This is a genomic window from Rubrivivax benzoatilyticus JA2 = ATCC BAA-35, from assembly GCF_000190375.1.
GTDB classification, from domain to species: Bacteria; Pseudomonadota; Gammaproteobacteria; order Burkholderiales; family Burkholderiaceae_C; genus Rubrivivax; species Rubrivivax benzoatilyticus.
Window position 1 is genome coordinate 1 of the sequence record NZ_AEWG01000070.1, and the last position, 44,041, is coordinate 44,041.

Sequence of the window (44,041 nt, forward strand, 5' to 3'; positions counted from 1 at the left end):
GACGATGCCGCGTGCATGGTCGCCGTGCGTGACGATGCTGCCGGCGTTGGTGACGGTGACCTTGCCGCCGCCGCCGCCGCTGGCCCCGGTGCCGCCGATGCCGACGAGACCGCTGGCGTTCGACGAGCTGCCGCCGCTGCCGCCGATGGACTGCGCGAAGATGCCGTCGGAGCCGGTGCCCGGGCGCGCCGGCGACGTGTCGCCGGGGTCGCGGTAGCCGGTCTCGATGCGCCCGCCGGCGGCCTGCGTGACGCTGACGTCGACGCCGCTGCCGCCGCTCTGGCCGGTGCCGCCGAGCGCGGCCAGGCCCCCAGGTGCCGCCGCCGCCACCGCCACCACCGCCGACGCTCTGGGCGAAGATGCCGCGCGCGAAGTCGCCGCGCGTGCGCACCAGCCCGCTGTTGGACACGCTGACCGTGCCGCCGGTGCCGCCGCCGGCCCCCGAACTGCCGAGCGTCACGAACAGGTTGCCCGACGAGCCCGACCAGCCGCCGCTGCCGCCGACGCTCTGCGCGAGGATGCCGTGCGCGAAGTCGCCGTCGGTGTCGACGATGCCGCCGGTGTAGCGGCCGAGTCCGTCACGCTCGCCGACGTTGAGCACCACGACCGGCCCGCCGTTGCCGGCCGCCCCGCCGCTGCCGGCCTGGCCACCCAGGCCCCACTGGCCACCGCCGCCGCCGCCGGTGCCGCTGACGCTCAAGGCCGACAGGCCGGTCGCGCCCTGCCCGTGGGTGACGATGCGGCCGCGATTGGTGAAGTTCACCGCCCCGCCGACGCTGGTGCCTCCGCCGACGCCGCCGCCGGGCGCGGCGTTGGCGTCGCCGCCGGCGCCGGCCTGGCCGCTCTGGCTGAAGGCGAACACGCCGGGCAGGTCCTTCGCGCCGCCGCTCAGCGTGACCGTCACGTCGCCGTCCAGCATGACGTTGACCGTCCCGGCAGCGCCGCCGTTGCCGCCCTTGCCGCCGTTCCAGAACGAGAACCAGGCGTCGCCGCCCTTGCCGCCGCTGCCGCCGACCGTGCCGACCTCCAGGCCGATGCGATTGTTCGCGTCGACGTCGATGCCGGCGAAGGTGCGTGTCAGGTCGCCGGCGGGGCCGCCGTGGCCGCCGTCGCCGGGCGGCACGAACAGCGCGCCGGTGCGGCCGGTGCCGCCGTTGCTGCCGCGCAGCACGACCTGGATGCCGCCGCTCGTGACCACGTCGACCGGGTCGACGTCGGTGGAGCCGGTGTCGCCGCCGCCGCTGAACTCGGCCTGCAGCTCGACCCAGGGCTGCACGATCTCCAGCGTCGCCGTCCGCGGCGTCGGCGCCTGCGGCTCGAAGGTCAGCGTCACGGCATTGGCCGCCGCGTCGCGGGCCAGGATCGTCAGCGCCTGCGGGCTCGCGCCGGGGCCGTACAGCAGCTCGCCGACCTCCTTGACGACGAAGACGTAACCGTCGGAGGTGCGGACGTAGGCGACGCTGCCGGCGGTCGGCGTGCCGGCCGGGTCGAGCACGAGTTCGGTGACCGTGACGTCCAGCCCGGTGAGCGGGTTGCGCACGACGTCATCGACGACCGAGGTCTTGCCCGGCTGCGGCGGCGGGGGCGGCGGATCGGCGGCGAAGGCCGCCGGCAGCGCCGCACCCAGGCAGCCGGCGAGGGCCAGACGCCGCAGCGCGCTCGCCGTGCGGGCCCGTGCCGGCGAGCCGGTGGCCGCCTTGCCCCGGCTGCGGCAGATCTCGGCGACGACGACCCAGGCGTTGCGGGCCGTGCTCCAGACGATCCGGTGGAACCCGTTGAGTCCGTGCGCTTTCATCTGATCGCCCCGGTGAGTTGTGACCAAACACAACCTAGGCTTTCAGATGCAGAGGACCGTGACGCCGCACAAGCGCACGGTCGGCGGCCGCAGCCGCCTCCCTAATCCGGCGGGCCGCGCAGGAGGCGCCCGCCGGATCGGCCAGCCCGGCTCAGCGGGCGAGCTTGGCGGCCTCGGCCTCCATGCGCGTGACCAGTTCGTCGAGCTGGTCGACGACGGCCTGCACGGTCTGGCGCTGCGTCAGGTCGACGCCGGCCTTGAGCAGCTGCTTCATAGGCTGGTCGTTGCCGCCCGAGGACAGCAGCTCCAGGTAGCGCTTGACGGCGGCTTCGCGCCCGGCCTTCGGGCCCTCGGTCATCGCCTTGAACAGCTGCGCCGACGAGGCGAAGCAGGTGGCGTACTGGTAGACGTAATAGGGCGAGTTGAAGAAGTGCGGGATGCGCGCCCAGGTGTACTGGTAGAACTCGTCGTGGGTGATCGCGTCGCCCCAGTACTCCTTCAGCAGGCCGGCGTAGAGCTTGTTCAGCACCTCGGTGGTCACCGGCTCGTCGCGCTCGACGAGCTGGTGCGCACGCAGCTCGAAGTCGGCGAACAGCACCTGCGTGTAGAAGGTGCCGACGATCGCGTCGACGGCCTCCTGCAGCAGCAGGAAACGCTCCTTCGGGTCGGTGGTCTGCTTGAGCAGGTGCTCGAGCAGGAAACGTTCGTTGGTCGTCGACGCGACCTCGGCGACGAAGATCGTGTAGTCAGCGGTGGCGTACGGCTGGTGCTCGGTCGACAGCAGCGTGTGCATCGCGTGCCCCGCCTCGTGGGCGAAGGTGAACATCGCGTCGCGCGTGTCGTTGTAGTTCAGCAGCATGTACGGGCCGACGCCGTAGACGCCGGCGCTGTAGGCGCCGCTGCGCTTGCCGTCGTTCTCGTAGACGTCGACACGCCCCGGGGCGATGGCCTTCTGGTAACGCTGCACGTAGCCCTGGCCCAGCGGCGCGATCGAGGCCGTGGCCTGGCGGCGCGCCTCCTCGTACGGCCAGGTCTTGTCGCTGCGGAAAACCGGCACGAACTGGTCGTACAGGTGGTAGCTGGGCAGCCCCAGCAGGCGCTGGCGCAGCTTGGCGTAACGCTGCAGCGGGCCGGTGCCCTGGCGCGCGACCTCGATCAGCGTCTCGACGACCTGGCGCGGGATCGCGTTCTCGTCGAGCGCCGCGTCCAGCGTCGTCGGGAAGTTGCGCGCACGGGCGACGAACCAGTCGCGCTGCAGGATGCCTTCGTAGATCGCGGCGTAGGTGTGCGCGGTCTGGCCGTAGGTGCCGACGTGCGCGGCGGCGGCGGCGGCGCGGTCGGCCTGCACCGTGCTCTCGGACAGCAGGGCCTGGTAGTTGGCCGGCGACAGCGTCAGCTCCTTGCCGTCGGACAGGCGGATCGTCGGGAACTTGATGTCCGAGGTGCTGAGCTCGCTGTAGATCGCGTTCGGCGCGCGGTTGGCGCGCGAGGCCAGCGCCATCAGGCGCTCGCCCTTCTCGTCGAGCACGTGCGCCTGACGGCGGAAGTTCTCGAGGATCGGGAAACGGTACGGCTTCAGCGCCGGCGTCTTGTCCAGCCACTCGCGCATCGTCGCCTCGGGCACCGTCAGCAGCTCGGGCGTGAACCAGGCGCTGGCGGCGTCGAACTTGGCGAACAGCGCGCCGACCCGCTGGAAGCGGCCGGCGACGTTCTGGTCACGCGTGTCGGTGTCGCGCTGCAGCTGCGGGTAGCGGTAGATGCGGTACTGCAGCTGGCCGATCTCGTCATAGGCCTTGTAGGCGGCGAGCACCGCATCGGGGCCGTTCTTCAGCGTGCCCTGCAGCTTGGCGAAGGCGTCGATGCGCTGGTCCATCTCGCGCATGCCGGCCTCCCAGGCCTCCCAGCTGGCGTAGATCGGGCTGAAGTCCCAGCGGTACTGCGCCGGGATGTCGGCACGCACGCGGCTGGCGGGCTTGGCCGCCATCGCGGAGGCGGCCATCGAGACGGCTGCGGCGCAGACGGCGCCGGCGACGAAGGTGTGCATCTTCAAGGTGTGGCGGGCGCGGCCTCGACGGCCGCACGGGGATTCTGCGGTGGATCGGAACCCGGGGCGGCGGCAAGGGTCGGCCCGGCGGAACTGCAAAGTGTTGGGGCCGGGCGCGACGGAGGTCAAGCGTGGTGCGACGAACGCCTCAGTTGGCGCGACCAAGCTGCTTGACCCGGGCCATCGCCAGCGCCGCCGCGGCGGTGCGCGTCTCGACGCCGAGCTTCTCGAACACGTGCTCCAGGTGCTTGGTGACGGTGCGGTGGCTGGTGCCGAGGATGTCGCCGATGTCGCGGTTGGTCTTGCCCTGCACCACCCAGTACAGCACCTCGGCCTCGCGCGCGGTGAGCTCCAGCGCCAGCGACATGGCCTCGACGATCGCCGCGTCGTCGCTCTCGCGCATCACGACCAGCCATTCGCCCGGCACCGGCTCGCCGCCGTCGTCGGGCATCGGGTGCAGCGCGAAGGCGATGCGGCGCGCGCCGCGGGCCACCGTCAGCCCGGCCGGCTCGGCACCGGCGCGGCGGCGCAGCGACTCGCGTGCGACCCAGGCCATCAGCTCGGGCGGGGTGTCGGTGTCCTCGCCGCCGAAGTGTTCGGCCAGCATGCGCCGCGCCAGCGCCGTCTGCCACAGCCGGCGGCCGTCGCGCTCGCGCACGACCATCGTCGCGTGGCCGAAGGCGTCGAGCGCGTTGCGCGCCTGGCGCTGGCTGCGCGCCTGGTGCAGGTGCGCGGCGATGCGCGCCAGCACCTCGCGCGGGCGGATCGGCTTGGTGACGTAGTCGGTGCCGCCGGCGCCGAAGGCGGCGACGACGTGTTCGGTCTCGGTGAGCCCGGTCATGAAGACGATCGGGATCGGCGCCGTCTCCGGGTCGGCCTTCAGCCGGCGCGCGGTCTCGAAGCCGTCCAGCCCCGGCATCACCGCGTCGAGCAGCACGATGTCGGGCTGGGCGCGCGCGGCCAGCGTCAGCGCCGCCTCGCCCGAGGTGGCGACGAGCACCGTGTAGCCGGCCTCGTCGAGCGAGTCGTTGAGCAGCGCCAGGTTCTCGGGCACGTCGTCGACGACGAGCACGACGTCGGCGGCGTCGCGCTCGTCGAGGGGCGAGGCGTCAGGCGGCACGGGGTTCATCGAGAGCCTTGTCCAGGATGTCGTTCATCGTCTCGTAGTTGAACTGGCGCGCCAGCAGCCGCATGCGGGCGGCGAAGCCGGCGTGCGCCGGGTCGGCGGCCTCGATGGCGGCGAGCTGGCGCGCGACGCCGCGCACGTGGCCCAGGGCGAGCGCGTCGCGCAGCGGGCGCAGCAGCTCGGGCGGCGGCAGCGGTGCGTCGGCCGGCGGCGGCGGCGGCGCGGGTTCGGGCACGCGTGCGCCGTAGCGCCAGTCCAGCCCCAGGCGCCCCCCCAGCCAGTCGAGCAGTTCGCCGACCCGCACCGGCTTGACGAGGAAATCCTCGCCCGGCAGGCCGACGTCGTTGTCCAGCTTCTTGTCGAAGGCGTTGGCCGAGACCACCGCCAGCGGCATCCCGTGGCCGGCGGCGCGCAGCCGGCGGATCGTCTCCCAGCCGTCGATGCCGGGCATCGCCAGGTCCATGAAGACGGCGTCGTAGGGCGCGTCGGCGGCCAGGCGCGCGAGCGCGGCCTCGCCGGTGGCGGCGCCCTCGACCTCGAAACCCAGCGGCTGCAGCAGGTCGGCGACGAGGCGGCGGTCGGCCTCCTCGTTGTCGACCGCCAGCACGCGTCGGCGCCGGCCTTCGTAGCCGACGCGGCGTGCGCGCAGCGCGTCGACCTCGGGCGCCGCGACGGCGACCTCGGGCACGAAGAGGCGGATGCGGAAGGTGGTGCCGCGGCCGGGCTCGCTGGCCACCGTCATCTCGCCGCCCATCAGCTCGCAGAGCATGCGTGCGATCGTCAGCCCCAGCCCGGTCGAGCCGACCGACTGGCCGCTGGCCGCCGAACCGCGTTCGAAAGGCTCGAAGACCCGCGCCAGCTCGTCGGCCGTCATGCCCGGGCCGGTGTCCTCGATCTCGAAACGCGCCATCTCGCGCTGGTGGGCCACGCGCAGCGTCACCTGGCCGGCCTGGGTGAACTTGATCGCGTTGCCCAGCAGGTTGATGAGGATCTGGCGCAGCCGCTTCTCGTCGGCACGCACGACCGCCGGCAGGCGGCCGTCGACGGCGAAGCGGAAGGCCAGGCCGCGGCCGGCGGCCTGCAGCTCGAACATCCGCGCGATCTCGGCCAGGCCGTCGGCGAAACGCATCGGCCGCACGTCCAGCGCCAGCTTGCCGGACTCGATGCGCGCGATGTCCAGCGTGCCTTCGATCAGGCTCAAGAGGTGGTCGCCGCCGCGGCGGATCACGGCCACCGCCTGACGGCGGTGCGGCGGCATCGCCTCGTCCTCCTCCAGCAGTTGGGCGTAGCCGAGGATGCTGTTGAGCGGCGTGCGCAGCTCGTGGCTGATGGTCGTGATGTAGCGGCTCTTGGCGCGGTTGGCGGCCTCGGCGTGGCCGCGCGCACGGTCGGCTTCCTCGCGTGCGGCCTGCAGCGCGGCGTCGGTGCGCGCGTGCGACTCGATCTCGCGCTGCAGCGCCAGCGTCTGGCGGTTGGACTCCTCCTGCGCCGCGGCGCGGCTGCGGTGCGCGAGCACGCCCCACCAGACGCCGACGCCGGCGGCGATCCACAGCAGCAGGAAGCTGCTGACGAAACCCTGGGCCAGCGTCGGCCCCAGCGCCGCGGCCTGATCGCCCAGCAGGCGCAGCGCCTGGCGGTGGGCGATGCCCAGCACCAGCGCCAGCGCCGGCGTGACGAGGCCCATCAGCAACAGGTAGTCGGCCAGCCCGGCGTCGAGCTGCGGCGCCATGCGCGCCGGCAGCAGCCGCGAGAGCAGCGCGCGCCACTGCGCGAACAGCTTCGCGCGCGGTTTGCAGAGGTCGTGGCAGCGTGCGTCCAGCGTGCAGCACAGGCTGCAGATCGCCGCCTGGTAGGCCGGGCAGAAGGCCATGTCCTCGGTCTCGTACTCGCGTTCGCAGACCGTGCAGCGGTGGCGCAGCCGGGCGTAGCGGCCGGCCGCGAGGTCGGAGTCCGGGGTCAGGTCCGCGCGGGAGTCCGGGGTCAGGTCCGCGCGGGAGTCCGGGGTCAGGTCCGCGCGGGACCTGACCCCAGGCTTCGCAGACTCCGTGCCCCCGGTCTGGCGCGGCGCGTCCTCCGCCACGATCGGGATCGCGCCGGCCGGCAGCGTGGGCAGCGTGCTGGTGCGCGCGAGGTAGTAGCGGCCCTTCGTCGCCCAGGCGATCAGCGGCGAGCAGACGAAGGCCGTGACCAGCGCGATCGCCGCCGAATAGGCTTGCGCCAGCTCGCCGAAGGCGCCCAGGTGCGCGGCCACCGACAGCGCCGAGGCGATGCCCATCGCGCCGACGCCGACCGGGTTGATGTCGTACAGGTGGGCCCGCTTGAACTCGATGCCCGGCGGCGACCAGCCGAGCGGCTTGTTGACGACGAGGTCGGCGACGACCGCCATCATCCAGGCGATGGCCACGTTGGCGTACAGCCCGAGCACGTGCGACAGCGCCTGGAAGACGTTCATCTCCATCAGCACCAGCGCGATGCCGGTGTTGAACACCATCCAGACGACGCGCCCCGGGTGGGCGTGCGTCAGCCGCGAGAAGAAGTTGCTCCAGGCCAGCGAGCCGGCGTAGGCGTTGGTGACGTTGATCTTCAGCTGCGAGACGAGCACGAAGGCCGCCGTCACCGCGACCGCGACGCCGTAGTCGGAGAACACCGTCTCGTAGGCCGCGAGGTACATCTGGTTCGGGTCGACGGCACGCTCCAGCGGCACCATGCGCGTGATCGCCAGATAGGCCAGCAGCGCGCCGCCGAGCATCTTCAGCACGCCCGGCAGCACCCAGCCCGGGCCGCCGGCCAGCACCGCCAGATGCCAGCGCCAGCCACCGCGGTTCGCCTTCTCCGGCATGAAACGCAGGTAGTCGGCCTGCTCGCCCATCTGCGTGATCAGCGCGATGCCGACCGTGGTCGCGGCGCCGAAGGCCAGGCCGTCGAAGCCGGTGATGCCATGTTCGCCGCCATAGGCCGAGAGCCCGGCCAGCAGATCGGGCTCGGCACGGAAGACGAAGACGTAGGGCACGACCAGCATCGCGATCCACAGCGGCTGGGTCCAGACCTGCAGCCGGCTGATCGCCGTGACGCCGTGCGTCACCAGCGGGATGACGACCAGCGCGCAGAGCAGGTAACCCAGCGCCGGCGGGATGTCGAGGGCCAGCTCCAGCGCGTAGGCCATCACCGCCGCCTCGAGGGCGAAGAAGATGAAGGTGAAGCTCGCGTAGATCAGCGAGGTGATCGTCGAGCCGATGTAGCCGAAGCCGGCGCCGCGTGTCAGCAGGTCCATGTCGACGCCGTGGCGTGCGGCGTAGACGCTGATCGGCCAGCCGGCGAGGAAGATCACGAGGCCGGTGGCCAGGATCGCCAGCGCCGCGTTGACGAAGCCGTACTGCACCAGCAGCGTCGCGCCGACGGCTTCGAGGATCAGGAAGGACGCGGCGCCGAAGGCCGTGTTGGCGACACGCCACTCGCTCCAGCGGCGGAACGAGCGCGGCGTGAAACGCAGCGCGTAGTCCTCGATCGTCTCGCGCGCGACCCAGGCGTTGTAGTCGCGGCGTGTCTTGACGACACGCTGCGGCGCTTCGGCAGGGGTGGCGGCGGTGTCGGCCAGCGGACTCATCGGGCACTGGCAATCAAGAACTGCACCAGCCATAACATGGCGCCGGACTTGCAGGCGAGGCGCGCATGGACCTGACTCCCCGAGAAAAAGACAAGCTGCTGATCTTCACCGCCGCGTTGCTGGCCGAGCGCCGCAAGGCGCGCGGGCTGAAGCTCAACGTGCCGGAATCGATCGCGCTGATCACCGCGGCCATCCTGGAAGGCGCGCGCGACGGCCGCACGGTGGCCGAGCTGATGAGCGAAGGCAAGCAGGTGCTGCGCCGCGACGAGGTGATGGACGGCGTGCCCGAGCTGATCCCGGAGATTCAGGTCGAGGCGACCTTCCCCGACGGCACCAAGTTGGTGACCGTGCACCAACCGATCGCATGAGGACGGCGATGATCCCCGGAGAACTGCTGATCGACGACGGCGAGCTCACGCTCAACCCCGGCCGCCCGGCGCTGACGCTGGTCGTCGAGAACACCGGCGACCGCCCGATCCAGGTCGGCTCGCACTACCACTTCGCCGAGACCAACCCGGCGCTCAGCTTCGACCGTGCCGCGGCACGCGGCCTGCGGCTGGACATCGCCAGCGGCACCGCGGTGCGTTTCGAGCCCGGCCAGCAGCGCACCGTGCAGCTGGTGCCCTACGGCGGCGAGCGCCGCGTCTTTGGCTTCCGGGCCGAGATCCAGGGAGCGCTGTGATGAGCACGAGCATCGGACGGCGCGCCTACGCCGAGATGTACGGCCCGACGCTGGGCGACCGCGTGCGCCTGGCCGACACCGAGCTGATCGTCGAGGTCGAGGCCGACTACACGCTGCGCGCCGGCGGTTACGGCGAGGAAGTGAAGTTCGGCGGCGGCAAGACGATCCGCGACGGCATGGGCCAGGGCCAGGCGGTCAACGGCCCCGGCCACCACGAGGCGGCCGACTGCGTCATCACCAACGCGCTGATCATCGACCACTGGGGCATCGTCAAGGCCGACATCGGCCTGAAGGGCTGCCGCATCGCCGCCATCGGCAAGGCCGGCAACCCCGACGTGCAACCGGGTGTCGACATCGTCATCGGCCCGGGCACCGAGATCATCGCCGGCGAGGGGATGATCGTCACCGCCGGCGGCATCGACAGCCACATCCACTTCATCTGCCCGCAGCAGATCGACGAGGCGCTGAACTCCGGCGTCACGACGATGCTCGGCGGCGGCACCGGCCCGGCCACCGGCACCTTCGCGACGACCTGCACGCCGGGGCCGGAGAACCTGCACCGCATGCTGCAGGCCGCCGACGCGTTCCCGATGAACCTCGGTTTCCTCGGCAAGGGCAACGCCAGCCGGCCCGAGGCGCTGAGCCAGCAGATCGCCGCCGGCGCCATCGGCCTGAAGCTGCACGAGGACTGGGGCACGACGCCCAGCGCGATCGACAACTGCCTGGACATCGCCGAGGCGACCGACACCCAGGTCTCGATCCACAGCGACACGCTCAACGAGTCGGGCTTCGTCGAGGACACGATCGCCGCGACCAAGGGCCGCACGCTCTGCGCCTTCCACACCGAAGGCGCCGGCGGCGGCCACGCGCCGGACATCCTGCGCGTCGCCGGCGAAGCCAACTTCCTGCCCAGCAGCACCAACCCGACGATGCCCTACACCGCCAACACGGTGGACGAGCACCTGGACATGCTGATGGTCTGCCACCACCTCGACGCCGGCATCGCCGAGGACCTGGCCTTCGCCGAGAGCCGCATCCGCCGCGAGACCATCGCCGCCGAGGACGTGCTGCACGACCTGGGCGCGATCAGCATGATGAGCAGCGACAGCCAGGCGATGGGCCGCGTCGGCGAAGTCATCATCCGCACCTGGCAGACGGCGCACAAGATGAAGGTCCAGCGCGGCGCGCTGACCGGGGACACCGCCCGCAACGACAACAGCCGCGTCAAGCGCTACGTCGCCAAGTACACGATCAACCCGGCGATCGCCAACGGCATCGCGCACGAGGTCGGTTCGGTCGAGATCGGCAAGTGGGCCGACCTGGTGCTGTGGAAGCCGGCCTTCTTCGGCGTCAAGCCGAGCCTGGTGCTCAAGGGCGGCTTCATCGCCATCGCGGCGATGGGCGACCCCAACGCCAGCATCCCGACGCCGCAGCCGGTGCACTACCGGCCGATGTTCGGCAGCTTCGGCGGCGCCCGCGCCGCGACCTCGCTGACCTTCATCAGCCAGGCGGCGCTGCAGGCCGAGATCGGCGAGCAGCTCGGCCTGGCCAAGCGCCTGGCCGCGGTGCAGGGCTGCCGCCAGGTGAAGAAGGGCGACATGGTGCACAACGGCTGGCTGCCGACGATGGAGATCGACCCGCAGACCTACGAGGTGCGGGCCGACGGCCAGCTGCTGACCTGCGAGCCGGCGACGGTGCTGCCGCTGGCCCAGCGCTATTTCCTGTTTTAGCCCCCAAGCTCGCTAGCGCTCGCTACCCCCAGGGGGCTGAGCCCGGACGCGACCCGTCCTGTGGACGGGTCGTGCCTGGCGAAGGGCCGGGCCACTGGCCCGGCGCGGCCTGCAAGGCCGTCCGCCGACGGACCGGCAAAGCCGGCCCGTGGCGGGAAGCTTGATGGGCAAAGCAGCGGCGGCTACGCGTGCTCGCTGACAGGCCCCGACCAGTGTCTCAGGCCGCGACCGGCTCCGAGGCTTCGGCGATGCGCCGCGCCAGGTGCTCCAGCGCTTCCTCGACCTGGTCGACGAGCACCAGGCACAGGTCGCCGGGCTGCAGCGACTCGAGCGCCTGGTCGATGGCGACGAACTCGCCGTGGATCTCCTCGACGCGGCGGGTGCGCGGCGCGCCGCGCAGGCCTTCGCGCAGCAGCGCGATGACCTCGCCGTCGGCACGGCCGCGCTGGGCGGCGTCCTGGTACAGCAGCACCTCGTCGAAGGCGGCGCCCAGGATCTGCGTCTGCTCGCGGATGTCCTCGTCGCGGCGGTCGCCGGCGGCGCTGATGACGACCGAGCGGCGCTGGGCCGGCATCGCCTCGACGGCGCCGACCAGCGCGCGCATCGCGTCGGCGTTGTGGCCGTAGTCGGCGATGACCGTCGCGCCGCGGTAGTCCATGACGTTGAAGCGCCCCGGCGCGTTGTGCGCGTCGTTGACGAAGCTGGCCAGACCGGCGCTGACGGCGTCGAAGCTGAGGCCGCAGCCCCAGGCCGCGGCGACCGCGGCGAGCGCGTTCTCGACCTGGAAGCCGATCGTGCCGTTGCGGGTGAGCGGCACCTCGCGCAGCGGCACGCGGGCGCGCGCCGAGCCGTTGACGGCGACGATCGCGTCACCGTCGACGAACACCGTGCGCCCGCCCTGGGCGCGGTGCGCGACCATCGCCGGCAGGTGGCCGTCGACGGCGAACAGGATCACGCCGCCCGGGCAGTGCTGCGCCATCTGCAGCGTGATCGGGTCGGCGGCGTTGAGCACCGCGTAGCCGCTCTCGGCGACGTTCTGCACGATCACGCGCTTGAGCACCGCCAGGTCCTCGACCGTCGTGATGTAGTTCAGGCCGAGATGGTCGCCGGCGCCGACGTTGGTGACGACGGCGACCTGGCAGCGGTCGAAGCCCAGGCCTTCGCGCAGCATGCCGCCGCGTGCGGTCTCCAGCACCGCGGCTTCGGTGTCCGGGTGGGCGAGCACGTTGCGCGCGCTCTTCGGGCCGCTGCAGTCGCCGCTGTCGATCTGGTGGCCGTCGACCCAGACGCCGTCGGTGTTGGTCATGCCGACCTTGTAGCCGGCGGCGTTGAACAGGTGCGCGATGAGGCGCGAGACGGTGGTCTTGCCGTTCGTGCCGGTGACGGCGACGACCGGGATGCGGCCGTCCTGGCCGGCCGGGAACAGGCGCTCGACGATCGCCTCGCCGACCGCACGCGGCTTGCCGAAGCTCGGCGCCAGGTGCATGCGCAGGCCCGGCGCGGCGTTGACCTCGACGACGCCGCCGCGCTGCTGCTCCAGCGGCACGCCGACGCTCTCGCAGACCACGTCGACGCCGCAGATCTCCAGCCCGACCATGCGCGCCGCGGCCACCGCACGCGCGGCGACCTCGGGGTGCACGTCGTCGGTGACGTCGGTGGCGCTGCCGCCGGTGCTGAGGTTGGCGTTGTGGCGCAGCACGACCTTCTGGCCGTTGGCGGGCACCGCCTCGGGCGACAGGCCCAGCAGTTCCAGCCGCGCCAGCGCGACGTCGTCCAGGCGGATGCGCGTCAGCGCGGTGGCGTGGCCGTCGCCGCGACGCGGGTCGGCGTTCACCGCGTCGACGAGTTCGCGCACGCTGTGCACGCCGTCGCCGATGACGTAGGGCGGATCGCGGCGCGACGCGGCGACCAGCTTCTCGCCGACGACCAGCAGGCGGAAGTCGTGGCCGGGCAGGAACTGCTCGACCATCACCTCGCCGATCTCGTCGGCGGTGCGGTAGGCGGCCTCGAACTGGGCGCGGTCGGTGACGTTGACCGTCACGCCCTTGCCCTGGTTGCCGTCACGCGGCTTGACGACGACCGGCAGGCCGATCTCCATCGCCGCCGCCCAGCCGTCCTCGAGGTCGGTGACCGGGCGGCCACGCGGCACCGGCACGCCGGCCGAGGCCAGCAGGCGCTTGCTGAGATCCTTGTCCTGGGCGATCGACTCGGCCACCGCGCCGGTGGAATCGACCTCGGCGGCCCAGATGCGGCGCATGCGTGCGCCCCAGCCGAACTGCACCAGGCTGCCGTCGGTCAGGCGCCGGTACGGCACGCCGCGCGCCAGCGCGGCGGCGACGATGGAGCCGGTGCTCGGGCCCAGGCGCACGTCTTCGTCGATGGCACGCAGCTCGGCCACCGCAGCCTCGGTGTCGAAGGCCTCGCCGGCGACGGCCGCGGCCAGCAGCTGCTGCGCGAGCTCCAGCGCGCGGCGGCCGACCTTCTCCTCGGTGTACTCGACGACGATCTGGTAGACGCCGGCCTCGGGCGCCGCGGCAGTGCGCGAGAACGACACGCGGCAGCCGGCGCGCGCCTGCAGCGCCAGCGCCAGACGCTCGAGCCAGCGCGCCATCGTCACCGGCTCGTGGGTGCCGACCGGACGCACCGGCGAGACCTCGGGCAGGGCCTCGCGCAGCCGGCGTTCGAGCGCCGAACCGGCCTCGATCGCCGACTCCTCGGCCGTGCAGCGCACGATGGCTTCGATCGCCGTGTGCCGGCTCCAGAGATTGGGACCGCGCAGCGCGCGGATGCGGGTGACGTCCATGGCGTCCTCAGCGGATGTCGGCAGGGGTCTGCGGGTCGAAGGTGTCCAGGCCGGCGGCCAGCAGCGCCGGCGCCAGGCCGAAGGCCCAGGCGGCGGCGACGGCCGGCAGCAGCACGGCGGCGGGCAGCGGCGAGCGGCCGCGCACGTTCAGTGGCGTCTCGGCGTGGCCTTCGCAGAGCCAGAGGCGGCCTTCGCGCAGCAGCACGGCATGGCCGCCGCGTTCGCGGTGATCGGCCAGCGCGGCGGCGTCAGTGGCGTAGAGCGTGACCTCGCCGTCGCAGTGCTCGGCCAGCGCCGCGATGCGGGCGTCGTCGGCGTTGAGCACGCCGATGCCGTCGGCCAGCACCACGTCCATCTGCGTGCGCAGCACCCGCGGCAGGTCGTCGGCGGCGTGGATGTCGTGGCGCTCCAGCGCCGCGGCACCGTCGAGATCGGTGACGACGCCGATGCGGCAGCGGTCGTAGACCAGGCCTTCGTCGAGGATCGTCGCGGCGCCGTTCTCGAACACGGCGGCGTCGACCTCGCGGTTGAGCAGCAGGCGCTCGGAGATGTCGCCGCGTGTCGCGTCGCGTTCGTCGATGCGGCGCGTGTCGAGGAACAGGCCGTCGCGGCAGGCCAGGCCGACGTGGTGGCCCGACAGCTGCAGCAGCCAGGCGACGAGGCGCGCGACCGGCGTCGCCGCGTCACCGCCGGCGATGCCGACGATCGGGATGCGGCCGTCGTCGCCGGGCGGGAACAGGTGATCGATGATCGCCTGGCCCACCGGGCGCGGCGAACCGACCGCCGGCTTGGTGTGCGCCAGCAGCCCGGGGCCGGCGTTGACCTCGACGACGGCGGCGTGCTGGCCGCGCAGCGGGCGCGTGATGTCCTGCGCGACGAGGTCGATGCCGGCGATGTCCAGGCCGACGGTGCGCGCCGCCAGCGAGGCGATGCGCGCGAAGTCGGGGTGGACCTCGTCGGTGCAGTCGATGGCGACGTTGCCGTTGCGCTGGATCAGCACGCGGCGGCCGGCGGCCGGCACGTCGTCGGGGTCGAGGTTCTGGCGGCGCAGGTCGACGAGGATCGCGCCGTCCTCGCGCACGCGGATGCGGCCCAGCGGGTGGTCCTCGGTCTCGCCGCGGCGCGGGTCGCTGTTGAGCTGGGCCTCGACGAGCTCGACGACCGTGCTGCGGCCGTCGCCGACGACCCAGGCGGCCTCGCCGCGCGCGGCGGCGACCATCCGGCCGGCGACGACGAGCAGGCGGTGCTCGTCGCCGGGGATGTAGCGCTCGACGATGACCTCGCTGCCTTCGGCGTCGGCGACGGCGAAGGCGGCCTCGATCTGGTCGCGCGTGCGCAGGTCCAGCGTGACGCCGCGGCCGTGGTTGCCGTCGCTGGGCTTGACGGCCACCGGCAGGCCGACGTCCTCGGCGATGTCCCAGGCGTCGGCGGCGCTGGCGGCGACGCGGCCCTCGGGCACCGGCACGCCGACGGCGGCCAGCAGGCGCTTGGTCAGGTCCTTGTCGCGCGCGATGCCTTCGGCGATGGCGCTGGTGCGGTCGGTCTCGGCGGTCCAGATGCGGTGCTGGCGCTTGCCGTGGCCGAGCTGCACCAGGTTGCCGTCGTTCAGGCGCAGGTGCGGGATGCGGCGCTCGGTGGCCGAGGCGACGATGTGCGCCGTGCTCGGGCCCAGGTAGGCGCGGTCGATGGCGTCGCGCACGGCCTGCACGGCGGCGGCGACCTCGAAGCCGCGGCCGTTGATCGCCGCCATCAGCAGCGCGTGGCCTTGCTGCAGCGCACAACGTGCGACGGCTTCGTCACGGGCGCGGAAGACCATGCGGTAGATGCCGGTCTTGGACGTGCTGCGCGTCTGGCCGAAGCCGGTGGGCATGCCGGCCAGGTTCAGCAGCTCGATGACGACGTGCTCGAGCACGTGGCCCATCCAGGTGCCGCCGCGCAGGCGCTGGATGAAGCCGCCGCGCTCGCCGACGCCGCAGTGGTGCTCCTCCAGCGCCGGCAGCAGCGCCAGCAATCGGTCGACGAAACCGGGCAGCTGGTCCGACGGATGCTGTTCCAGCTCGCCCAGGTCGAGCCAGACCTCCAGCGCCGAGCGGTAGGTCCAGAGGTTGGGGCCGCGCAGATAGGTGACGCGCAGCAGGCGGATGTCGTCGAAGATCTTCATCGTGTTCGTGCGTTTTTCGCTCCGGAGCGACATGCGGCGTGAATTCGTGGCGGCGGCCGGTCGGCGCGGAGCCGGGCTGGCGCGTTACGCGACAATCCCGCGCTCGCCGCTACCCTCTCATGCCTTCAACCGATCCGTCTCCTGTGCTCGCCGCGGTGCCCTCCGCACCGCTCGAACGAGGGGAGAACGCGCTGGCCGGCCTGGACGTTGACCTGGACGCGAAGGAGCGCTTCGCGTCCGGCGAAATAGTTCTCACCGATCGCCGGCTGCTGGCCCGCGACGCGGGCACCGACACCTGGCGCGCCTGGCCGCTGACGCCGTCGCTGACGCTGCAGCACGCCGACCACGGCGGCGTCGGCCAGCTCTCGCTGCACGACGCCGACGGCCGCCTGGCCGCCTGGCGCTACACGCTGGGCCGCGACCCGGCGGCGCTGAAGCTGCTCGGCCTGTTCGAGCGCCAGAAACGCCGCCTGGCCAGCGGCGAAGCCGACCCGGACGACGACGCCGAGCCCGAGGAGACCGATTTCGGCGTCGAGTCGGCGGCACCGCCGTCGACCTGGGTGCTGCTGCGGCTGTGGCGCTTCGCCAAGCCCTACCAGTGGCAGCTGCTGCTCGGTTTCGTGCTGACGCTGGCCTCCACCGCCGCGTCGCTGGTGCCGCCGTACCTGACGATCCCGCTGATGGACGAGGTGCTGATCCCGTACCAGAACGGCCAGCAGATCGACACCCACCTGGTCTGGATGCTGCTGGCCGGGCTGCTGGCCTCGGCGCTCGTCGCCTGGGCGCTCGGCTGGATGCGCACCTGGCTGCTGGCGCTGGTCAGCGAACGCATCGGCGCGGACCTGCGCACCGCGACCTTCGAGCACCTGCTGCGGCTGTCGCTGGACTACTTCGGCAGCAAACGCACCGGCGACCTGATGTCGCGCATCGGCAGCGAAAGCGACCGCATCTGCGTCTTCCTGTCGCTGCACGCGCTGGATTTCGCCACCGACGTGCTGATGATCGGCATGACGGCGGCGATCCTGTTCAGCATCAACCCGTCGCTGGCGCTGGCGACGCTGGTGCCGCTGCCGTTCATCGCCTGGATGATCCACCTGGTGCGCGACCGGCTGCGCACCGGCTTCGAGAAGATCGACCGTGTCTGGGGCGAGGTCACCAGCGTGCTCGCCGACACGATTCCCGGCATCCGCGTCGTCAAGGCCTTCGCGCAGGAGCAGCGCGAGGCCGAGCGCTTCCGCCGCGCCAACCGCGCCAACCTCGAAGTCAACGACAAGCTGAACAAGACCTGGAGCCTGTTCACGCCGACGGTGTCGCTGCTGACCGAGATCGGCCTGCTCGTCGTCTGGGCCTTCGGCATCTGGCTGGTCAGCCGCGACGCGATCACCGTCGGCGTGCTGAGCGCCTTCATCGCCTACATCGGCCGCTTCTACGGCCGGCTGGACTCGATGAGCCGCATCGTCTCGGTGACGCAGAAGGCCGCCGCCGGCGCCAAGCGCATCTTCGACATCCTCGACCACGTCAGCAACGTGCCCGAGCCGGCGCAGCCGGTGAAGCTCGAGCGCGTGCAGGGCGGGCTGTCGCTGCAGGGCGTGGGCTTCCGCTACGGCAGCCGCGCGGTGATCCGCGGCCTGGACCTGGACATCCGCCCCGGCGAGATGATCGGCCTCGTCGGCCACAGCGGCTCGGGCAAGAGCACGCTGGTCAACCTGATCTGCCGCTTCTATGACGTCACCGACGGCGCGATCAAGGTCGACGGCGTCGACCTGCGGCGTTTCGGCGTCGCCGACTACCGCCGCCACATCGGCCTGGTGCTGCAGGAGCCCTTCCTGTTCTTCGGCACCGTCGCCGAGAACATCGCCTACGGCAAACCCGACGCGACGCGCGAGGAGATCGTCGCCGCGGCACGCGCCGCGCACGCCCACGAGTTCATCCTGCGCCTGCCGCACGGTTACGACTCGGTGGTCGGCGAGCGCGGCCAGGGGCTGTCGGGCGGCGAGCGCCAGCGCATCTCGATCGCACGCGCGCTGCTGATCGACCCACGTATCCTGATCCTCGACGAAGCAACGTCCTCGGTCGACACCGAGACCGAGAAGGAGATCCAGAAGGCGCTGGACAACCTGGTGCAGGGCCGCACGACGATCGCCATCGCCCACCGCCTGTCGACGCTGCGCCGCGCCGACCGGCTGGTCGTCATGGACCGCGGCCGCATCGTCGAGGTCGGCACGCACGACGAGCTGCTGGCGCGCGAAGGCGCGTACTGGCGGCTGTACGAGGCGCAGCTGCGCCAGGTCGACGAGAGCGACAGCGAACGCCCGCTGCTGCCGCCGCCCGCGCCGGCGGCGCATCCGGCCGGTGCCGCCTGAGGAAACGCGATGAACGCTCCCCTGTCCATCACGCTGCAGCGCGACGCCCACGGCCGGCTGGTGCTGCTCGACACCGAGGGTGTCGAACACGTCGGCGTCGTGCCGGTGCGCGCCTTCCCGCTGTCCGAACCCGGCGGCCCGGTGTCGCTGGTCGGCACCGACGGCCGCGAACGGCTGTGGATCGATCGCCCCGAGACGCTACCCGCTGCGGCGCGCGAACTGCTGGACGCCGAACTGGCGCGGCGCGAGTTCGCGCCGGTCATCCAGCGCCTGCTGGAAGTCTCGACCTTCTCGACGCCCAGCACCTGGACCGTCGACACCGACCGCGGCCGCACGACGCTGGTGCTCAAGGGCGAGGAAGACATCCGCCGCCTGAATGGCAGCGCCTTGCTGATCACCGACAGCCAGGGCATCGGCTACCGCATCGCCGACGCGAAGGCGCTGGATCGGCGGTCGAAGCGGCTGCTCGAGAGATTCTTGTGAGCCCCCAAGCTCGCTAACGCTCGCTACCCCCCGACGGGGGCCATCCGCCGACGGTCCGGCGGAGCCGGACCGTGGCGGGAAGCTTGATCGCGGAGCGCGAGGTGTCTTGCTGGCGCTCGCTGACATCGCTGCGCGGCCTGCAGGGCTGAGCCCGGACGCGATCCGTCCAGTGGATGGATCGCGCCTGGCGAAGAGCCGGGCCACTGGCCCGGCGCGGCCTGCAAGGCCGTCCGCCGTCCTTGACGGGCGGCGCTACCCCGCTCCCCTCGCCTTCTCGTTCTTGTGCTCCGGCTGCACGAACCCGATCGGCCGCTTCGGCGGGTCGGGCGGCGTCATCAATTCGCGCAGGGCATCGAAGACCTGCCTGAGCTGATGGCGCGTGTTGCGGCTGAAGCTGTCGTGGCCGATCGCCAGCGCCTCGGTCTTCTGTTCCAGCTCCGAGAGACGTTTGGCCAAGTCGCCGTGCGTCGCCGCCAGCTCACGCATGCGGACGAAGGCCCGCACGACGTAGACCGACACCTCGATGGCGCGCGGGCTGCTCAGCAGGTTCGCGGCCATGATCGCTCCGTGCTCGGTGAAGGCGTACGGCAGGTATTTGCGGTGCCGGCCTCGGCCGCCAGGTGCCGCGTCTAAGGTCGCAATTTGCGACCTTAGAGCTCCCCACTCATCGGTCGTGAGCTGGAACATGAAGTCGGCCGGGAACTTGGGCAGGTTGCGGCGGACCGCCTCGTTGAAGCGCTTCGTCTCGACCTCGTAGAGCGCCGCCAGGTCAGCGTCCAGCAGGACGCGCCGGCCACGAACCGTGGCGATGCGCAGCGCGATGGCCTCGGTCGCCAGCAGCGGGGTGCTCATGGGCGGGGGCCGCAGGCGTGGCTGTCATGGGCCTTGGCCTTGACCTGGCCGCAGCACGTGAACAGAGGCCGAGGCCGGCGCATGTCGAACAGTTTCACCATGCCATCCTCCTGGGCGGCACTGTCGGCGCGCCCGGGGTCGCCGGCAAGGCGGAAACGATCCCCCGAAGGAGCGGCTCAGATCAGCGCCGCCACCGCCTCGCCGAGCTCGGTGGTGCTGGCGCTGCCGCCCAGGTCGGGCGTGCGCGGGCCTTCGCGCAGCACGGTTTCGATGGCGCGCACGATGGCGTCGTGGGCGGCGCGGCCGGCGCCCTGGCCGCCGGTCAGGAAGTCCAGCATCAGCGCGCCCGACCAGATCATCGCGATCGGGTTGGCGACGTTGCGGCCGTAGATGTCGGGCGCCGAGCCGTGCACCGGCTCGAACAGCGACGGGAAACGGCGCTCGGGGTTCAGGTTGGCCGACGGCGCCAGGCCGATCGTGCCGGCGGTCGCCGGGCCCAGGTCGGACAGGATGTCGCCGAACAGGTTGCTCGCGACGACGACGTCGAAACGCTGCGGCTGCAGCACGAAACGCGCGCTCAGGATGTCGATGTGCTGCTTGTCGACGGCGACCTGCGGGTAGGCCTTCGCCATCTCGTCGGCACGCGAGTCCCACCAGGGCATGCTGATCGCGACGCCGTTGCTCTTGGTCGCCACCGTCAGGTGCCGGCGAGCGCGCGACGCCGCCAGCTCGAAGGCGAACTTCAGCACGCGGTCGGTGCCGTGGCGGCTGAAGACCGACTCCTGGATGACGATCTCGCGCTCGGTGCCGGCGAACATCGTGCCGCCGAGGTTGGTGTACTCGCCCTCGGTGTTCTCGCGCACGATCAGGTAGTCCAGGTCGCCCGGCTTGCGGCCGGCCAGCGGACAGGGCACGCCGTCGAACAGGCGCACCGGGCGCAGGTTGACGTACTGGTCGAACTCGCGGCGGAACTTCAGCAGGCTGCCCCACAGCGAGACGTTGTCCGGCACCGTCGCCGGCCAGCCGACGGCGCCGAAATAGATCGCGTCCATGCCGGCCAGCTGCTGCTTCCAGTCGTCCGGCATCATCGTGCCGTGCTGCCGGTAGTAGTCGCAGCTCGCCCAACCGATCTCGGTGAACTCCAGCGCCAGGCCGAAACGTTCGGCGGCGCGGCGCACGGCGCGCAGGCCCTCGGGGGCGACTTCCTTGCCGATCCCGTCTCCGGGAATCAGCGCGATGCGGTAGGGGCGGCTCATCAGGGGGGCCTCGTCGGTCGGGGCGGCCATGCTAATCGGCGGCCGGCCGGCGTGTGCCGGGGCGGGTTTCAGCCGACGCGCTCGAAACGCGGGCGTACGCGGCCGTCGACGACGACGGTCTCGGCGAACATCTCGAACGGCCGCACCCAGGTGTCGGCGCTGGCGTAGAGCGGCCGGTACAGCACCAGCGGCTGCAGCGTCTCGCTGTGGCGCACGACGCCCAGCACCTCGTATTCGCCGCCCTTGTAGTGGCGCCAGCGGCCGAGGGCGATCGTCGGCAGCGGCGGCAGTGCGTCGTTCATCGGGCGGACTTCCGTGTCTTGGCGGCCTTGGCCGGCGCGGCGGCGGTCTCGCGCAGCGAGGCGTCGACCAGCGCCTCGGCCATCCAGCCGACGGTGGCGTCGACCTCGGCATCGGTGGCGCCCCACAAGTCCTTCAGCACGACCCGCGCCTCGATGCCGTAGAGCACCGACAGCGCGCGGTGCAGCCGCGCCAGCGAGGCCACCGGCAGCTCGGCGGCCAGCGGCTCGATCGCGTGCGCGAGGATGCCGACGCGGTGGCCGCGGCGGTAGGGCTCTTCCTTCAGCCGCCCGGCGCGTTCCAGCGCCCAGTGCTCCAGCGACAGCTGAACTGCGGCACGCATCTGCGGCTCGAACTCGCGAAAGCGCGGGAAGGTCGATGCGAAGAGTTCGGCGACGCGGCGGCGGCCGTCGGGCTCGTCCGAGTCGAAGCTGCGCAGCGGCCCCAGCGAGACGTCGATCACCGCGGTGATCAGCGCGCTGCGGCTGGGGAAGTAGCGGTAGGCCGTCGCGCGCGAGACCTCGGCGCGGCGCGCCACCTCGGGCAGCGTCGGCACCTGGCCTTCACGGATCAGCGCCATCGCCGCGTCGAGCAGCAGGCGCCGCGTCGCGCCGCGGATGCCACCTTCGATCTCCACGGTGGGCGGCGGGGCGGGCAGCGCGGGGCGGGTCGTCTTGGGCATCTCGGGCTCGGGTTGGCGCGGATTGCAACACAGGTCGCGCAGTGAGACACTCGTCTCATATTCAGCCCGACGTCTCCATTCCCGAGGAGCAGCATGGACCCGACCGCCCCCCGCTACGCCGTCGTCGCCGGCACTTTCGACACCAAGGCGCGTGAACTCGTCTTCCTGCGCGACTGCCTGGCCGCGATGGGCGTGGCCACGCGCACCGTGGATCTCTCGACGCAGGGCCGCGGCGCCGGCGTCGACGTCACGGCCGAAGAGGTGGCGGCCTGCCACCCGCAAGGCGCGGCGGCAGTCTTCACCGGCGACCGCGGCAGCGCGGTGATCGCGATGGCGCAGGCGTTCGAGCACTGGGTGCGCGGCCGCGACGACATCGCCGGGCTGCTGTCGGCCGGCGGCTCGGGCGCCACCGCGCTGGCCACGCCGGCGATGCGCGCCTTGCCGGTCGGCGTGCCCAAGCTGATGGTCAGCACCGTCGCCTCGGGCGACGTGCGGCCCTACGTCGGCCCCAGCGACATCTGCATGATGTACTCGGTCACCGACGTGCAGGGGCTCAACCGCATCAGCCAGCGTGTTCTGGCCAACGCCGCGCACGCGATGGGCGGCATGGTGCGCGAGCGCGCCGAGTTCACGTCGACGAAGCCGGCGATCGGGCTGACGATGTTCGGCGTCACGACGCCCTGCGTGCAGGCGATGACCGCGCTGCTGGAGCCCGACTACGACTGCCTGGTGTTCCACGCCACCGGCACCGGCGGCCAGTCGATGGAGAAACTAGCCGACTCGCACCTGCTGGCGAAGAAGTTCAAGGCGATCCAGCGCGCATAAACCTCGGCGCCCACGCGGGCGCCGGCCTCGTGCCATCGTCGCGCCCGGCCGCCCTGCCCCGGGGCGGGGAGGACGCACGATGAGCACCTGGCGCAGGAAACCGGCGAACGAGCCCTTCGCCGCCGACGAGATCGAGGCCCGGCTGAAGGACGAGCTGCCGGTCTGGCAGCACGAGGACGGCTGGATCCGCCGCACGTACAGGACGGCCAGCTGGAAAGGCACGCTGATGGTCGTCAACACCGTCGGCCACCTCGCCGAAGCCGCCTGGCACCACCCCGACCTGACGGTGTCCTACGCCTCGGTCACGGTGAAGCTGCAGACGCACGACGCCCAGGGCATCACCGAGAAGGACTTCGCGCTGGCGAAGAAGATCGACGAGGTGCTGATGTGGCAGCCCGAGCGCGACGCCGACCCGGTGTTCGAAGGCACGCCCGACGACCCGCGTTTCAAGTACCTCGAACACGACTGAAGCCGGCCCGCGGGCCGGGCACGGCACACTCTCGCGCCGCGCGACCACGAGTCGCCGCTGCCGGCGGGCGTCACGACTCGCCGTCGGTCGACGAACACCCGAGCCCGTACCTGCCCCCACGATGAGCCTCCCCTGCGCCCTGCTCGACGACCGCGACGCCACGCCGGCGTCGCCGACGAGCCGGCTCTACACCGGCTTCGTGCACGAGCACCGCTGCACCGACCCGGCGGCGCTGGACACGACCTGGGACGCCGTCGCGGCCGACCAGCGCGCCGGGCTGCACGCGCTGCTGCTGGCCGACTACGAGTGGGGCGCCAAGCTGCAGCGTGCCGGCACGGCGCGGCTGGCGGCCGACGACGGGTCCAGCCTGCGGGTGCTGATGTTCCGCCGCCTGGAGCGCCTGTCGCGCGAGCAGGCCGACGCCTGGCTCGCCGCCCAGCCCGGCGCCGGCGACGCGGCCGGCGTCGGTGCGCTCGAGCCCAGCGTCACGCGCGACGAGTTCCACGCCGCGATCGCACGCATCCACGAGGCCATCGCCGCCGGCGAGACCTACCAGGTCAACTACAGCTTGCGCCTGCACGGCCGCGCCTGGGGCGCGCCGGTGGCGCTGTACCGCGCCTTGCGCGCGCGCCAGCCGGTGGCCTACGGCGCCTACGTCGTGCTGCCGCCGGGCGGGCCGGCGACACATCTGCTGTCGTGTTCGCCCGAGCTCTTCGTGCGCCACGAGGCCGGTGTCGTCACCGCGCGGCCGATGAAGGGCACGGCGCCGCGCACCGGCGCGCCCGAAGGCGACCGCGACACGGCGCGGCGGCTGTCGCTGGACGTCAAGAACCGCGCCGAGAACCTGATGATCGTCGACCTGCTGCGCAACGACCTCGGCCGCGTCGCCGAGATCGGCTCGGTCCAGGTGCCGGCGCTGTTCTCGGTCGAGCCCTACGCGACGGTGTTCCAGATGACCTCGACGGTGCAGGCGCGGCTGCGGACCGACATCGGGCCGGCGGCGCTGCTGCACGCGATCTTCCCCTGCGGCTCGATCACCGGCGCGCCCAAGCTGCACACGATGGACCTGATCGCCGCGCTGGAGAGCACGCCGCGCGGCCTGTACTGCGGCGCCATCGGCTGGGTCGACGCGCCACCGCCCGGGCGTGTGCTCGGTGACCTGTGCTGGTCGGTCGCGATCCGCACGCTGACGCTGGCGGCCCCCGCGGCCGACGGCACGCGCACGCTGACACTGGGGGTCGGCGCCGGCATCGTGCAGGACAGCCGCGCCGCCGACGAACACGACGAGTGCCGGCTGAAGGCCCGTTTCCTCACCGGGCTGGACCCGGGTTTCGAGCTGATCGAGACCGTGCGCGCCGAAGCCGGCGGGCGTTTGCCGCTGCTGGAGCGCCACCTCGCGCGCCTGTCGGCCAGCGCCGCCACGCTGGGGCTTCGCACTCGACGCCGCCGCGGCGCGGCGTGCGCTGCAGGCCGCCGCGGCCGCCGGCCACGGCGCGGCGCAGCGCCTGCGGCTGACGCTGGCGCACGACGGCCGCCTGACGATCGTGCGCGCGCCGCTGGCACCGTTGCCACCCGGCCCGGTGCGGCTGCGCTGGGCCGAGGCGCCGCTGCCCGGCCCGCGCCCGCTGGCCGCGCACAAGACCACCGAGCGTGCGCTCTACGACGCCGGCGTGCGCGCCGCCGAAGCCGCCGGCGCCTTCGACACGCTGTTCTGCAACGCCGACGGCCACGTCGTCGAAGGCGGGCGTTGCACGCTGTTCGCCAAGATCGACGGCCGCTGGTGCACGCCGCCACTGGCCGACGGCGCGCTGGCCGGCGTGCAGCGGGCCGCGCTGCTGGCCGACCCGGCCTGGGACGCCGTCGAGCGGCCGCTGACCCGCGCCGACGTCGAACGCGCCGAAGCCCTCGTCGTCTGCAACGCGCTGCGCGGCGTGCTGCCGGTGGCCGGTTTCGTCGACCCCGCTGCGGCACCGGCCGGCGCGGGCTCGCAGGCCTCGCCCGCGGCCAGCGGCCTGCGCGTGAACTTCGACCGCTGAAATCCCGCCTGATCCGCTCGGCAACCCCCCCTTGCGCTCGCTAGACTTCCGGCCGGCCGGGCAGAATCCCGGCCGCTGATGGCACCCCTCTGCCGGGGAAGATCGACGGCGCGACCAGGCAGTACCGCGCGGAACAGGCAGGCCCATGAACGACTCCCCCGCCGCTGCGCGGGATCTCTTCCACCGCCGGCTCGAACAGAGCCTCATGGCGGCTTTTCTCCTGATGGTGCTGCTGGTCTGCACGGCAGCCATCCTCTACGGGCGCGAGGAGCGGCGGGACCGCATCGACAGCGCCACCGAACAGGCCGCGACCCTGACGCGCGCACTCGAGGAGCATGTCCGCCGCAGCGTCGGCGCCGTCGACGTGATCCTGCAGACGATCGCGACCGACGCGCTGGCGCGGCGTGAGATCGACGGCCTGCCGCGCGAGCTGGCACGCAAGCGGGCGCTGCTGCCGCAGGCGCGCTGGCTGGCGATCTACGGCCCCGAACTCGAGCTGCAGGGCGCCAGCGGCGACGACGACGTGCTGCGTGACGCGGCCGCGCTGCGCGCGACGCTGTCCGCCACGCTGCGGGCCAGCGACGAACGCCTGCACGTCGGCCCGCCGCTGGGCGATGCCGCCGCACCGGTGATCCCGGTGACCCGGCGCATCGTCGGCGGCGACGGCACGGTGCTGGGGGTCGCCGTCGCGATGCTCGACAGCGAACACTTCGAGCGCTTCTACCGCGAGCTGGAGCTGTCGCCGGCGCACAGCCTGGTGCTGACACGCGCCGACGGCCTGCTGCTGCTGCGCTACCCGCAGTACGCGTCGATGCGCCCCGGGCTGGACATGTCCACGCTGTCGCCGGTGTTCAGCGCGCCCAGGCCGCTGGCCGGCCCGGTGACCTTGCAGGCGGCCAGCGCGATCGACGGTGTCGAGCGCCTGCTGACCTATCGCGAGATCGGGCAGCCGGCGCTGCTGGTGGGCATCGGCCAGGACCTGCATCCGCTGCTCGCGCCGTGGCGCCAGCGGGTGCTGACGCTGGCCTTCGGCGTGGCCGGCGTCGTCGCCGCGCTGACGTTGCTGCTGTGGGCGGCGCTGGCGCAGATCCGCCGCAGCGCCGAGGCCGAGCGCCGGCACCGCGAGACGCTGGAGCACAAGGTGCGCGAGCGCACCGCCGAGCTCGAGCACGCCAACGAGGAGCTGCGCGCCTTCACCTACTCGGCCTCGCACGACCTGCGCGGGCCGCTGCACGGCATCCACGGCGTGATGCAGCTGCTGCGCCACAAACACGGCAAGACGCTGCCCGAGGCGGCGCTGGACATCCTCCATCACGCCGAGAACAGCGTCGCGAACATGGTGCGGCTGACCGAGGACCTGCTGACGCTGTCGGGCGTCGGCCGGCGCACGCTCGAGCCGCAGCCCGTCGACCTGAGCGCGATGGCCTGGGAGATCGCCGCCGAGCTCGCCGACGCCGATCCGGAGTACCACGTCGAGCTGCGTGTCGAGCCGGAAATGAGCGTCGTCGGCGACCCGGGGCTGCTGCGCATCGCGCTTCACAACCTGCTGGCCAACGCCTGGAAGTACAGCTCGCGCGCCGAGGAGCCGGTGGTCGAGGTGACGTCCGAGGTCTTCAACGGCGAGCGCATCTTCATCGTGCGCGACAACGGCGCCGGCTTCGACGCCGCGCACGCGCACCGCCTGTTCCAGCCCTTCCAGCGTCTGCACAGCAGCCGCGAGTTCCCGGGCACCGGCGTCGGCCTGGCGACGGTGGCGCGCGTGGTGCGGCGCCACGGCGGGCGGGTCTGGGCCGACGGCGCGCCGGGCGCTGGCGCGGCCTTCCGCTTCACGCTGCCCGAGCCCGAGGACAGCACGCTGGCGCAGCCGGCCTGACGGCCGGCGGGGGCTAGACTGCGTGTCTCCGGGCGGCCTGGCCGCCCCGTACTGGATTGCCCCCGATGCTCACCGTCAACAAGATCATTCCCCAGGGCCGCGGCCTCGCCGGTGCGCTGCTCAAACGCGCCCCGGCCGTCGAGCTGGACTGGGACACGCGGCAGAAGAGCCGCTTCGACGCCACCGACAGCGCCGGGCGTGTGCTCGGTGTCTTCCTGCCGCGCGGCAGCGTGGTGCGCGGCGGCGACGTGCTCGTCGCCGAGGACGGCTCGCTGGTGCGCGTGGGCGCGGCGGCGCAGCCGGTGCTCGTCGTGCGCGCCGCCGCGCCGTTCGAGCTGATGCGCGCCGCCTACCACCTGGGCAACCGCCACGTCGCGCTGGAACTGCGCCACGAGCACCTGAAGCTCGAACCCGACCACGTGCTCGCCGAGATGCTGCGCCGCATGGGGCTGGACGTCGCCGAGGCGCACGAGCCGTTCGAGCCCGAAGGCGGGGCCTATGCCGCGGACGGGCACGGCCATCAACACGCCCACGGCCACACGCACGAAGGCTGCGGCCACGACCACGCGACCGGCGGCTGCGGCCACGATCACGGCCACGAGCACCACCACGCCAAGGCCGCGGCGCCGGCGCACGCGGCGGCCTGCGGGCACGACCACGGTCACGATCATGGCAGCGGCTGCGGCCACGATCACGGGCACGACCACGGCCCGGCACACGCGCCGGCGGCAGGCCACGGGCATGCCCACGGCGGCTGCGGTGGCCACGGCGGTTGCGGCGGGCACGGCGGCTGCGGCGGCGGCCACCACGGCCACCGCTGAGGTGCAGGCCCCGACGCTGCTGCGGCTGATCTGGCTGGCCTCGCCGGCGCTGCCGGTCGGCGGCTTCAGCTACTCCGAAGGCCTGGAGGCGGCCGTCGACGCCGGCCGGCTGCAGGGCGAGGCCGGTGCACGCGACTGGCTGCTGGCGCAGCTGGAGCTGACGCTGGCGCGTGCCGACGGCCCCGCGCTGGTGCAGGCGATGCGCGCCTGGCGCGACGGCGACGCGGCGCGTGTGCGCGAGCTCAACGACTGGGTGCAGGCCAGCCGCGAAAGCGCCGAGTTCCGGCTGCAGGCCGAGCAGATGGGGCGCTCGCTGGTCGAGTGGCTGAAGAACGGCGAACAGGCCGGCGATGCACGCATCGCCACGCTGGCCGCGCTGCCGCCGGCGCCGACCTGGCCGGTCGGCTTCGCGCTCGCCGCGGTGCTGGCCGACGCGCCCGAACGCGAGGCGCTGCTGGCCTTCGGCTTCGGCTGGGCCGAGAACCTGGTGCAGGCGGCGATGAAGGCCGTGCCGCTGGGCCAGGCCGCGGCGCAGCGCATCCTCGCCGCGCTGGCCGCGGCGCTGCCGGCGGCCGCCGACCGTGCGCTGGCCGCCGACGACGCCGGCCGCGTCGCCTTCGCGCCGATGCTGGCGGTGCTGTCGGCGCGGCACGAGGCGCAGTACTCGCGGCTGTTCCGGTCCTGAGCGCGGGCACGGTTGCTGCATGATCTGCGGCATGACCCACACGCTTCATTCCATCCCCGGCCGCACGCGCCGGCTGCCGCCGCTGCGGGTCGGCGTCGGCGGGCCGGTCGGCTCGGGCAAGACGACGCTGCTCGAGATGCTCTGCAAGACGATGCGCGAGCGCTGGGACCTCGTCGTCGTCACCAACGACATCTACACCAAGGAAGACCAGCGCCTGCTGACCGTGGCCGGCGCGCTGGACCCGGAGCGCATCGTCGGCGTCGAGACCGGCGGCTGCCCGCACACCGCGATCCGCGAGGACGCGTCGATCAACCTCGAAGCGGTGGACCGGCTGCTGGAGAAGTTCCCCGACGCCGACATCGTGTTCATCGAGTCCGGCGGCGACAACCTCGCCGCGACCTTCAGCCCCGAGCTGTCGGACCTGACGATCTACGTCATCGACGTCGCGGCCGGCGAGAAGATCCCGCGCAAGGGCGGCCCCGGCATCACCAAGAGCGACCTTTTCGTCATCAACAAGACCGACCTCGCGCCGCACGTCGGCGCCTCGCTGGAGGTGATGGCCGAGGACACGCGCCGCATGCGCGGCACGAAACCCTTCGTGATGACGAACCTGAAGACGCTCGACGGCCTGGCCGAGGTCGTCGAGTTCATCGAGCGCAAGGGGATGCTGAAGGGCTGAGCCGGCGGCGTGCGGACGCACAACGACGAGGTCAGGTCTGGCGCGCACAACGCGCAAAACGGGGTCAGGTCTCGCGAGACCTGACCCCAGGCTGCCCAGGCTGCACACGCAAAAAGGGGTCAGGTCTCGAGAGACCTGACCCCAGGCCGGCTGACCTCAGAGCCCGAACGCCAGCGCCACGCGGTAGGTGACGAAGGCCGCCACGTAGGCCAGCACGAACAGGTAGCCGGCCGTGACCAGCGGCCACTTCCAGCCGCCGGTCTCGCGCTTGATCGTCGCCAGCGTCGACAGGCACTGCGGCGCGAAGACGAACCAGGCCATCAGCGCCAGCGCGGTGGCCATCGACCAGTCCTGCGCCAGCAGCGGCGCCAGCGCGCTGCCGGCTTCGTCGCCGGCGTCGCCGACGGCGTAGACCGTGGCCAGTGCCGCCACCGCGACCTCGCGCGCACCCATCGCCGGCACCAGCGCGATGCTGATCTGCCAGTTGAAGCCGATCGGCGCGAAGACCACGGCCAGCGCCTGGCCGATGCGGCCGGCGAGGCTGTACTCGATGGCCGGCTGCGTCGCGCCTTCGGGCGGCGCCGGGAAGCTCGACAGCGCCCACAGCACGATGGTCAGCACCAGGATCACGCCGCCGACGCGGCGCAGGAAGATCGTCGCGCGCTGCCACAGGCCCAGCGCCACCGAGCGCACCGTCGGCCAGTGGTAGGCCGGCAGCTCCATCATCAGCGTGCGCACCTGGCTCTTGCCACTGCCGAAACGCTTGAGCACCCAGGCGATCGCGAAGGCGCCCGCGATGCCCGCCATGTAGAGCGCGAACAGCACCAGCCCCTGCAACTCCAGCCCGCCGGCCACCTGGCGCGCCGGGATGAAAGCCGCGATGAGCAGCGCGTAGACCGGCAGCCGCGCCGAGCAGGTCATCATCGGCGCCAGCAGGATGGTGACGATGCGGTCGCGCGGGTCGGCGATGGTGCGCGTGGCCATGATGCCGGGGATGGCGCAGGCGAAGCTCGACAGCAGCGGGATGAACGAACGCCCCGACAGCCCGACGCCGCCCATCAGGCGGTCGAGCAGGAAGGCCGCACGCGGCAGGTAGCCCGACTCCTCCAGCAGCAGGATGAAGAAGAACAGGATCAGGATCTGCGGCAGGAAGACGACGACGCCGCCCAGGCCGGCGATCAGGCCGTCGACGACGAAGCTGTGCAGCACGCCTTCGGGGATGAAGCCGCCGACGGCCTCGCCGGCGGCCGCCGTGGCTTCCTCGATCCAGCCCATCGGCGCCTCGGCCCAGGCGAACACCGCCTGGAAGACGAGGAACAGCAGCAAGGCCAGGATCGCCGGGCCGGCCACCGGATGCAGCACGACGCGGTCGATGCGGTCGCTGCCGGTCTCGGGCATCGCCTTGTCGAGGTCCAGGCGCTCGAGGATGCCCTGCACGGTGTGGTGATCGCCGTCGAGATGCAGCGTGTCGTGCGCCTTCTGCGGCGCACGCCACAGGCTCTTGTCCTCGAGCAGCGCGCGCAGCGCGCGATCGCCGTCGGCCTTGATGCCGACCGTCGGCACGACCGGCACGCCGAGTTCGCGCGACAGCGCCTCGGCGTCGACCGTGATGCCGCGGCGCGCGGCCATGTCGGCCATGTTCAGCGCGACGATGCACGGCAGGCCCAGGCGCTGCACCGCGAGCACCAGGCGCAGGTTGCGGCGCAGGTTGGTCGCGTCGACGACGCAGACGACGACGTCCGGACGGCGTTCGCCCTTGGCGCGGCCGTAGAGCACGTCGACCGTCACGCGTTCGTCGGGCGAACGCGGGTGCAGGCTGTAGGCGCCGGGCAGGTCGAGCACACGCAGCGTCTTGCCGGCGGCGGTGCGCAGCAGGCCTTCCTTGCGCTCGACGGTGACGCCGGCGTAGTTGGCCACCTTCTGGCGGCTGCCGGTCAGCAGGTTGAACAGCGCCGTCTTGCCGCAGTTCGGGTTGCCCACGAGGGCGACCAGCTGGCCGCCGGGATGGAAGTGGACGACGGTCTCGTGGCAGCCGCTCATAGCGGCTCCACGCGCACGCAGGTGGCCTCGGCGCGGCGCAGCGCGAAGGTCGACTGGCCGACGCGCACGACCAGCGGGTCGCCGCCCCAGACGCTGCGCGTGGTCACGGTGACACGTTCACCGGGCAGGAAGCCGATCTCGGCGAGCCAGCGCGCCCAGTCGGGCGCCAGCGCCGGCGGCGTCACCGACAGCACGCGGCACGGCAGGCCGGTGGCCGCGGCGTCCAGCGACTGGGCCGCAGGCGACGCGCCGGGACCGTTCGCCGGCGCCGGCGAACTCGCCACCGGCATCAGCGCCGGCGAGGGGGTGCGGAAGAAGTTGCCAAAGCCCATGATCGGCATCAAATGCGAATATTTCTCATTATGAGCCCAGGCAAAAACCCTGACACAAGCAAAACCGTCTGCCGGCCTGACTGTTGTCAAGGCCAGCCGCTGCCAGCAGCGGCCAGCGTGAACTCTCGACGGCGCCGCGGGCCGTGCGACACTTCCGCGTGCCCTGCCCCCGAGCGTCCATGCTGATCAACTGCGTCGCCTACCGCCAAGGCGTCAAGCTCGCCGACATCGCGGTCGAGGCGATCAGCGAGCACCTCGCCGAACCCGGCACCCTGGTCTGGGTGGCGCTGCGCGACGCCAGCGACGACGAACTGGCCGCGATGCAGCGCGAGTTCGGCCTGCACGAGCTGGCCGTCGAGGACGCGCGCCACGGCCACCAGCGGCCGAAGATCGAGGAATACGGGGACATGCTGTTCACCGTCGTGCACCTCGTCGAGTACGGCCCCACCGACGAGCTGCAGGTCGGCGAGCTGGCGATCTTCGCCGGGCCGAACTACGTGGTCTCGGTGCGCAACCGCGGCACCCAGGGCTTCGTCGGCGTGCGCGCACGCTGCGAGCAGGCGCCGGCGCTGCTGGCACAAGGGCCGGGCTTCGTCTTCTACGCGCTGCTGGACGCGGCGGTCGACCGCTACTTCCCGCTGGTCGAGGAGCTGGAGAACCTCGTCGACGGCATCGAGACGCAGATCTTCGAGCCCGGCGCGGCGCGCCGCAGCATCGAGCAGCTCTACGACGTCAAGCGCCGACTGGCAGTGCTGCGCCACGCGGTGCTGCCGTTGATCGACCCGGTGCTGCGCCTGCACGGCGGCCGCACGCCGGCGGCCTGCGTCGGCACGCAGGAGTACTTCCGCGACGTCTCGGACCACCTCATGCGCATCAACGGCACGCTCGACGCGCTGCGCGAGACGGTGGCCACCGCCATCCAGGTCAACCTGTCGATGGTGACGATCGAGGAGAGCGAGACCACCAAGCGCCTGGCGGCCTGGGCCGGCATCTTCGCCGTGGCCACCGCCTTCGTCGGTGTCTGGGGCATGAACTTCAGGTACATGCCCGAGCTCGACTGGCGCTGGGGTTATCCGGCGGCACTCGCCGTCATCGGCAGCGTCTGTGCCCTGATGTACCGGCGCTTCAAGAAACTGGGATGGTTATGAACCAGGACAAGACCGACACCTGCCCGCGCTGTGGTGCGTCCTTCCACTGCGGCATCGCCGGCCCCGGGCCCTGCGCCTGCACCGAGGTCAAGCTCGACACCCGGCCGCTGCGCACGATGATGTCGCTGTACCCGAGCTGCCTGTGCCCGGACTGCCTGCGCGCCATCGCCGCCGGCGCGCCGGTGCAGGCGCCGGCGCGGACCTGAGTCCGCGCCGCGTTCAGTGCGCGCCCCCGGCGTCGGCCGGGGTGGCGCCCGCGGCCGTGCGCCGCGGCGAGGTCATCCAGATCAGCGCGACCAGCGCCACGAACAGCAGCCCCGACAGGTAGAACACGTCGGTCACGGCCATCGTGTAGGCCTGCTGGTCGATGAGCCGGTTCAGCGTCGCGCCGGCCTGCTCGGCGCTCTGGCCGGCGGCGGCCAGCTGCGTCAGCACCTGCTGTGTCGTCGCGTCGCGCGCGCCGCTGCTGATCGCCTCGACGAGGTGGGCATGGTGCATCGAGGCGCGGTGGTCCCACAGCGTCGTGAACAGCGAGGTGCCGACCGCGCCCGCGGTGATGCGCACGAAGTTCGACAGCCCCGACGCCGCCGGCATCTGCTCGGGCTTCAGGCCGCTGAAGATGATGGCCTGCAGCGGCACGAAGAAGAAGGCCATCGCCGCGCCCTGCAGCACGATCGGCAGCAGGATCACGCCCGGCGTGACCTCGGTGCTGAACCACGAGCGCATCCACAGCACCAGGCCGAAGCCGAGGAAGGCGACGGTGGCCAGCTTGCGCGGGTCCATGCGGCCGACGTTCTTGCCGACCCACGGCGACAGCGCGATCGCCAGGATGCCGACCGGCGCCGTCACGATGCCGGCCCAGGTCGCCGTGTAGCCCATCCACTGCTGCAGCCACAGCGGCAGCAGCACGACGTTGCCGAAGAACACGCCGTAGGCCACCGACAGCGCCGTCGTGCCGAACAGGAAGTTGCGCCGGCCGAACAGCCGCAGGTCGACGATCGGGTGCCGGTCGGTGAGCTCCCAGGCCAGGAAGAACAGGAAACCGACCACCGCCACGACCGCCAGCACGACGATCTCCGTCGACGCGAACCAGTCCAGCTCCTTGCCCTTGTCGACCATGATCTGCATCGCGCCGACCCACAGCACCAGCAGCCCCAGGCCGATGGCGTCGACCGGCACCTTGCGCGGCCCGGGGTCGCGCGTGCGGTAGATCGACCAGGTCAGCGCCGCGGCGAACAGCCCCACCGGCACGTTGATGTAGAAGATCCAGGGCCAGGACAGGTTGTCGGTGAGCCAGCCGCCGAGCAGCGGCCCGACGACCGGCGCGACCATCGTCGTCATCGCCCACAAGGCCATCGCCATGCCGGCCTTGGCGGGCGGGTAGCTGGCCAGCAGCAGGGTCTGCGACAGCGGGATCATCGGCCCCGACACCAGCCCCTGGAAGACGCGGAAGGCGATCAGCGACTCGATGTTCGGCGCCAGGCCGCAGAGCCAGGACGCGATGACGAACAGCAGCACGCTGGCGGTGAACAGCCGCACCTGGCCGAAACGCTGCGTCAGCCAGCCGGTCAGCGGCACGGCGATCGCGTTGGCGACGCCGAACGAGGTGATGACCCAGGTGCCCTGCTGCGGGCTGACGCCCAGGTCACCCGAGATCGCCGGGATCGAGACGTTGGCGATCGAGGTGTCGAGCACCGTCATGAAGGTCGCCAGCGACAGCGCCAGCGTGCCGGCGATGCGTGCGCCGCCCTGCAGCGGCGGAAAGGCCGGCGCCCGCGGCGGTGCGGCCGGCCGCGGCGCCTGGCCTTCGTCCGGCGCGGAAGCGGTGGTGGCGCTCATCTCAGCCCTTGGCCGGGCGACCCAGGTTGCGCGCGATGATCTCGTGCACGCGGCGCTCGGCGGCCTCGCCGGCGGCGTCGAAGACCGCGGTGCGGTTGGTCGGGCGCTTCACCGCGGCGAGCACCGGCTCGCCGTTCGTGTCGGCGGTGTCGACGCTGGCCTCCATCGACAGGCCGACACGCAGCGGGTGCTCCGACAACTGCCGGGCGTCGAGCTCGATGCGCACCGGCACACGCTGCACGACCTTGATCCAGTTGCCGGTCGCGTTCTGCGCCGGCAGCAGCGCGAAGGCGGCCCCGGTGCCGGCACCGACGCCGGCGACACGGCCCTCGTACTCGACGCGGCTGCCGTAGAGGTCGGCGCTCAGCTTCACCGGCTGGCCGATGCGCATGTCGCGCAGCTGGCCTTCCTTGAAGTTGGCCTCGACCCAGACCTGCTCCAGCGGCACCACCGACATCAGCGCCGTGCCCGGCGCGACCCGCTGGCCGACCTGCACCGAGCGCCGGGCCACCTGGCCGGTGATCGGCGCCGGCAGCTCGGTGCGCTGCAGCGCCAGCCAAGCCTCGCGCACCGCGGCGGCGGCACGTTCGACGTTCGGGTGCTGCTCGGGCGTCGTGCCCTCGGTCAGCGCGCGGTTCGCGGTGGCCTGCTCCTGCGCCGCAGCCAGCGCCGAGCGGGCGGCGGCCAGCGCACTGTTGGCCGAGGCCAGCGTGGTTTCGGCGTGTTTGATCTCCTCGCCACCGACGGCGCCGCTGGCCAGCAGCGGGCGGCGGCGCTCGAGGTCGTCGGCGGCACGCCGGGCCTCGGCCTCGGCACGCGCGACCTCGGCCTCGCGCAGGCGCACGTTGGCGGCGTAGGTGGCGTCGTTGGCGTAGACCGTGCGCACCTCGCGCACGGTCTGCGCGAGCTGGGCCTCGGCACGCGCCAGCGCCAGGCGGGCATCGGCGGGATCGAGCTGGACCAGCGGCTGGCCGGCCTTGACGAGGTCGGTGTCGTCGGCGAGCACGGCGAGCACGGTGCCGGCGACCTGCGGCGTGATCTGCACCACCTGGCCCTGGACGTAGGCGTTGTCGGTGCTCTCGTGGTGGCGCTGCGTCAGCAGCCACCAGCCGCCGTACAGGATGGCGGCGGCCAGCGTGATGCCGGTGGCGGCCAGCAGGGCAGGCTTGCGCTTGGCCCCCGGATCGGCGGCGGCGGGAGTGGAAGTCGGTTCGCTCATGATGAGGTCGGATTCGGGGTTCAGCGGGAGGCGACGGGCGCGGGCAGCGTGTCGGCGGTGGCGGACCAGCCGCCGCCCAGCGCACGCGTCAGCGCGACTTCGCTGGACAGGTGGCGGGCCTTCAGTTCGGTGGCGGCGCGCGACTGCGCGAGCACGTTGGTCTGGGCGTTGAGCACGGTGAGGAAGTTGCCGAGCCCGGCCTGGTAACGCTGGATCGCCAGCGCGTAGGCGGCGTCGGCGGCGGCGCCGGCCTCGGCCTGGGCACGCTGCTGGCGCTCCAGCGACTGCAGCCCGGCGACCTCGTCGGCGACCTCGCGCAGCGCGCGCAGCAGCGCGCCGTTGTAGCCCTCGACCGCGGCGTCGACCTCGGCCGCCCTGGCGCCGAGGTTGGCGCGCAGGCGGCCGCCCTCGAAGATCGGCAGCGACAGCGCCGGGCCGATGCCCAGGTTGCGCGAGCTGGCCTTCAGGAAGTCGTCCAGACCGAGGCTGGAGAAGCCGGCGAAGGCGGTCAGGCTGACGTTGGGGTAGAAGGCCGCACGGGCGACGTCGACCTCGCGCATCGCCGACTCGACACGCCAGCGCTGCGCGACGAGGTCGGCGCGACGGCCCAGCAGGTCGGCCGGCAGCCCGGCGGGCAGCGGCGTCGAACGCAGCGGCGCCAGCGCCGGCGACAGCCCGTCGAGCGCGTTCGGGCCCTGGCCGGTCAGTTCGGCCAGCGCGTGGCGGGCGCGTGCGGTCGATTCGTCGAGCGCCTCCAGATCGACACGCGACTGGGCGATCAGGCCCTCGGCCTGGCGCAGCTCGACCGTGGTGTCCAGGCCGGCGGCGATGCGCTGGCGCACCAGCGCCAGGATCTGCTCGCGCTGGGCCAGCGACTGGCGCGCGACCCCGCGGTTCTCGACCAGACGGCCGAGGTTGACGTAGCCGGCGACGACGTTGGCGGCGAGCAGCACACGCGCGGCCTGCAGTTCGGCCTCGGCGGCGCGGCGCTGGCCGAGCGCGGCGGCGATCGTCGCGCGCTGGCGGCCGAACAGGTCGAGCTCCCAGCTGGCACCGATCTGCGCGCCGTTGTTCCACTCGTACGAGCCGGCCAGCGGCGGCGGGTACGGGCCGTTTTCGGTGAAGCGCTGGCGCGTCATGTCCAGCGTGCCCTGCACCTGCGGCAGGCGGCCGGCCGAGGCGACACCGACCGCGGCGTCGGCCTGGCGCAGCCGGGCGGCGGCGACCTGCAGGCTGGGCTGGCCGGCGAGTGCACGCTCGACGAGGGTGTCGAGCGTCGTGTCGCCGAAACCGGCCCACCAGCGTTCGGCGGGCCAGGGCGTCGCGGTGCCGGTGGCGCCGGCCGCGGCGGCGGTGGACACGGTGCGGGCGGCGGGCAGCTCGCCGGGGCTGGCGCAGCCGGCGGCGACGAGCGCCGCGGCGAGTGCGGCCGCGGCGGGTTTGAAGCGGATCATGCGGCCGGTCTCCCCGGGGCGAACTGGTTGGCGTTGGCGATCAGGCGCGAGATGAGCTCGCGCAGCTGCATCCATTCGTCGCGGCTGAAGCCGGCGAACAGGTCGTTGTGGGCGTCGGCGAGCACGTGCGGGACGATGTCCGCCGCGGCCCGGCCGGCATCGGTCAGGCGCAGGTGCACGACGCGGCGGTCGGTCTCGGAGCGCACACGCTCGATCAGGCCCTTGGCCTCGAGCCGGTCGAGCATGCGCGTCACCGCGCCGGCGTCGCAGTCGAGCACACGCGCCAGCTCGTGCGCGGTCTCGGCGCGGCCGATGCTCAGCATGAACAGCGGCTTCCACTGCGCATCGGTCAGGCCGTGTTCGGCCATGCGCAGGTCGACCTCGCGCCGGATCAGCGTGCCCAGCTGCAGGATCTGGTAACCGACGCTGGTGCCGGGGTCGTAGCTGTCGCCGCTGTAGAACGACGCCTTGGCTGGTTTGGCAGTCAATCCAATGCCCTTGCAATAGTTGCTTGGGCAAAGTTTGCCACAACACGGATCAGCGCGCACGTCGGCCAGCGGCGCCGACCCTGACGCCGACCCGGGTTCGGGCGGGAAAGACGGCGCGGCCGCGCCGCGTCAGCCGAGCTCGGCCATGCCCTGGCCCATGCGCACCGGGCGGCCCGGGGCCCAGCCCGGGTCGAAGCGCAGCGGCGCCTTCGGGAACAGCAGCACGACGGTGGAGCCGAGCAGGAAACGGCCCATCTCGGCGCCGCGTTCGAGGCGGATGTCCTGGCCGTCGTAGTTCCAGCTGCGCACGACGCCCGGCCGTGGCGGGTTGACGACGCCGTGCCAGGTGGTGGCCATGCTGCCGACGATGGTCGCGCCGACCAGCACCAGCACCCAGGGCCCGGCGAACGGGCCGCCGTCGAAGACGCAGACCACGCGCTCGTTGCGCGCGAACAGCCCCGGCACGCCGCGCGCCGTCAGCGGGTTCACCGAGAACAGCTCGCCCGGCACGTGCACCATGCGCAGCAGGCGGCCGTCGCAGGGCATGTGGATGCGGTGATAGTCCTTCGGGCTCAGATAGATCGTCGCGAACGTGCCGTCGGCGAAACGCTCGGCGAGTTCGGCGTCACCGCCGAGCAGCGCGGTGGCGCTGTAGTCGTGGCCCTTGGCCTGGAAGATGCGTCCCTGCTCGATCGCGCCGAACTGGCTGATCGCGCCGTCGACCGGGCACAGCAGCGGCACGCCGGCCAGCGGCCGCGCCCCGGCCTTCAGCGGCCGGGTGAAGAACTCGTTGAAGCTGGCGTAGCTCGCCGGGTCGGGATTCGCGGCCTCGGACAGGTCGACGCCGTAGCGGCGCACGAACCAGCGGATCGCGGCCGTGGTGACGGCGCCGCCGCGCGACGCGGCGAAGGCGCCGGCCAGGCGGGTGAGCGCCTGCTTGGGCAGGGCGTACTGGGGCAGGACCGCAAGCCGGTCGGACATCGGCAACCTCGGGGAACAGGAAACGGGGAAGCGGGGGAACGGGGATCAGTGGATCGGCGACACCTGGCGCATCGCCTTGACGGCACCCTCGCCCATCGCGGCGCCGAAACGTTTGGCCAGGCGCTCGGCAACGTTCTCGCGCGGCGTGTAGTCGACGACGTCCTCGGCCTTGACGACCTCGCGCGCGACGTAGTCCAGGTTGCCCATCTTGTCGGCCAGGCCCAGGCGCACCGCTTCCTCGCCGTTCCAGAACAGGCCGGAGAAGGTTTCCGGCGTCTCCTGCAGCCGCTTGCCGCGGCCCTGGCGCACGACGGCGATGAACTGCTGGTGGATCTGGTCGATCATCGCCTTGGCGTAGGCGGTCTGCTGCTCGTTCTGCGGGCTGTACGGGTCGAGCATGCCCTTGTTCTCGCCGGCGGTGAGCAGGCGGCGCTCGATGCCCAGCTTGTCCATCAGCCCGGTGAAGCCGAAGCCGTCCATCAGCACGCCGATGCTGCCGACCAGGCTGGCCTTGTCGACGTAGATCTCGTCGGCGGCCACCGCGATGTAGTACGCGCCGGAGGCGCACATCTCCTCGACGACGGCGTAGACCTTCTTCTGGTGCAGCACCTTCAGGCGGCGGATCTCGTCGTTGACGATGCCGGCCTGCACCGGGCTGCCGCCGGGCGAGTTGATGCGCAGCACCACGGCCTGCGCACCCTGGTCCTCGAAGGCGCTGCGCAGCGCCGACACCAGCAGCTCGGCGCTGGCTTCGCTGCCCGGGGCGATCTCGCCGCGCACCTCGACGAGCGCGGTGTGCGGCCGGCTCGGCGCCGTCGGCGTGAAGCGCTCGGACATCAGGCCCCAGGCGAGCGCGACGGCCAGCGCCAGCCAGATGAAACGGAAGAACAGGCGCCAGCGGCGGTCGGCGCGCTGCTGGATCAGCAGTTCGCGGGCGATCTTCTCGAGGCTGGTCTCCAGGCCGGCGAGGGCGGGAGCGGGCGCAGGGGAAACTGCGCCGGACGGCTGCGCCGGCGTCGGGGTGTCGTCGGTGGGGGTCATGTCGCGCTTTCGTCGGCCGGCGGGGCCGGGCGGATCTCGCGCGAAGGATACCAAGTCACCGTGCCGTCGATCTCGGCGACGTCCAGCGGCACGAGCCGGCCGCCGGCGCAGGGGCCGGCCACGCAGCGACCGTCCTCGGGCTCGTAGAGCGCGCCGTGCATCGCGCAGACGACGAAGCGGCCGTCGGCGTCGAGGAAACGCCCGGGCTGCCAGTCGAGCTCGGCCGGCAGATGGGCGCAGCGGTTCAGGTAGGCGACGACGCGGCCGTCGAAACGCAGCACGAAGGCGCGCGCCGGCTGGCCGCGTTCGTCGAGCACGTCCCAGACGTGGGCCTCGCCGCGCTCAGCGAGCGCAGCCGACGGGCACAGCGCCACGCCGGCGCCGGCGCTCACGCGTTCTCCAGCAGCCAGTCGTGCAGCTCGCGCGTGCTGTGGGCGACGTGCAGCGGCGCGTACTGGGCGAAGGCCTCGGGCTCGTGCGCGCCGTAGCTGACGCCCAGGCCGGGCACCCGCGCGTTCTGCGCCATCAGCAGGTCGTGCGTCGTGTCGCCGATCATCAGCGTGCGCTCGGGCTCGGTGCCGAACTCGCGCATCAGCTGCTCGAGCATCAGCGGGTTGGGTTTGCTCGCCGTCTCGTCGGCGGTGCGCGTGCCGTCGAACATGGCCTTCAGGTCGGACGTGCGCAGCGCCTCGTCGAGGCCGCGGCGGCTCTTGCCGGTGGCCACGGCGATCCAGTGGTTGCGCGAGCGCAGGTCCAGCAGCATCTCCAGCGTGCCGGGGAACAGCACGACCGCGTCCTGGCGCGCGAACCAGTGGTGGCGGTAGCGGTTGGCGAGCTCGGGGTAACGCTCGGGCGGCAGGCCGGGCGCGGCGTGCTGCAGCGCGTCGGCCAGGCCCAGGCCGATGACGTAGGCGGCGTCGGTGTCGCTGGGCACCGCGGCGCCGACGTCGCGGCAGGCGTCCTGGATGCAGCGCACGATCAGCGCGGTGGAATCGAACAGGGTGCCGTCCCAGTCGAAGACGATGAGGTCGAAGCGGCGTGTGCTCATGGTGCGGCCAGCAGTGTCTCGCACTCCGGCGGCAGCGGTGCGTGCAAGGTGATGCGCTCGCCGCTGGCCGGATGGTCGAAGGCCAGCTCGACGGCGTGCAGGAACATGCGCGCAAAACGTTTCTCGCGCGCGACGGTCTTGTTCAGCGCGAAGTCGCCGTACTTCGGGTCGCCGACGATCGGGTGGCCCGAGTGCGCCAGGTGCACGCGGATCTGGTGCGTGCGCCCGGTCTTCAGGCCGATCTCCAGCAGCGAGTACGGGCCGACGGCGCGCACCGAGCGCACGACGGTGATCGAGCGCCGTGCGTCCGGCGCGTCGGCGGCAACGACCCGCACGTGGCGCTCGCCGGCGGCGTCGGTGCCCTTGTGCAGCGCCAGGTCCAGCACCTTCAGCTTCTTCGGCCAGACGCCGACGACGAGCGCCAGATAGTTCTTGCCGGTGTCGCGGGCGCGGAACTGGTCCTGCAGCGCGGTCAGCGCGCTGCGTTTCTTGGCCAGCAGCAGCACGCCCGAGGTCTCCTTGTCGAGGCGGTGCACCAGCTCCAGGAAACGCGCGTCGGGCCGGGCGCGGCGCAGTTGCTCGATGACACCCGAGCTGACGCCGCTGCCGCCGTGCACCGCGACGCCGGCGGGTTTGGCGATCGCCAGCAGGTGCTCGTCCTCGAACAGGACCGGGAACTCGCGTGCCGGCACCGCGGCGGCGGCCGGCTTCTCGGCGATGCGCATCGGCGGAACGCGGATCTCGTCACCGGCAGCAACGCGCGTGTCGGCGCTGGCGCGGCCCTTGTTGACACGCACCTCGCCGGAGCGGATCACGCGGTAGACGTGGGTTTTCGGCACGCCCTTGAGGTGGCGCAGCAGGAAATTGTCCAGGCGCTGGCCGGCCGATTCCTCGTCGACGGTGATTCTCTGCACCGCCGGCGGCGCATCGCCGGCTTTGGCCCCTATAATCCGGCGCTCCACGTTCGTGCGGTAAGTGATTGATTTTCCGGAGTTTACCCGGCGCTTACAGAAACACGGCGGGAGCGCTGCGGCGGCCGAGGTCGCTGCAGCACAGGTGATGCAGCGCCCGGCCGCGGGTGCGCGGGCCGGCCGCCAGAGCGCGCCGGCGGCGCGTGGCGGCGGGCGAACCGAGATTCGAAGAAGAACCCGCCTCGTTTGGGAGGCACCCGAAATCCCGAGGGTCGAGACCCGGAGACACTCCAGCTCGACCCCGCGTCCGACAGGACCCCAGCGCTGACGTGCCGTTCATGACAATCCTCCTCGCTATCGCCCCGAGGCCCCGGCAAGACGCCGGCGCGGCCGGCGCGATGGCGTCGCCGCGCCACATGCGGTGCGACGGAGCGTCGCCGGCCCGGGCAGCCGCCTTCGGAACGCACGCGCCAACGCTGCGCCGCTGATCCGTCGCTGTTTCTCTCAGCGCGGTTCGAACGCAGTCCAGGGCACTTCGCGCCAGTCGGTTCTTCCGCGTTTCTCCTGCATCGAACGAGGCAGCGCGTGCCGCTCGAGCGGCACGCGGGAGTCGCGTGCGTCCCGCCCCCGCGGGGCGTGCGCCGGGAGAATCGATGAAACGCATGCTGATCAACGCCACGCAGCCCGAAGAGCGGCGCCTGGCGATCGTCGACGGGCAGAAACTGCTCGACTTCGAGACCGAACTCGAAGGCCGCGAACAGCGCAAGGGCAACATCTACAAGGCGGTGATCACCCGCGTCGAACCGTCGCTCGAAGCCTGCTTCGTCGACTACGGCGAGGACCGCCACGGCTTCCTGCCGTTCAAGGAAATCTCGCGCAACTACTTCAAGGACGGCGTCGAGCTCAAGAACGCGCGCATCCAGGACGTCGTCAAGGAAGGCCAGGAGCTGCTGGTCCAGGTCGAGAAGGAAGAACGCGGCAACAAGGGCGCCGCGCTGACGACCTTCGTCAGCCTCGCCGGCCGCTACCTGGTGCTGATGCCCAACAACCCGAAGGGCGGCGGCGTCAGCCGGCGCATCGAGGGCGAGGACCGCGAGGAGCTCAAGGAGAACCTCGAGCAGCTGCAGTACCCGAAGGGCATGAGCCTGATCGCGCGCACCGCCGGCATCGGCCGCTCGGCCGCCGAGCTGCAGTGGGACCTGAACTACATGCTCAAGCTCTGGGACGCCATCGACGGCGCCTCCAAGGCCGGCAAGGGCGCCTTCCTGATCTACCAGGAGAGCTCGCTCGTCATCCGCGCGATCCGCGACTACTTCACCGCGGACATCGGCGAGATCCTGATCGACACCGACGACATCTACGATCAGGCGCAGCAGTTCATGAACCACGTGATGCCGGAGTCGGCCTCGCGTGTGAAGCGCTACCGTGACGACGCGCCGCTGTTCAGCCGCTTCCAGATCGAGCACCAGATCGAAACCGCGTTCAGCCGCACGGTGAACCTGCCGTCGGGCGGCGCGATCGTCATCGACCACACCGAGGCCCTGGTCTCGGTGGACGTGAACTCGGCGCGTTCGACGCGCGGCAGCGACATCGAGGAAACCGCGTTCCGCACCAACCTCGAGGCCGCCGACGAGATCGCGCGCCAGATGCGGCTGCGTGACCTGGGCGGGCTGATCGTCGTCGACTTCATCGACATGGAGGAGAGCAAGAACCGCCGCGAGGTCGAACAGCGCCTGCGCGACGCGCTGCGCACCGACCGCGCCCGCGTGCAGTTCAGCTCGATCAGCAAGTTCGGCCTGCTGGAGCTCTCCCGCCAGCGGCTGCGCCCGGCGCTGTCCGAAGGCAACCACATCACCTGCCCGCGCTGCAACGGCACCGGCCACATCCGCGACACCGAGAGCTCGGCGCTGCAGATCCTGCGCATGGTCCAGGAAGAGGCGATGAAGGAGAACACCGCCGCCGTGCACGTGCAGGTGCCGGTGGAAGTGACCTCCTTCCTGCTCAACGAGAAGCGCACCGAGATCACGAAGATCGAGCTCAAGCAGCGTGTCACGGTCATCCTGGTGCCGAACAAGCACCTGGAGACGCCGAACTACAAGCTCGAGCGCCTGCGCCACGACGACCCGCGCCTGGAGAACCTGCAGGCCAGCTACACGATGGTCGAGGAGCCGGACGAGGAAGTCGGCATCACGCGCCGTCGCGACGCCAACGACAAGGGCCGCAGCAAGCAGGAACCGGTGATCAAGGGCGTGCTGCCCGACCAGCCGGCAC

At 72.1% G+C, this 44,041-nt stretch carries 34 protein-coding genes and 2 pseudogenes; 15 read left to right on the plus strand and 21 right to left on the minus strand.

All coding sequences use genetic code 11. The features are described 5' to 3' along the window. The 4 genes from RBXJA2T_RS19940 to RBXJA2T_RS07740 form a co-directional block, all read right to left on the minus strand. The coding region (locus RBXJA2T_RS19940) for an ESPR domain-containing protein (protein WP_009856780.1) at positions 1–1,795 on the minus strand (1,795 nt) is incomplete at its 3' end. A gap of 151 nt (positions 1,796–1,946) precedes the next feature. Then, positions 1,947–3,839, minus strand: a complete 1,893-nt coding sequence (gene pepF / locus RBXJA2T_RS07730; protein ID WP_230762788.1) for an oligoendopeptidase F — start codon at positions 3,837–3,839, stop codon at positions 1,947–1,949. A 148-nt stretch (positions 3,840–3,987) separates the two neighbouring features. After that, on the minus strand, positions 3,988–4,968 hold the full coding sequence (locus RBXJA2T_RS07735; protein ID WP_009856782.1) for a response regulator: 981 nt from the start codon (positions 4,966–4,968) through the stop codon (positions 3,988–3,990). After that, entirely contained in the window at positions 4,949–8,569 is a 3,621-nt protein-coding gene (locus tag RBXJA2T_RS07740; protein WP_009856783.1) for a hybrid sensor histidine kinase/response regulator, read from the minus strand. The genes RBXJA2T_RS07735 and RBXJA2T_RS07740 overlap by 20 nt, the downstream gene beginning before the upstream one ends. A 65-nt stretch (positions 8,570–8,634) precedes the next feature. Here RBXJA2T_RS07740 and RBXJA2T_RS07745 point away from each other — a divergent pair, with 65 nt between their 5' ends. From RBXJA2T_RS07745 to ureC, 3 genes are read left to right on the plus strand one after another with little or no spacing between them, the layout of a single operon-like run. Further along, a complete protein-coding gene (locus tag RBXJA2T_RS07745) occupies positions 8,635–8,937 on the plus strand; it encodes an urease subunit gamma (RefSeq protein ID WP_009856784.1) in 303 nt (100 codons plus the stop codon). Between the two features lie 8 nt (positions 8,938–8,945). Then, positions 8,946–9,251, plus strand: coding sequence for an urease subunit beta (locus RBXJA2T_RS07750; RefSeq protein WP_009856785.1), 306 nt, complete (start codon positions 8,946–8,948; stop codon positions 9,249–9,251). Next, complete coding sequence (gene ureC / locus RBXJA2T_RS07755; RefSeq protein WP_009856786.1) at positions 9,251–10,981, plus strand: urease subunit alpha; 1,731 nt, start codon at positions 9,251–9,253, stop codon at positions 10,979–10,981. Before RBXJA2T_RS07750 ends, ureC begins: the two co-directional genes overlap by 1 nt. A 217-nt stretch (positions 10,982–11,198) precedes the next feature. Here ureC and cphA read toward each other — a convergent pair whose 3' ends face one another. Both cphA and RBXJA2T_RS07765 read right to left on the minus strand, forming a co-directional pair. Beyond that, positions 11,199–13,784 carry a cyanophycin synthetase gene (gene cphA, locus RBXJA2T_RS07760; protein WP_009856787.1) on the minus strand — a complete coding sequence of 862 codons (2,586 nt, stop codon included), beginning with the start codon at positions 13,782–13,784 and terminating at the stop codon, positions 11,199–11,201. Between the two features lie 7 nt (positions 13,785–13,791). Next, positions 13,792–15,945: a cyanophycin synthetase gene (locus tag RBXJA2T_RS07765; protein ID WP_009856788.1), complete on the minus strand. Its 2,154-nt coding sequence runs from the start codon at positions 15,943–15,945 to the stop codon at positions 13,792–13,794. 119 nt (positions 15,946–16,064) lie between these two features. Between RBXJA2T_RS07765 and RBXJA2T_RS07770 the strand changes: the two genes are divergently transcribed. Then, entirely contained in the window at positions 16,065–18,308 is a 2,244-nt protein-coding gene (locus RBXJA2T_RS07770; protein WP_206026588.1) for a cyanophycin metabolism-associated ABC transporter, read from the plus strand. A gap of 9 nt (positions 18,309–18,317) precedes the next feature. Beyond that, the gene (locus RBXJA2T_RS07775; RefSeq protein WP_009856790.1) at positions 18,318–18,791 is read left to right on the plus strand and encodes a cyanophycin metabolism-associated DUF1854 family protein; all 474 of its coding nucleotides are present in this window, start codon (positions 18,318–18,320) and stop codon (positions 18,789–18,791) included. Positions 18,792–19,043: 252 nt separating this feature from the next. Here RBXJA2T_RS07775 and RBXJA2T_RS07780 read toward each other — a convergent pair whose 3' ends face one another. The 4 genes from RBXJA2T_RS07780 to RBXJA2T_RS07795 all read right to left on the minus strand — a co-directional run bounded on the left by RBXJA2T_RS07780 (position 19,044) and on the right by RBXJA2T_RS07795 (position 21,881). Further along, positions 19,044–19,643 (minus strand): ORF6N domain-containing protein, encoded by a 600-nt coding sequence (locus RBXJA2T_RS07780; RefSeq protein WP_009856791.1) that lies wholly within the window; start codon positions 19,641–19,643, stop codon positions 19,044–19,046. A gap of 176 nt (positions 19,644–19,819) precedes the next feature. Further along, the gene (locus RBXJA2T_RS07785) at positions 19,820–20,899 is read right to left on the minus strand and encodes a tartrate dehydrogenase (protein WP_009856792.1); all 1,080 of its coding nucleotides are present in this window, start codon (positions 20,897–20,899) and stop codon (positions 19,820–19,822) included. 68 nt (positions 20,900–20,967) lie between these two features. Further along, positions 20,968–21,201, minus strand: coding sequence for a DUF1653 domain-containing protein (locus RBXJA2T_RS07790; RefSeq protein WP_009856793.1), 234 nt, complete (start codon positions 21,199–21,201; stop codon positions 20,968–20,970). Continuing rightward, positions 21,198–21,881: a TetR/AcrR family transcriptional regulator gene (locus RBXJA2T_RS07795; RefSeq protein WP_009856794.1), complete on the minus strand. Its 684-nt coding sequence runs from the start codon at positions 21,879–21,881 to the stop codon at positions 21,198–21,200. The genes RBXJA2T_RS07790 and RBXJA2T_RS07795 overlap by 4 nt, the downstream gene beginning before the upstream one ends. Positions 21,882–21,974: 93 nt before the next feature. Between RBXJA2T_RS07795 and RBXJA2T_RS07800 the strand changes: the two are divergent. The 7 genes and pseudogenes from RBXJA2T_RS07800 to ureG form a co-directional block, all read left to right on the plus strand. Then, positions 21,975–22,673 (plus strand): annotated as a pseudogene (locus tag RBXJA2T_RS07800) (Tm-1-like ATP-binding domain-containing protein); the annotation flags it as partial. Positions 22,674–22,785: 112 nt separating this feature from the next. After that, positions 22,786–23,175 (plus strand): 4a-hydroxytetrahydrobiopterin dehydratase, encoded by a 390-nt coding sequence (locus RBXJA2T_RS07805; protein WP_009856796.1) that lies wholly within the window; start codon positions 22,786–22,788, stop codon positions 23,173–23,175. A 121-nt stretch (positions 23,176–23,296) separates the two neighbouring features. After that, positions 23,297–25,211, plus strand: a pseudogene (gene pabB, locus RBXJA2T_RS07810) (aminodeoxychorismate synthase component I). Between the two features lie 145 nt (positions 25,212–25,356). Further along, positions 25,357–27,084: a sensor histidine kinase gene (locus tag RBXJA2T_RS07815; protein WP_029718505.1), complete on the plus strand. Its 1,728-nt coding sequence runs from the start codon at positions 25,357–25,359 to the stop codon at positions 27,082–27,084. Between the two features lie 65 nt (positions 27,085–27,149). Further along, positions 27,150–27,905, plus strand: a complete 756-nt coding sequence (ureE, locus tag RBXJA2T_RS07820; RefSeq protein ID WP_009856798.1) for an urease accessory protein UreE — start codon at positions 27,150–27,152, stop codon at positions 27,903–27,905. Beyond that, positions 27,826–28,590: an urease accessory protein UreF gene (locus RBXJA2T_RS07825; protein WP_009856799.1), complete on the plus strand. Its 765-nt coding sequence runs from the start codon at positions 27,826–27,828 to the stop codon at positions 28,588–28,590. The genes ureE and RBXJA2T_RS07825 overlap by 80 nt, the downstream gene beginning before the upstream one ends. Before the next feature lie 31 nt (positions 28,591–28,621). Further along, entirely contained in the window at positions 28,622–29,269 is a 648-nt protein-coding gene (gene ureG / locus RBXJA2T_RS07830; protein WP_009856800.1) for an urease accessory protein UreG, read from the plus strand. 156 nt (positions 29,270–29,425) lie between these two features. On the opposite strand, the gene feoB is transcribed toward ureG, so the two are convergent. Further along, on the minus strand, positions 29,426–31,309 hold the full coding sequence (feoB, locus tag RBXJA2T_RS07835) for a ferrous iron transporter B (protein ID WP_009856801.1): 1,884 nt from the start codon (positions 31,307–31,309) through the stop codon (positions 29,426–29,428). Continuing rightward, positions 31,306–31,641 (minus strand): FeoA family protein, encoded by a 336-nt coding sequence (locus RBXJA2T_RS07840; protein ID WP_037290074.1) that lies wholly within the window; start codon positions 31,639–31,641, stop codon positions 31,306–31,308. Before RBXJA2T_RS07840 ends, feoB begins: the two co-directional genes overlap by 4 nt. 179 nt (positions 31,642–31,820) lie before the next feature. Between RBXJA2T_RS07840 and RBXJA2T_RS07845 the strand changes: the two genes are divergently transcribed. Then, a complete protein-coding gene (locus RBXJA2T_RS07845; protein WP_009856803.1) occupies positions 31,821–32,789 on the plus strand; it encodes a magnesium and cobalt transport protein CorA in 969 nt (322 codons plus the stop codon). Next, on the plus strand, positions 32,786–32,995 hold the full coding sequence (locus tag RBXJA2T_RS07850) for a cysteine-rich CWC family protein (protein WP_009856804.1): 210 nt from the start codon (positions 32,786–32,788) through the stop codon (positions 32,993–32,995). The genes RBXJA2T_RS07845 and RBXJA2T_RS07850 overlap by 4 nt, the downstream gene beginning before the upstream one ends. 13 nt (positions 32,996–33,008) lie before the next feature. On the opposite strand, the gene RBXJA2T_RS07855 is transcribed toward RBXJA2T_RS07850, so the two are convergent. The 9 genes from RBXJA2T_RS07855 to RBXJA2T_RS07895 form a co-directional block, all read right to left on the minus strand. Beyond that, the gene (locus tag RBXJA2T_RS07855; protein WP_009856805.1) at positions 33,009–34,628 is read right to left on the minus strand and encodes a DHA2 family efflux MFS transporter permease subunit; all 1,620 of its coding nucleotides are present in this window, start codon (positions 34,626–34,628) and stop codon (positions 33,009–33,011) included. 1 nt (position 34,629) lies between these two features. After that, positions 34,630–35,847, minus strand: coding sequence for an HlyD family secretion protein (locus RBXJA2T_RS07860; RefSeq protein WP_009856806.1), 1,218 nt, complete (start codon positions 35,845–35,847; stop codon positions 34,630–34,632). A gap of 20 nt (positions 35,848–35,867) precedes the next feature. Further along, on the minus strand, positions 35,868–37,301 hold the full coding sequence (locus tag RBXJA2T_RS07865; RefSeq protein ID WP_009856807.1) for an efflux transporter outer membrane subunit: 1,434 nt from the start codon (positions 37,299–37,301) through the stop codon (positions 35,868–35,870). Then, on the minus strand, positions 37,298–37,789 hold the full coding sequence (locus tag RBXJA2T_RS07870) for a MarR family winged helix-turn-helix transcriptional regulator (protein WP_009856808.1): 492 nt from the start codon (positions 37,787–37,789) through the stop codon (positions 37,298–37,300). The genes RBXJA2T_RS07865 and RBXJA2T_RS07870 overlap by 4 nt, the downstream gene beginning before the upstream one ends. Positions 37,790–37,918: 129 nt before the next feature. Beyond that, positions 37,919–38,770 (minus strand): archaetidylserine decarboxylase, encoded by an 852-nt coding sequence (asd, locus tag RBXJA2T_RS07875; protein WP_009856809.1) that lies wholly within the window; start codon positions 38,768–38,770, stop codon positions 37,919–37,921. A 45-nt stretch (positions 38,771–38,815) separates the two neighbouring features. After that, positions 38,816–39,811 carry a S49 family peptidase gene (locus RBXJA2T_RS07880; protein ID WP_009856810.1) on the minus strand — a complete coding sequence of 332 codons (996 nt, stop codon included), beginning with the start codon at positions 39,809–39,811 and terminating at the stop codon, positions 38,816–38,818. Then, the gene (locus tag RBXJA2T_RS07885; RefSeq protein WP_009856811.1) at positions 39,808–40,203 is read right to left on the minus strand and encodes a Rieske (2Fe-2S) protein; all 396 of its coding nucleotides are present in this window, start codon (positions 40,201–40,203) and stop codon (positions 39,808–39,810) included. The genes RBXJA2T_RS07880 and RBXJA2T_RS07885 overlap by 4 nt, the downstream gene beginning before the upstream one ends. Beyond that, positions 40,200–40,859, minus strand: a complete 660-nt coding sequence (locus RBXJA2T_RS07890; RefSeq protein WP_009856812.1) for an HAD family hydrolase — start codon at positions 40,857–40,859, stop codon at positions 40,200–40,202. The genes RBXJA2T_RS07885 and RBXJA2T_RS07890 overlap by 4 nt, the downstream gene beginning before the upstream one ends. Further along, the gene (locus RBXJA2T_RS07895; protein ID WP_009856813.1) at positions 40,856–41,773 is read right to left on the minus strand and encodes an RluA family pseudouridine synthase; all 918 of its coding nucleotides are present in this window, start codon (positions 41,771–41,773) and stop codon (positions 40,856–40,858) included. Before RBXJA2T_RS07895 ends, RBXJA2T_RS07890 begins: the two co-directional genes overlap by 4 nt. A 650-nt stretch (positions 41,774–42,423) precedes the next feature. Here RBXJA2T_RS07895 and RBXJA2T_RS07900 point away from each other — a divergent pair. Next, positions 42,424–44,041 (plus strand): Rne/Rng family ribonuclease (locus tag RBXJA2T_RS07900; RefSeq protein WP_039956574.1); only part of this gene is annotated, 1,618 nt, incomplete at its 3' end.

What these genes read in the sequence shown, in the direction of transcription:
- RBXJA2T_RS07770 (WP_206026588.1), top strand. Translation starts at nt 16,065, where the DNA reads ATGCCTTCAACCGATCCGTCTCCTGTGCTCGCCGCGGTGCCCTCCGCA.
- RBXJA2T_RS07785 (WP_009856792.1), bottom strand. Translation starts at nt 20,899, where the DNA reads ATGAGCCGCCCCTACCGCATCGCGCTGATTCCCGGAGACGGGATCGGC.
- RBXJA2T_RS07795 (WP_009856794.1), bottom strand. Translation starts at nt 21,881, where the DNA reads ATGCCCAAGACGACCCGCCCCGCGCTGCCCGCCCCGCCGCCCACCGTG.
- RBXJA2T_RS07735 (WP_009856782.1), bottom strand. Translation starts at nt 4,968, where the DNA reads ATGAACCCCGTGCCGCCTGACGCCTCGCCCCTCGACGAGCGCGACGCC.
- feoB (WP_009856801.1), bottom strand. Translation starts at nt 31,309, where the DNA reads ATGAGCGGCTGCCACGAGACCGTCGTCCACTTCCATCCCGGCGGCCAG.
- RBXJA2T_RS07840 (WP_037290074.1), bottom strand. Translation starts at nt 31,641, where the DNA reads ATGGGCTTTGGCAACTTCTTCCGCACCCCCTCGCCGGCGCTGATGCCG.
- RBXJA2T_RS07850 (WP_009856804.1), top strand. Translation starts at nt 32,786, where the DNA reads ATGAACCAGGACAAGACCGACACCTGCCCGCGCTGTGGTGCGTCCTTC.
- ureC (WP_009856786.1), top strand. Translation starts at nt 9,251, where the DNA reads ATGAGCACGAGCATCGGACGGCGCGCCTACGCCGAGATGTACGGCCCG.
- RBXJA2T_RS07765 (WP_009856788.1), bottom strand. Translation starts at nt 15,945, where the DNA reads ATGAAGATCTTCGACGACATCCGCCTGCTGCGCGTCACCTATCTGCGC.
- RBXJA2T_RS07865 (WP_009856807.1), bottom strand. Translation starts at nt 37,301, where the DNA reads ATGATCCGCTTCAAACCCGCCGCGGCCGCACTCGCCGCGGCGCTCGTC.
- RBXJA2T_RS07780 (WP_009856791.1), bottom strand. Translation starts at nt 19,643, where the DNA reads ATGAGCACCCCGCTGCTGGCGACCGAGGCCATCGCGCTGCGCATCGCC.
- RBXJA2T_RS07845 (WP_009856803.1), top strand. Translation starts at nt 31,821, where the DNA reads ATGCTGATCAACTGCGTCGCCTACCGCCAAGGCGTCAAGCTCGCCGAC.
- RBXJA2T_RS07880 (WP_009856810.1), bottom strand. Translation starts at nt 39,811, where the DNA reads ATGACCCCCACCGACGACACCCCGACGCCGGCGCAGCCGTCCGGCGCA.
- RBXJA2T_RS07745 (WP_009856784.1), top strand. Translation starts at nt 8,635, where the DNA reads ATGGACCTGACTCCCCGAGAAAAAGACAAGCTGCTGATCTTCACCGCC.
- RBXJA2T_RS07750 (WP_009856785.1), top strand. Translation starts at nt 8,946, where the DNA reads ATGATCCCCGGAGAACTGCTGATCGACGACGGCGAGCTCACGCTCAAC.
- pepF (WP_230762788.1), bottom strand. Translation starts at nt 3,839, where the DNA reads ATGCACACCTTCGTCGCCGGCGCCGTCTGCGCCGCAGCCGTCTCGATG.
- cphA (WP_009856787.1), bottom strand. Translation starts at nt 13,784, where the DNA reads ATGGACGTCACCCGCATCCGCGCGCTGCGCGGTCCCAATCTCTGGAGC.
- RBXJA2T_RS07775 (WP_009856790.1), top strand. Translation starts at nt 18,318, where the DNA reads ATGAACGCTCCCCTGTCCATCACGCTGCAGCGCGACGCCCACGGCCGG.
- RBXJA2T_RS07855 (WP_009856805.1), bottom strand. Translation starts at nt 34,628, where the DNA reads ATGAGCGCCACCACCGCTTCCGCGCCGGACGAAGGCCAGGCGCCGCGG.
- ureE (WP_009856798.1), top strand. Translation starts at nt 27,150, where the DNA reads ATGCTCACCGTCAACAAGATCATTCCCCAGGGCCGCGGCCTCGCCGGT.
- asd (WP_009856809.1), bottom strand. Translation starts at nt 38,770, where the DNA reads ATGTCCGACCGGCTTGCGGTCCTGCCCCAGTACGCCCTGCCCAAGCAG.
- RBXJA2T_RS07825 (WP_009856799.1), top strand. Translation starts at nt 27,826, where the DNA reads ATGCCCACGGCGGCTGCGGTGGCCACGGCGGTTGCGGCGGGCACGGCG.
- RBXJA2T_RS07790 (WP_009856793.1), bottom strand. Translation starts at nt 21,201, where the DNA reads ATGAACGACGCACTGCCGCCGCTGCCGACGATCGCCCTCGGCCGCTGG.
- RBXJA2T_RS07740 (WP_009856783.1), bottom strand. Translation starts at nt 8,569, where the DNA reads ATGAGTCCGCTGGCCGACACCGCCGCCACCCCTGCCGAAGCGCCGCAG.
- ureG (WP_009856800.1), top strand. Translation starts at nt 28,622, where the DNA reads ATGACCCACACGCTTCATTCCATCCCCGGCCGCACGCGCCGGCTGCCG.
- RBXJA2T_RS07860 (WP_009856806.1), bottom strand. Translation starts at nt 35,847, where the DNA reads ATGAGCGAACCGACTTCCACTCCCGCCGCCGCCGATCCGGGGGCCAAG.
- RBXJA2T_RS07890 (WP_009856812.1), bottom strand. Translation starts at nt 40,859, where the DNA reads ATGAGCACACGCCGCTTCGACCTCATCGTCTTCGACTGGGACGGCACC.
- RBXJA2T_RS07805 (WP_009856796.1), top strand. Translation starts at nt 22,786, where the DNA reads ATGAGCACCTGGCGCAGGAAACCGGCGAACGAGCCCTTCGCCGCCGAC.
- RBXJA2T_RS07815 (WP_029718505.1), top strand. Translation starts at nt 25,357, where the DNA reads ATGAACGACTCCCCCGCCGCTGCGCGGGATCTCTTCCACCGCCGGCTC.